Below are 56,800 nucleotides of genomic sequence, written 5' to 3' on the forward strand. Positions count from 1 at the left end.
TGCGAATGCGTGACACGCAGTGTCGTGTCAGCTGGCGCGGCCCGCCCTCCCGGCGCCCTGCGAAGGGTGAGCAATGCCGCCGAGCCGCCGGCGCGGGGGCTGCCGGGATCGCCGACGTCAGGGCATGATGTCGGGCCCAGTTGCCCCGCTCCGGCCGCCGGGACCGGCGGGCCGCGCTACGACTCTCGCAGTGGCACTCAGTGCCATCAAGAAGGGACGCCTGCCAACTTCTGCGAATCTTCCACGACCAATCTGCGAACTCTGTTAATGCGGAAACCTTTTGAGGACACCACCACTGACCTGCCACCCTGGTGAGATGTTGCTCAAACTGACCGGCTCCAGCTGTTCGGGCAAGACCACGCTCGCCTACTCCGTGGGCGAGCGGCTGGGGCGGCTCGCCGTGCACGACTTCGACGAGCTCGGCGTACCGGAAGGAGCCAGTCGCTGGTGGCGTAACCGCATGACCGAGATGTGGGTGCGTCGTGCGCTGGAGTACCAGGTACGGGGAGTCGACCTCCTGCTGACCGGGCAGTCCCCGCTGGGAGAGGTCCTGGCCAGCCCCTCCGCCCCGTTGCTGGATGGAATCGCGGTGTGTCTGCACGACGTGTCCGACGAGGTCCGGCGCGGCAGGCTCACCGTGCGCGACTCGGGCCGATGGGACGCTCCGGCGGTTGACGCCTTCCTCGGCTGGGCTGCCTGGCACCGCAAGCACGCCGAGGATCCCCGGTACCGACCCGACGTCATCATCGACGACAGCTGGCCCGAGATGGCCTGGCACCGCTGGACCGGGTGGACTGCCGACGACCGGCGATGGTCCACCCGCCTGCTCGACACCACGGACCGATCCGTCGCGGAGTCCGCAGACCAGGTTGAGCAATGGGTGACCGAACAGCGCGACGCGCTCCGATCCGGCCGTCTCACCCTGTCGCGGGGCTGGTCAGACCAGACGGCCGCCCGAGACGACCACGACTCCTGATCCGCTTTCGCACCTGTACCTCCTGGGGTGCTCCGGACCGACCGAGTCAGACCGCCCCATGGGGTGCTTCGGGCTCGGAACCTCTACCGCTGGCACACTCCCCGCGCACCCCGTATCCGATGAGCTGCTGGCGGACGCCCTGACTGCCCTGCTAGAATACGGGTCATCACATCGCCTTCTCGGTGCGGACTCCGATCCGCCGGGGAGGCTTTTTTCATGCCCGGGTCCAGCCAGCCGGCCTGCCCCCGGCACTGGTAGCCCTCATCGAAGGTGCTCACCCACCGAGCGGCCTGAACACGCCGCGCCACCATCGGTTCCGCCTTCCCAGCCCCCGCACGAGGAGATCCATGTCATGAGCTCACTGACGAACACCGCAGCAGCCACCAGTACTTGGCGACTCGGCGACCTGACCGTCAACCGCGTCGGGTTCGGCGCGATGCGCCTGACCGGCACCGAACCCTTCGACCGCGGTGTGCCGCGCGACCGCGAACAGGTCATGGGCGTGCTCCGGCGGGCGGTCGAGCTCGGTGTGAACCACATCGACACCGCCGCGTTCTACTTCTCGGCGACGCGAGCCGCCAACGAGCTGATCAACCGGGCGCTGGCGCCGTACCCGGACGATCTGGTCATCACCACCAAGGTCTGGCCGGGCCGCGATCCCTCGGGCGCGTGGTGGTGGGCCACACCGGCGCAGTTGCGCGGCCAGGTCGAGGAGAACCTGCGCCAACTCGGCCGCGATCACCTGGACGTGGTGAACCTGCGGGTACCGCCGAGTCGGCGGACCGGCTCGATCGGCGAGCACTTCGGCGCGTTGGCCGAGCTGCGCGATGCCGGACTGATCCGCCACCTCGGCATCTCCAACGTCACATCCGATCAACTGACCGAGGCCCTGGCGATAGCCCCGGTCGTCTGCGTGCAGAACCCGTACGGGATGGGTGCGTCGAGTGAGAACCAGGCGCTCCTGCGGCGATGCGGTGAACTCGGCCTCGCCTTCGTCCCGTTCTTCGCGATCGCCGGTTCCGGGCGCGAGGCGGGGCCAGCCGACCGTGACAGCGAGGCGGTATGCGCCGTCGCCCGCGCGCACGGTGCGTCCGTCGCACAGGTCCGGTTGGCCTGGACCTTGCAGCAGGGACCGCATGTGCTGGCGATCCCGGGCACCGGTGATCCCGAACACCTCGCGCAGAACATGGCGGCCGGGGCCCTGCGGCTCTCGGAGGAGGAGATGGCACGCCTCACCTCGCTGCGGCCAGCCGCGCAGAGTAGGCCCTAGCCGGTCGGAATCCGTTCCGCCGGACTGGCGGTGTCAGCCTGTCGAGCGGGTAGGACCGGGGCCTGTTCCGGCACAGCGCGAAGGAGACAGGAACCCACCCGAAGCCCCAGCCGGCGACCTCCGGCAGGCAGGATCGTGCGGTGGCCGCGGGCCATGGCGTGGACCCTGCCCGCTGGCGGCTGATGTTCGACCAGGTCATAGCCCGGATCGCGGGCCGTTTCGGCCGTGTTGAACCGGGGGCGAGTGCCCGTTCCTATCTGCTCGGGCTGCTACCGCATGCAGAGCGGAAGAACTGCTGGCAGCCCCGCCGGCGACCGGGCTCGCAGCCATGCTGAGCCCGAAGACCGACGCCCGTACGCCGATGGCCCGGGCTCGCTCCCGTGGGTCGAGCATCGCGTTCACGACGAAGACAAACGGACTCTATGGACGCCCGGACCGATGGGTAGCGGCTCCAGCAACCGGCGACTGGAACTGTGGCCGGATCGGACTGCTTGCGTCGCAGGTCACAGCCTCGCGGGGCGCGGGGCACCCTACGCTCGTCCCTGTGATTTGTCCGTCTGAACACATCAAAGGGCGAAGTACAGGACATGCTGAGTGAGATGTCGTTCCGGAGTGAGGACGTTGCCCCGCCGGACCGTTTCGATTTCTGGCGTGAGCACCTCTTGGGGGCGTACGCGCCCGCCCAGATCCTGAGCCGTCACGACGCCGATTTCGTCGCGGCACAGCGCATCGTGGAGCTGGGCCCGGTGCGCTTATGGACCGTTGAGCACTCGTCGATGACACTGCGGCGGAGTCCGCGACTGATACAGCAGTCCGACCCCGAGATGTACCACCTCTCGATTCCCCTGCGGGGCACGATGCGTATCGTCGCGCCCCAGCGTGCGGCGGAGTGCGGCGCGCGTGACGTGGTCCTGATGGACACCTCCCGCCCCTTCGTCATGGATGCCTCCGCTTCCGGAGGTCGGGGCCGCATACAGGGAGCCGGACTCTTCCTCCCACGCAACGTGCTGCCCCTGCCGGCGAACAGCGTCAGCGAACTGATCGACCTTGTGTCCGCGCTGGTGGCCCACACCCTGGGCAGCGGCGACACGCTCGCACCCGAGACGCGCCAGCGCACCCTGCTGCTGCGCATCCGGCAGTACATCCAGGACCGACTGCCCGACCCGGAACTGACACCCCGCTCGGTGGCAGCCGCGCACCACATCTCCGTCAGCTATCTGCACCGCATCTTCGAGGGTGAGCAGACCAGCGTTGCTGCCTGGATCCGCCACCAGCGTCTGGAGAGCGCCCGTCGTCAACTCGCCGACCCCGCCCTGCGGAGCCAGCCCGTCCACCTCATAGCCACCCGCTGCGGGTTCGCCCGCGCCGCCGACCTGACCCGCGCCTTCCGCGCGGCCTACGGTCTGCCGCCCACGGAATACCGGAACCAGGCGTGCGCCCACTGAGTAGACGCATTGCGAACCGAATGTGGACGCTCAGCTAACGACGGCCCCGCCTGTCGCCGCCTAGTTTGACGACTGTCAAGGTTCCGAGCGCCGACCACACCAGTGGCTGGGCGCCATCGTGGAAGGACTGCAAGATGTCGTCGAAGAAACGCCTGTTGAAGAAGTCGCTGTCGTCCACCGGGATCGGCCTCGCGGCCCTGGTTCTTTCGGTCACGGCTCTGGGCGGTCAGGCTTCGGCCGATGTCATCGAGGGGGTCGAGGTCGATGACAGCATCGTCAGCGAGCACGCCGAAGGCATCACGGCGGGCCTTCCGTGTATCAACAGCACCGGCGTCAAGACGTGCTTCGACAAGGCGGGTGACAAGGTCTACGTGAAGGACACTCTGGCCGACCACAAGTCGGCGGTGGGCCTGTGGCAGACCAACTACGGGCGCACGGGTGGCTGCCGGAACAAGCACGAGGCCGGCACGTGGGCCAAGTGCAACTACGACATGCGCGAGGAGGGACACATCCAGTTGCAGAACGCCCGGTACGACGGCGAGACCAATAGGTTCACGTGCCCCAACCCGCGCGTGTACTCGGTCTGGCTCCCCATAGGTTGACCACAGCGGCTCGCACTCCAGCCGGATTTCGCTGTCTGAACTGCGGGTTTGGGTGAGTAGCTGCGCCAGGCTGTTGTCTGGTGGCGTCTGCGCCAGATTGACCGGTGCAGCAGCCTGGCCACTGCCACGGCCGGTGGGTGAAGGCGACAACGAGTAGGTGGTGGATCACGCGGTGGCCGTACCCGTTCCGACCAGGTACGGCCACAAGTTCACGAAACCAGACTGGAGTATGAGGCGGAGAGGATGTCGATGAGCCTGGCTCACGCCGGACGCGCCTGCGCCCCGGCGTCCTCCGCCGGAGCCATCCCCCAGCCGTGCTGAACTCCCTTCGGCTCCGGGCCGTCGGTCCGGGTGACCTCGGGTGTGTCGAAGCCCCCCGTCAACAACAGGCTCCGCAGGGCGCCGAACCCGAACAGGACGGTCGCGACGACGGTGCCGGCCAGGGCGAGGAACTCTCCGCCGCCCAGCCCGTCACCGGTGCGGACCACATGGACGACCCCCCACCCGCTCAGTACGGCCAGCAGGGCGCACACCTTCCACAGCACCCTGTGCGGACGCCGCTCGCGACGCACGTCGACCGCCGACCGGAGCGTCACCCGCAGCCGCGCCTCACAGTGGTCGCAGCGCTCGACCGCGGCGCTCGGCCGGTCCGCGAACCGCTCCAGACGACTCGCCCCGGCGTTGACCAGGGTCTTCGTCTGCGTTCCCCCGTCCGCGAAGTACCGCGTGACGTAGGTGTGTCTGACTATGTACCGGAATCCGTCGGAAACCTCACTCGCCACAACGTCTCCCCTTCCGCCCAGCTCCCGCCGATCTCCTTCCCACTTCTGCGAGTTCACATTCGCTCGGGACGGTTGCGGGCCGCGGTCCCGCCTCCCCGTATGACGTCGCCCGAAGGACATAGACCCAAAGGACGATCCGGACGATTCCGCCCTCATCGTCGGCGCCGCGGACTGGGCCAGGGAGGGAGCACTCCGGGCACGAGAGGCCCGGCGCGGGCCTGCCGCGCCGGCTACGAGACTGGAGAGCGCACCTTCGTCCGCCGTTCCCGCGCACGACGCGGGCCGCGCCCTGACCGTCGCGGCACACCGTGAAGACCATGTGATTCTCGCCACACACCGAGCCTCGCGCGCCGTTCCTCGCCCGCTCCGCAGGACACAACAGGTCGCCCCCACAGGTGCGTTGACCGCCGACACGACGAAGGCCCCTGTCGTCGGCCGCGGAAATGCCTTCTCCGAAGCCGCCGACGCCTCCCCGGTCACTGGCTAGGTTATGCCGGTGCGCGGACTGGGAGACTGGGTGACGCGGACCTCGAGGGGTCTGCTGTGCGCTTCGGCGTGCCTGACTCTCGGAGCCGCGAGCCACGTCGCCGCCGGCGGCCGGCTGCCGGGCCCCATGCCGCTGGCGGCTCTGTTCGCCGCACTCACCGTGACGGGCGCCCTGCTCTTCGGCGGCCGTCGACGCCGCCTCGACATAACGATGCTGGTGCTGGGCGGCACGCAGCTCGCCCTGCACCTCTTCCTCCACCACGCCGCCATGCCGGACGCCGGCGGCCACGCGATGTCTCCCATGGATCCGGCCCACCAGCCCGCCGGTCACATGGCCGGCGCCGACACGGCGGGCGCGGGGCACGAAGCAGGGTCCACGATGTCCGAGGCGATGGCGTCGGCGCATGCCCTCGCCACCCTCGGAACCGCGCTCTGCGTCATCCATGGCGAACGGGTTCTGACTCGACTCGCCGCCCTGGTCGTGCCGGACGTCTGCCGCCACCGGCTCGTGGTTCTGCCGGCCGTGGCCCCTCCCCGCATCGTGCCTCAAGCGATGACGCGCGACGCACGGTCCGGGGTGCTGCTCACCCGTTGCCGCCCCCGACGAGGCCCTCCCCCGGCGTGCCCGGCCTGACGTCCCTCCTTGCTGCTCTTCCTCCTGCACCCGGTCCCCACCGGTCCAGCCGAGGCATGCACGGTAGCGAAGTCGGGCCCGGGCAGCGGCACACGGCCGCAGCGCGCCATCGCCGATCGGCGAAATCCACCCACCGGCTTCGCTGGCGCCCCTTCACACAACGGGGCGCCCAGGGGGAGAAACGATGTCTTCCAAATCCGTACAACCACAGCCAGAATCCGTACAACCACCGTCAGACGGCGGCTCTGTCGCCGCCCCACCTGCCGAGGAAGTGTCCGAGACGACGACGGACACCGCACGCCCGGGACGATCCTGGCAGGGCGTACGCGCTCTGCTCGTGCGCCTGCACTTCTACGCCGGGGTGTTCATCGCTCCGTTCCTCTTCGTGGCCGCCCTGACCGGGCTGGCCTACACCTTCACGCCCCAGCTCGACCAGCTCGTCTACGGCGACCAGCTGCGCGTGGAGCAGGTCGGCGGTGAACCGCGTCCGCTGGCGGAGCAGATCGCCGCCGCCCGCGCCGCCCACCCCGAAGGCGCCCTGGCCTCCGTCATCACCCCGCCCGGCCCGGAGGACACCACCCGGGTGGTGCTGTCCGTCCCCGAGCTGGGAGAGAACCAGCGCACCGTCTTCGTCGACCCCTACACCGCGAAGGTGCAGGGCGAGCTGACCACCTGGTGGGGTTCGACGCCGCTCACCACCTGGCTCGACGACCTGCACCGCAACCTGCACCTCGGCGAGACCGGCCGCCTCTACTCCGAGGTCGCCGCCAGCTGGCTCTGGGTGATCGTCGCCGGAGGGCTCGTGCTCTGGCTCGGACGCAGCCGCGGGCAGCGCGCCAAGTCGGCGCGCGGCGTTCTGCTGCCCGACCGCTCCGCCCGGGGCGTGCGGCGCACCCGTAGCTGGCATGCGGCCACGGGTGTCTGGCTGGCTCTCGGCCTGCTCTTCCTGAGCGCCACCGGCCTGACCTGGTCCCACTACGCGGGCGAGCGGTTCGGACAGCTGCTGGACGCGGCCAAGGGCCACGCGCCGGAATTGGACACCACGCTTCCCGGCGCAGAGCCGCCCGCCGAAGAGGAAGGCGGGGAGCACGCTGGGCACGGATCCGCCGAGGGGTCTGCCGCGGCGGATCCGGCCGACTTCGATTCGGCCCTGGCGGTTGCGCGGAAGGCAGGTCTGGGCGGCACGGTGGAGGTGACACCTCCTGCCGACGCTGCCAGCGGGTGGGTCGTGGCGCAGAAGGACAACGTGTGGCCGGTCCACTACGACCAGGTCGCCGTGGCCCTGGAGAAGGACGAGGTCACCTCCCACAGCCGGTGGGCGGACTACCCCCTGCTGGCGAAGCTCAGCAAGCTCGGCGTCCAGGGGCACATGGGCGTGTTGTTCGGCATCGTCAACCAGATCGTGCTGGCCGTGCTCGCGATCGGCCTGTCGGCCGTCGTCGTCTGGGGCTACCGCATGTGGTGGCAGCGCCGGCCGACGCGCGACGACCGCACGGCCCTCCTCGGCAAGGCCCCGGCCCGTGGGACGTGGCGCCGACTGCCGCTGCCCGTGCTGATCCTGGGCGTACCGGCAGTCGCGGCCCTGGGGTGGGCGCTGCCGGTCCTCGGAGTCACCCTGCTCGCGTTCCTCGTCGTGGACCTGGCGGTCGGACTCGCCCGGCGGTTCCGCACCGCGTAGCGATGGGGCGGGAGGGCGCGCGTATCGGCGCCCTCCCGCGTTCGCCGGCCCGCTGTGCCGTCGGGCAGCCGGGACGAGCACGACCGTGGTGGGAGCCGGGCCCGCCGAGCGTGGTGGGAGTCGGGCCCGCCGGCCGGGCCGGCCTCGGGACGACGGCTCGGGCCCAGGCGCTGCCTCCGGCCTGGCCGTGCCTGCCGAGGCAGGCTGGCGCTGGGCTGACTCCTTCGACGACGACGTCGGTGCGGTGCCCGCGGGCGCGGTCTAGCGTGTGGCCGTCGGCGCGACCGGTGCAGCGGAGTCCTCCAGCAGCTCCGCGAGCGTGAACCGCGTGCTGTAGGACTGCCAGGCGCCGTCTATGACCAGGAGAAAGCCGTCGCCGTGCCGGAAGAGCCGGCGGCGCTTCGGGCTCCGGGGATGCTCCGGGGTATAACGCCGGGCACGCCTCTCCAGCTCCGCCAGAGCCTCTTCGCGTGGCCCCTCGACGTGTGTCAACACGTAGGCCTCGGAGTGCTTTCGCTCCCCTGTGCCTACGGTCACCTCGATGATCAGTCCCCATGTCGCCATGCGCGTCCCTTTCTTGCACCCATCGCAGAGCCCGACTCAAGGACCGAGAGGGTCTGCGGGAATCGTTGACCTGGCTCGCAGAGTCGTGGCTCGGAGCGAGACGGAGACGGAATTGCCTCCAGGTCGAGCGAAAGCGGCGCACAATGTGTGCGGATCGTTTTCCATGTCGGCGAGCGGTCCTTTCCCCCGTACACGCGAAAGGCCGGCCCAAGGGCGGGGAAGTCTGCAGCCTCCCCGCCCTCGAGGCGCCAGGCGGCCTTGAGCGCCTTCGTCACCTGCGCGATGGCCTCGTCTCGCGACGGCGGCCGGTCCTCGCCCCTGGTGGGCTCCGGGCTCCAGAACCAGTTCCTGCCCAGCGCGTGAGCTCGGAAAGCATTACATGCTCACGCCAGGAAGTCGAGTGACTGGAATTTCGAACTCTGGGCGAGTTAAAGATCTGTCATGGAGATCGAATTTCGCTTGACCGAGAATGCGGGACTCTATTGGTTGCGCATAAGCAGCACTCCTGGCCGATACCGCGCGAGCGTCGGCCGGGAGCGGCTCTCACCCGACGTGGCGTGAGCTCAGGGAGTTGAGGAGCGCGGCGCCGCGTTGGGCGTCGTCCACGCTCACCGCGAAGTCCTTGCCCTTGCTGTGTACGACGAGACATTCTCCGCTGCGCAGCATCACGGTCGTGCCGAGCCCGCTCAGCCGGTAGCCCCAGCCGCCGACCTGAGCGGGCGTTCGGTTCTCGGCATGGGCCGACTCGATGTCCTGGGCCGCCCACCGACGCACCGGGAAGCCGAGCGGGCCGAAGGCCACCTCCAGCCCCTTCTCGCTGACCCGCGCCCGCACGGACGCGCAGCCCAGGAGCAGAAGGGAGGCCAGGGCGAAGGGCGCGACCAGCGCCCAGCGGAATGCCATCAGCCCTCCCACGGCGGCCAGAACCACGGCGATCGCCATGAGTCCGGTCAGGGCCGAGGTCGCGTGCAGCCATGGATTCGACGTGCGGGAGAGCCACACGAGCCGCTCGCCCTCAGGGATGTCCATGGTGGGGCCGGCCGGCGCGGGCGACTCCGACGCTGTGGGCGTCCGGCGACGCACCAGCCAGCCGAGCAGACCTGACGCTGCGGCAGCAACGCCTGTGCCCACGACCCAGAGCGTCACCGAGTCCGCGTCGCGCCAGTCGCCATGGTCCAGGTTGGCCCGTACGACAGAGGCCTGCGCCCCGATCAGGAACACACCGCCGGACAGGAGGCCGACGGTTGCCCATCCCCGTGCCGAGTCGGCGTATTCGCCACCCGCCCGTCGTACGGCCAGCGCGACGACCAACGTCAGCACCGACCAGATCAGAGCCGGAAAGAAGGTCGCGGCCCACAGCGGCATGGAGCCGTCGGGCTCACCCGACCCGGCGTCCCAGTGGGTCGCCAGCCGTTCGGGCAGCCGCCCGCTCGCGGCGAGCGGCAGCGCGACCAGCAGAGCCAGGGTCCCGGCGGCCCAGCCGACGGCGCCCCACAGAGCTCCACTCGTCTGCCTCGCACGGTCGTTCACTTCATCCCCCTGATCATCTCGATGAGATCGGATCTGCTGTACCCGAGGCGGGCCGCGTCGGCGACCAGGTCACGGACCAGGCTCAGGAGCTCGGAGCGCTCGTCCGCCCCGTCGGCCACGGTCACACCTCGCCCTCGCCGGAACTCCAGGACGCCCTCGTCCCGCAGCGCTCGAAGTCCTCGTAGCACGGTGTTCACGTTGACTCCCAGTGCCTGGGCGAGATCGCGCGCCGGAGGCAGCCGGTCGCCCGGTCCGCATTCCCCCTCGGCGATGGCGCGCCGGATCGCGCCTGCCACCTGCTCGTGCAGGGGGCGGGTGTCCGCAGTGTTCAGTCGCAGCAGCATGGTGCTAATGAAAATAGCACCAATCGTTGGATGGGGCGGGGCTCGATCCGTCACGAGGCGGGTTGGCTGAGCCATGCAGGCGGGCTGGGGTGTACTGGATTCAGGGGGCAGGTGTACTCGACTGGGATCGGCCGATGCGTCGGGCCTGGGCCCGGAGAAGTGCACGCCGGGTGCGTGACGCCCTGGACTGGACTCCCGGATCGGCTTCCTGGTCAGCGAGCTGACGAGGGCTCAGCCGGCCGCAGCCTGACCTGCCCTCGAATCCGACCCGTGCGCACGACGCCGCCGAGGCCTGCGGGCTGGCTGCCGGATGGTGCGGATCGGCTCGTGGGGTGAAGTGTCTCGTGTCCTGAGTAGCGTGGGTCGGGCAGCGGGAAGGTGGGAGACCACCGTCCCGTCTCTGTAAGGACTTCGATGAGCCTGAGGCCTGTCGCCACCGCTCTGACCGTGGGGGCCACCCTTGCCCTGGGTCTCGCGAGTACCCCTGCCAGCTCGGCGCCGCCGACCCCCACATCCACGCTCCCGCCGAGCGGAACGCCGTCGCCGACGGACTCTCCGTCCGGCTGTGAGCCCTTCTGCACGCCCAACTCCCCCTCGGCGTCCGCGACCTCCACGCTCTCTCCGAGTCCGCCTGCGAAGCCGTGGCCGAGCCCCTCGCCGACGAACTCTCCGACTGGCTGCGAGCCCTTCTGCACACCGGCGTCCTCCTCGCCGACCGCGACCGCGACCGCAACCCCGACCGCGACATCGACGCCCACCGACCACCGCCCTCATGAGCACAATCAGCACCAGAAGCCGCACGGAGGCATCGACGTGGGCGACGGGGGCCTGGCAGACGACCCCGCATCCCTCGCGGCCGCCGGCGCCGTGCTGCTGCTCGGCGGACTCGCCGGCGCCCGTCTGCTGCGGCGCCGCAAGGCGGACGGCCCCGAGGACTGACCCCGGCCCCGTGGCCCCCCGTCTACGACTGCCGACAGCCCTCCTCGCCCCTCCCCCTCTCCACAGAGCAGGTGATTCTCCCAGTGAGCGTTACGGCGGAAGCGACAGCCGTCGCAGATTCGCGCGCCTCCCATACAGCGGAGCGAGGCCACCCCGTGACGTCCGCGGCACGGTTGTGCGTGGTCCCCGAGGTGCTGACGCCGTCGCACGCCCAGGATGTGCTGTCCTGGGCGCTGTCCGACATGGGCGAGTTCCAGGCAGCCACCACGCTCGACGGCCCGCCAGACGTCCGGCGGGCCAAGGTCCGAGACACGACCCTGCCCTCTGCCCTGGAGGAGGCACTGTCGAGGCTGCTGCCCACGGTGGAAGGAGTGCTGGGCGTCACAGCACCCGAGAAGCGGGTGGAGAGTCAGGTGACCGTCCACCAGGACGGCGACTACTTCCGCAGGCATCTGGACATCGGAGAAGGAAGACCAGCCACTCGACGGATCAGCTTCGTCTACTACCTGCACTCCCCGCTGCGCCCTTTCACGGGAGGCCAGCTCAGGGCCTACGACACGGTGACCACTGCTGAGGGAAACGTCGCCGCACCGTCGTTCCGCGACATCGAACCAGTCCACAACTCCATCGTCTTCTTCCCCTCGGCCAGCGTCTTCCACGAGGTTCTCCCCGTCTCGTGCGCCTCACTCCGGCCGGAGGACAGTCGGATCACCTGCAACGGATGGATCCACTGAACCCTGCCCATCCGCCTGTCCGAACAGGGCGCCCCTCGCCCGGCTCCAGCAGGCCCGCTGCCCCTGAGCGGTGTGTCGGCGGGCCGGGTCACGTGCGCCCTGCGGGGACGATCTTCCGCTGGCGCTCGGCGCTGATCCCGCCCGCACGTTTCGGCAGAGAGACCGCGCCGGAGAGATCCACAGTCGAGGAGGCGACGGCGACCTCGGCAGGCCCGGCGTCCAGATAGACGGCCACCGCATCCGGACCACGACCGTGCCGTGGGCTAACCGAGATCCCACGTCAGCCCTCGCAAACCTCGCTGCCGAAGTGGCCCCCTTCACCCCGCCGAGGACACTCGACTCCGCGCAAGGCGTCGAGGGATCGGCGCAGCCGGCGTTCTGCGAGTGAAGGCGTTCGTCGCCGCACCGGACAACGAGTCTCTCCCGTGCCGGTGGGTGCGTCGAGTGGGCTGACAGGCCCACGGAGACGCTGACAGGCAGCGCGCTCCGCCGTCAGCACGCGGTCGGCGGGCTGTCAGCGCGCCCGGGCAACGTCGTGGTCGTCGAGAACGACAACACCCGATCAGGAGAACCCCATGAACGCCGACAGCACCGCGAAGTCCCCCGCCGAGCTCGCCGAGTTCGTCGAGCAGGCCGCCACGAAGTTCGACATCCCCGGCGTCGCCGTCGGCGTGTGGGCGGACGGCCGGGAGGTGTACGCGTGCCACGGCGTGACCAGCCTCGACAACCCGCTGCCCGTCGACGAGGACACGCTGTTCCAGCTGGGCTCCACGACGAAGACCTTCACGGCGACGGCGCTGATGCGGCTGGTCGCCGACGGCCGCGTCGAACTCGACGCGCCGGTACGCCGATACGTTCCCGAGCTCGTCCTCGCGGACGAGAGGGCCGCGGACGAGATCACCGTCCTGAACCTGCTCAACCACACCTCGGGCCTCGACTGGAACATCATCGTCGACACCGGCGACGGCGACGACGCCCTGGCCGCCTTCGTGGCCGAGATGGCCGAGCTGCAGCTCATCGGCGAGCCCGGCGCCCGGGCCTCGTACAGCCAGGCCGCGTACAACCTGCTCGGGCGCGTCTTGGAGAACGTCACGGGTCTGACGTACGAGCGGGCCGTCTCCTCGCTCCTGTTCGAGCCGCTGGGACTGTCGAACAGCTTCTTCGGCGTCGCGGATGTCATGACCCGGCGGTTCGCCGTGGGCCACAACCCCGACGAGGACGGCGCCCTGTCCGTCGCGAAGGAGTGGCGGCTCACCCGGGGCAACAACCCCGGAGGGGGTCTCGCGTCCTCGGCGACGGACGTCGTCAGCTGGGCGCGGTTCCAGCTCGGCGACGGCGTCTCGGAGAACGGCGACCAGCTCCTGCCGACCGAGCTGCTGCACCGGATGCGGGAGCAGACGGTCGAGCTGCGCGGCAGCAATCTCGGCGACGGCTTCGGCATCTGCTGGTTCCTGCGCGAGGTGGACGGCGTGCGGACGATCGAGCACGGCGGCTCGACCAACGGCCAGTTCACCGAGCTGCTGATCGTGCCCGAGCGGAACTTCGCGGTCGTCGCCCTGTCCAACTCCGGCGCGGACGGCATCCCCTTCAACCGGGCCGCCGTCCGCTGGGCCCTGGAGCACTACCTGGGCGTGGTGGACAAGGACCCGGAGCCGCTCCCGTACGACGAGGCGCGTGCCCGGGAGGTCGTCGGGGCCTACGAGAACGACGCCATGACGCTCACGGTCGCCGCCGACGGGGCGGGGCTGACCCTCGCGGCCGCGATCAAGCCGGAGATCCGCGAGGCGGCCGACTTCGAGATGCCGGCGGACCACGAGCCGGCCGCGATGGGCCTGTTGCCCGCCAAGGACGAGTTCATCGTCACCGCCGGCGGACTGAAGGGGCAGCGAGGCTTCTTCTCCCGCGAGGTGAGCGGCGCCGTCGTCGGCATCGACCTCGGCGGCCGGGTCTTCAACCGGGTCCCCGCCGCCTCCGCGTGACAGACCCGCTCACGGTGTCCTCGCCGCCCCCCCTTGGGCGGCGAGGACACCGTCGTGTGCGGATCAGCGCCCGCCCTCAGACTCTCGTGGTTCCCAATGCTCGACTCAACGGCGAACACCCGCTCGAATCCGACCTAATATGCTGATCATCGTATTTTTCTTGGATTCACCCACACGGCGTTGATTCCCCCTCATATCGAAGTAGCCTGGCGGAACCCGTCAAGCCGAAGTTCAGCCTTCGGCCGTCGTACGGGGCACCGGGGGGTGGGGACACATGGGGGTTTCAGCAGCGCCGGAAAGCGGGAGCGGCCTCGTCCAGGCGGCGACGGAGCAACCGTCGGGGCGGGGAGCTTCCGAGCAGGGGGCCAAGGGGTACGAGCCTCTGCCGTCGGACGCCGACGCCGTTGCAGACCGCATCACCGCCTTCGCCGAGGCGAGGAATCTGCCCGCATCCGCAGACGTCCTCCTGGCGCGCGTCGTGACGGCGCTGAGGACGGGGGAACACGCCGAGGGATGGTCGCGGGTCGATCTGCTGGGCCTCGTCGAGCAGGCAGCGGGCCCTGGGGCAGAGAGCGGTGAGGGCAGTCCGACCCGGCGGGGGCTGCGCGAGCTCGCGCCGTCGCTGCTGGTGTTCCTGCCGCTCTGCGTCACATGGGGGTTCCTGGCCCTGGCCACAGCGGCCTACCAGGAGATGCTGAACGACCCTGCCGGGCGCCAGAAGGCCGAGGGCCGCTCCTTCCTCGAGCTCTGGCAGGCCGGATTCGACGGCCGGCTCGCGGCTGCGGCGTCCTTCCACTACGTGGCGTACTACACCCTGGCCGCGATCGGGTTTCTCGTCGCCGCCCTCTGGTGGTCCTGGCATGCCGGCCGGAGGGACGAGCATCGTGACGACGCGCAACTGGCCGAGCTGGCAGGCCTGTTGACACAGGCACAGTTTCTGCTGGCGCAGACGGCGCACGGCGCAGCGGCCCGCGTGGCACAGGACACCGAGCGTGCCGCGGCGCGTATCAGCGGTATGGCCCAAGACCTCGTCCGTGTCCAACAGGCGACGGCCCAGGCGGCGAAGAAGGCGGGAGAGCTTCTGGGCACGGCCAAGGACGCCGCAGCGGAGATCACCGCCGCGGCCCGCGAACTGCACAACGCCTCCGCCGACACACGGGACGCCCTGGGCGTCCTGGCCAGATCCGCCGATGAACTGGGCGAGCGTGGCACCGAGTTGTGTCAGGCGGGCCGCGAATCGGCCGATGCCGTCGCCGCGGCGGTACGGCAGACGGCGGACAGTGCGGGCGAGCAGCTCCGCAAGGTGGCCGACAGCGCGGGCGAGCAGGTACGGCAAGTAGCCGGACTCGCCGCCCAGGTGGTCCGGCAGGCGGGCGATGAGGCCGCGGGGGCGGTGCAGGTGGCCGGACAGCCGATGCTGACGGCGTCGGAGGCGCTCACGGAGCAGGCGGCGGCGCTGGCCCGGGCCGACGAGCGGCTTGCCGAGTCGGTCAGGCTGATCGTCGAGGAAGGCGCAGAGCGTTTCGGGGAGACCTACCGTCTCGCGGTCGCGGCCGCGGCGGTCGAGCTCAGCGCTCGGATCGCCGAAGCAGGCGAGGAGACGGGCCGTCGGCTGGCGGAGGTCTCCGAGCGCATGGGCCAGGTGAGGGACACGACCCGGCAGCATGCGGAGGGACTCCAGGACATGGCCGACGAACGCCGCCAGGCCGTGCGGGAGCTGCTGCGGACGGCCGGGGAGCTCCGCGATGTGCTCGCCCTCGCAGCCCGCGACCTGCGAGGGGCCGCCGCGTCGGCGACCGAGACCCAGGCGGGCGAGGCCCCGGCGACCGCCATCCCTCCAGCCGGCGCCTACGGAGAGCCGGACCCCACGCAAACGCTCCGGATGGAAGCCGAGCCGACCGTGGCCCCGGCCGAGAACGGATCCGACGGACTGTCCACGGATACGCCGTCGGACGGGGCGGAGCACACGTCGGACGAGACGCCGGCCGACGATGCATTCCCGTTGGCTCCGCCTGTCGGCAAGGTGCAGCCGTGAAGCGCCGCGCGCGGGGCTCGCGGCTGCCCCCGGGTGGGCTGGCAGGGTGGCTGTTCGCCGATCTGATGCTCGTCTTCGTTCTGATGGCTCTGGGCGGTCAGCTCGTCTCCAGCGGCCCGGGAGGCGACTTCGACGAGGTAAGGCGTGGCCGGCAGCCCACTCCCTCTCCCACAGCGACTACCCCGACCACCTCGCCTTCTCCGCCGCCAAAGCGCCGGGCCGGTCTGGATCCGCGCAGCAGGAAACTGGACTTCGACCTGTCCGGCGACGCCGACCTCGACGGACAGCTGCGCGACAAACGAGCCGAGTACGCGGACCGTCGCGTGGCCATGGTCTTCGTCTTCGGATCCGATGCGGGCTGCCCCACCTGTGCCGTGCAGAACCGGCCCAGTGCCGCGCTCGCCGAGTCCGTACGCGAGGACCTGCTCAAGGACCACCCCGGCGAATTCCCCGATGAGGAGGTGTTCTACCGGGCCTACATCGATGTGGGCGACGACCGCTCCGCAGGAGAGGTGACCTTGGAACTCTTCTTCTTCGTCGACCCCTGACCGCTCTCTCCCCACTCTCGCCGTGTCAGAACGAGGTGAACGAGGTGAATGAGTGAATGCTCACGACGCTCACGGGCTCTTCAAGGAAAGCCGCGCCCGTGCCCAGGCCGTGCACGACGCGCTGGCCGCCGACCCCCAGCCGGAGGACGAGACCGGGCAGCGTCTGGCCCAGCAGTTGGAGGAGCACGCGCGTGCGCTGATGGCGCTCATCGACGACTCCATCACGGTGGGTCTGGTCGGCCGGTTCAGCGCAGGCAAGACGCTGCTGCTCGGCGCCGTCCTCGGCAAGCCGGACCTGCTGCCGGTCGAGCTGCGCCCCACCACCGGCAATGTGACGGCGCTCTACCTCAAACGCGGAGAACCCGGCAGCTCCACAGCCCTCGGCAGTCAGACCACGGTCCAGTACATGTCGCCCCTCGAGTTGAGCGACTGCATCCGCTACATGGCCCAGCAACTCGTCAGCGACGTCCGCAAGGCACTGCCCGATGCCGACACCAGTTCCTTGGAGTCCCTCGACCCGCTGGCGATGGACTGGGCCGGGCTCTCCTCGTGGGCGAAGCACACGTTGTGGGAATCCTCCGCGGGCAACGCCGCCCTGCGGGGAGCGGCCGAGGAACTGCTGCGGCTCGGTCACGCACTGGCCGCCGGGCCGTCGCTCGTAGGGGCACGCGTCCCGACGTCGCCGGAGGTGGTGAAGGCCGCTCTGGACCTGGGAGATCCACCGACGACGGACGGCGGCTTCCCCGTCAGGAGCGGGCCGGCCGTACTGAATCCGAACACGATCGGCGCCGACAGGCAGGCCATGCACGCCTCGTTCCCGCTGATCGCCCGGGTCTCCTACGAGGTGCTGCTGCCGCCCGACGTATGGGAGGTCGGCGAACTTCCGTCAGACCAGCAACTGGTCCTCCTGGACTTCCCAGGACTCGGCGCGGGCAGGTCCCAGCGCCGGGACGAGTTCCTCAGCCGGCGGGAGCTGGCCCATGTGGCGGTCATCGTCATCGTCGACCGCGTCGAGCAGCCGGGTGAGGGCGAGCCGCTGAAGTTCCAGGGGTTTCTGCAGTCCCACCGGCGCAAGGACCAACAGGTCGCCGACGCCGTACTGCTGGCCGGGACGAAGTTCGACGTCGTACCCGTCCCGGCACTGCCGACGGCTGTGCCGGCCACCACCGGCTGGCTCGTCGACTCCTCACAGCGCATGGCCGGATTCCACGACCTGGCGACCCAGCTGCTGCCCGGGCACCCGGGCAGGGCCTGCGTGGTCTCTGCCGTACGGGCGATCGACGTCACCGGGATGACGTACTCCGATCTGTCGCCCCAGTCCCGGCAGGAGATCGACCAGGCCCGAAAGCAGCCCGCCGCATCGCCGGCCCAATGGCAGGCGCTGCGCTCCCGGCTCGCGAAGGACGACCCCTACAGCCCGTGGGCCACCTGGCTCGCCGACTACGCGGACGACGCGGGAATCCCGCGTCTCCGCAGCATGATCACCGCCCATGTCCAGGAGCACGGGCTGGCGCAGAAGACGGAGGCGGTGGACCGGTTGCGGCAGCAGATGGAGGGCACCGCCCTGCGTCTGGCCCGTGCCCTCACGCCGCTGGACGGGTCCCGCACAGTCGAGACCGACCAGCTCTCCGCCCGCTTCAACCGTCTCCGCAACGATCTCATGGCCATGCTGGAGGACATCCGCACCCTGCACAACCCGATGAAGGCGCAGGTCACCGACGCCGGGGACGCGCTGTTGGCCGAAGTACGCGACTCGGCGATCCAAGAGATCATGCTCCGTCCGGAGTGGCAACGGCTGCTGCACAACCTCGAAGGGGACTACGTACGCAAGGGGGCCGCCCCGCAAGGCCCCGCGAACGACCTCTTCCTCCCGCAAGACGACGACCTGTTGGCGTGGCCGCAGGAACGGGAGATCGACACCACGACCGCCTTCGCCAAGGCTTTCGCCGTCACCGTGCGCGGCCATGTGATGGAGGGCAGCGGGCGGCTTCTGCAGTGGCTGCGGGAATGGACCGCCAACGCCCAAGACCGGCTCGCAGAGCACCGCACCTGGTACGAGTCGGACGAGACGCAGGACCTGCTGGATCGCTTGCTGCCCTCCATGGAGCACGGGGAGATCCGGCGCAGCAGGTTCGCCGAAGCCGTGACGCTCGACCGGCTGCGCACCGCGCTGGGCGCGGCGCAGCCCCGCTGCCCCCTCACCGACGAGGCCATCGGGCTTCGTTTCCCGCTGCGCCATGACCACGCACTGCCCTGGCACCACGCGGTGTACGAACGTCCCGGAGTCCTGCAGGACGCCCTGCCCCGTCATCAGATCAACACCGCATGGATGAGACGTCAGCTCGCCGTGGCGGCAGCCGATCTGGTGATCGGGCAGATGGCCGAACAGCTGAAGGGGTATGCGGCGGCCGTCGAGAGGCGGCTGAGCGAACTCCACCAGGCGCTGCCCGCTCCGGGCGAACTGCGCCATCGTGGCACCCCCGGCATCGCAGGGGCGCCCGGCCGTCCGGGCCCCGACTCGCCGCGTGCGGGCGGCGGGGGAACCACGCAGCTTCAGATCCTCCTCGACGAATGGGGTATTGACCGATGACGGTTCAGGTCTCGTTCGAGGCTCCGCCGGGCGGCGGTGTCCAGCAGCTCGGTGACAGGGTGTTCCGCCTTCACGAGGTCGAGGAACGGATGCCGCTGCCGTCGGTCGTCCTGCGCACCCAGGCGGACCAGCCGTCGGTGACCGTGCAGAGCTTCTACGTCACCGAAGTCCGCGGCGCTCACCCGGAGCTGAGGTCCTGGCTCACCTCGTCGTGGATTCCGGCGCCGACGAACCCCCGGGTCGTGGCCGGGGTCCACAGGGTGACGGGGCCGGACGCCTCGGTGCCCCTGGCGATCGCCCGTTCCGCCTCACCGCAGAGTCCCCATCGGGCTCGCGGAGACGTAACGGCCGGCCGTGCGGACCTCACGGTCGAAGTCTCGTTCGCCTTCGAGCGCATCGCACCCGACGGCCGCAGTCTGCCCGGATATGTCACCGTCCTGCTGGAGTTCGCCGAGCCCGGCGCCGATCCGATGTCGGAGCCTGCTCCTCGGTTCGATCACATCCTGCGCCGGCTCGACGGCGCCCCCTACTATCCCCAGTACGTCGCCGTCGACTTCGGCACCACCGCGTGCACCGCCACGCTCCACGACTCGCGGGAGATCGTCGCCCGGCCCGTCGACCCTCACCAGCAGAAGGCGCTCGCCGGGAGCCTGGCCCGGGTAGTCTCCGGGCGCCCCGCGCAGGAGGCCGCGGCCACGGAGTACCAGGAAGCGCTCGACCGCATTCTCAAGACGATCGCGGAGCACTTCCCCGACGAGGCGTGCCGCACCGCCAAGCAGCTCGCGGCCCGGCTCATCGCATCGGCTTCCGCCGACGCCGAAGCACCGCTGCTGCACGCCGCCGCGCGACTGCTGGAGCGGGAGATGTCGGACGCGGGCGAGACTCTTCGGCGCTGGCTGGCGCTCGAACTGCACCGAGCCTACGACGTCGCCTTCAGCACTCCGGCACTGGAGAGGATGCATCTGATTCCCGTCGCCTATCGGGGCAGTCAGAAACACGATCTGGTTCGGCCCATGGCGCTCTCGGTCGAAGTGGCCCCTCGCGGCGAGGGCGACGGCCTGCAGGTCGCGTTCGGCGAGGCCGAGCAGCCTGCGAGCAACCTCAAGGCCTTCCTCGGCAGGCGCGAGCCCTTCGATCTGACGACACGCTCGGGTGGGTCTGTTCCCGGCCTCACCAGTGACGTCCTCACCGCCCATGTCTACCGGCTGCTGATCGAGGGCGCCGAGAAGTACACGGTGGACCCCGCCACGTCGGCACCGCGCTATCTGCGCCATCTCGTGGTCACCTACCCGACGATCACCCCGCCGGCCGCCCGTGACGCACACGTCGAACTGGTGCGTTCGGCACTGGACGCACTCAGCGTGGTCAGCGAGTTCGACGAGGGAGTCGCGGCCGGGCTCTTCTTCGTCATGCGCGCCTTCGGCGGCGACAACACAGGCGGGCTGGAGGCCCTTCGGGCTCGTTCCCGTCCGGTGGAAGGCGGCGACCGGCTCAGGTGGCAGCAGCATCTGCTGGTGATCGACATCGGGGGCGGCACCACCGACACGGCACTGCTGCGCCTCTCCCTCAGCGACATCACGGAATCCGTCGACGAAGAAGGCCAGGGTCTGGGCCAGGCCGGCATGGAACGGACCGCCGTCGAGACGGACGCCTCCCCAGGAGCGGCCCCGACGCCGTCCACGCGGGGCCGACGCTACCTGCTCAAGCCGGAGGTGCTCGGCTCCAGCGGTCACACCCAGCTGGGCGGCAACCTGTTGACGCTGCGCGTCTTCTACTGGCTCAAAGCGCACATCGTCGACGCCCTCATCGGCTGGGCCATCGACACCGGTCGTACCGCGGTGACGGATTTGAGCATCGGCGAAGCCCTGCGCGGGGACGACGGGCGGCCGCGGAGCCTCGCCAAAGCCGTACTCCGGCACGGCCTGGACCCCGAACTGGTACCGGCGGACGTCCGCGTAGCCCTCCGCGCCTATCTGCCCACGCACTACGGCGAGGACGGCGACGCTCCGCCCGGCCGCCGCGGCGCGTTCGAGACGCTCTGGAACCTGGCCGAGGACATCAAGCAGGAACTGGGCGCCGCGGACCGTGAGCCACGCAGCAAGGTCATTACCGCCGCCGAAATCCGTGAGATCGTCGGTGTCTCCGCGCCCGGACCTTCTTTCCGGCTGCTGGACGCGGGAGCAGCGGGGAGTTCCGGGAGCGAGTTCACCGCAGACGTCGAGCTGGACAGCGAGGGCCTCAAACAGCTGCTGCGTCCGGTGATCGCCAAGGCGGCCGGTGTGGCCGCTCAGTTGGCCCGGACCCGACTGGCGCGTGACTCGGACCCCAACCTCGACATGATCATGCTGTCCGGTCGGAGCAGCGCCATGCCGATGGTCCGCGACACCGTGGTGGAGGAGTTCACCCGCCCGGTCGGCGGCGACGCGCAGGCGCTGCAGTGGAACCCCACCGCCATCGAGGCGGAGACCCGCTATGCCAAGCAGCTCACCTCGATCGGCGCAGCCTGGGGCCAGAGCATCCGGGAGACGCACGGCGCCCTGGTGACGCTTCCAGCGGACGACGACCCGCATGCCGCCCAGACCACCACCCTGGCCATCAGCACGGACCGTCTCTTTCGCAGTCTGCCCTGCGACTTCACGCTGCACGGCCAAGGCTCGGTCCAGCACACGGTCCTGCGGGCCGGCGACCCGTTCGAGGAGATCGACGCCTCCGGAACGCTCGCCAGGCGCACCCTCCCCCTGCGACTCAGCCCGCTGATGGAGATCCACCGCCCGATCATCGCCGACCTGTCCATTCAGTGGGGCGTCTACCGCGTCGGCGACGAGGCCACCGAGTCGGGCTACCAGCTCCGGGAGCTGCTGTGGTTCGGCAACGACGAAGCCCGCATCAAGCCGGAGATCTACGGCGCGCTGCAGATCCAGCAGGAGGGCCTGCACGCCTCGCTGCTGCTGTGCAGGGGCGTTCCGCACCACTACGTCCCCGCCTCACAGCACTCCATCCGGGAGGCGGTGCCCGAGGAGCACGTCCGTGACGGGCTGATCACCCGGATGCCGTGGCCTGTCGGGGTCAGAGGGCTTCGCCCCTACGGCGCTTGGAGTCCGGTCGTCGAACTCTTCCCGGCCGGCCCCACGATGGGCGGAGACGATGCGAACAGTACGGGCAGCATGTCCCTGTCCTTCCACCGTCACGACTCGCCGGCGAGTGACGCGCTTCCCGGCGCCGAGGCCGTGATCCCGGCCGCCGCGCTGGGCAGCCGCTACGAGTTCTACGCGATGCCGCCGGGCGCCGCACCGCTGCGGATCGCCGAGTGCGAGGCGCCGAGCACCGCTCATCCGGAGACCGCCCACCGGGTGGCGCTGGACGCCGAGGGGCAGCTCACCGTAGTGCGCGGCAAGCTCCGGCACCTGACCGCACGCACCCTGCAGGACGTCGAGGACTACGTGGGAGCGGTGCTCACGCGCCCCATGCAGGCCGGACGGATGGAGTACAACCCTGCTTGGGACCCCTTCACGGGGAGGCACTGATGGGCGAGAGCGGTGACACTCCTGCGGTCAGGCCACCCGATGCCACGCTGCTGGCAACGGCGCTGAACGACATTCTCCGCAACGCCGGCGAGCCCGTGCGAAGCATTGTCCGCGACGGTTTCCATGAGCTGTCCCGGTACCTGAGCCAGCAGGCTCATGACCGCGAGCCTCACGGCGTCCTCTTGGCCGACACGCGCCTGAAGACACTGCGCGACGCCGTGGAGATGGTCGTCGCCCTCGTGGCGCCCGCCGACGCGGCCGAGGAAGGGGCTGGTGTCGCAGCTCTCGGCTCGACGCCGGACTCTGCTGGACAACTTCCGCAACCGCCCGTCGCCGACGCTCTCCCCGTCGAGGACGTCACCCCGGCGGACCCGTCCGACGCGCTCGACTCGGTCGCCCAGGACAGACCCGGTCCTCAGGAGCAGTCGACGCCTGCCGCGCCGGGCACCGCTACTGCCACACCAGTCCTCGTCCCTCCGGAGGAACTGCTCTGTCAGTACCTCACCAGCGAGTTCGCCGAGCTCACCGCGTCCGGCTCCCCGACCTGGAAGGCCCTGATCCGGCCCGAGCTGTTCCAGGTCGCGGAACCCTCGGGCGTTCCTCCGACGAAGCTGGCCGACGTGTGGCGCACGCTGCATCTGTTCGCGCTCCGCCTTCCGCAGGAGGAAGCGCAGCGGTCGCGGACCCGCTGGCACGCGCGGGCCGCCGAGCACCTCGGCGATGTGGACACCGACTGCCTGGTACCGGCTCTCCCCGGAGTCGTCGAAGCACTGCCGTTGCGGGACCCCCGGTCCCCCATGGCTCCGGACGCGGTCCGCGAACACGCTGGGGCGCTCCTCGCTCGCGCCAAGGGCGGAAGCACCGAGCCGTCCGACGAACTCCGATACGTTCTCGCCCTGATCCAGGAATGCGCGTGCGAGAACCTGCTCCTGGCGCAGAGCGACCCCTGTCTCTTCACAGCGCTGGAGATCCTTACAGGCAGCAGTCCAGAACGTCTGAGCAACGACGCTGCCAGGGAGAGCTACCGCCAGCTGGTCGATGTACGACTGGCCGAGCTGGCCCGCTCCGTGCGGATGGGCGCCCAGGTGGAGCCCGCGCTCATCAAGGCGGACGAGGCGCTGGCCGCCCTGGTGCACGACCCGCTGGCCCGGCCCGAGAGCTGGTGGCACCAACGGCGCCGCGCACTCCAGAGGAAGCTGACCGCCCACCTCAGCTCGCGCGGCACCGATGTTCAAGCCTATGAGCAGCTGACCGCCTACGGCGAGAACGACAACCGGACCAGGAGCGACATCCCGTCCAAGGAGCGGTCCGGAGTAGCCATCCTGTGGTGGCTCCGGCTGCCGTACCAGGTGAAGGACGGGAACTGGGAGAAGGGCCGCAAGATTCATGAGAAGTTCAATGCTTGACGAAGCCCCCGAGGCGACGTTGCCGGGCGCCGTGCTCCGCGCCACAGAGGTACTGGCTCGCACGGCGGTCGGCAGCGGCGGCCCGATGCCGCCTTTGGACCCCTGCCTGCTTGCCGATGTGGAACGGGTGAGGCAGGGCGCCGGTCAGGCAGTGCCCTTTCGCATAGCGGCCCCGCGAACCCATCCGGGGCCCGCCGTCACGGTCCGGGCCCTGCTCGGCCGGCCGCCCTGCCACCACAGCGAAGTACTGGCCCTCACCCATCGCCTCACCGTCCAGCAGCAGTCCGCCGACACCCCGCGGCTGGACCTCGGCGGTGTCGGCCCTGTCCTGGACCGCCTGGCCGACGAGCTTCTGCGTCTGAGCCGGGGCAGCTTGGACTCGGCGCTCGCAAGGTTTCTTCGGCTACGGCAGGACAGTGCGTCCGGCAGGCTGGCCGACTCGTACCAGGGAACGGACAGATGCCTGCGGGCCTGGCGCGCCGTCAACGACATCGTCCTGCTCGCCGCGCGGCTGAGCCCCCACACCGTCCCACCGTTGCTTGCCGCGACTGCCCGAGCCCCCGCCGTATGGACGGCTCCTGGACGGGGGCCCTACGCATCGGCGCTGCTCGAAGCCCTGGGACCGCGCCCGTTGGAAGTGACGGACTATCCCGTGGGCGGGCTGCCCGGCCACTCGTCCAAGGACGAACTCCTGCAGTCGGCCGTGCCGCACCGCATCCGCCGTGCCCACGCCGCCTGGCTCGTCGCGGCTGTCGACGATTTCCTCCCGCCGTCCGGCCAAGTCGGCGAAACGCTCACCGCTCTGGCCAACACCACCGTGGCGTCGCAGCCGCCCCAGAGGATCGCCGTGCTGGTGCACCTCCCCAGCCCGTCCGCGACAGCCAACCCCGCCGCGCGGCACGTCTGGCTGACTGCTCGGGCGCACCGGCAGCTGGGACTGCGTGCCGGGCTCAGCCCGGTGCTGACGGTGCCCGGCGAGGCGGCCGTGGAAGCAGCGGAGTGGACGAGCCCCCCGGCCGGCGAGGCTACTGGGCGCCGGGCGCCGAACAGCGAGCTGACCGGGACTGTGAGCGGAACCCTTGCGCCCTGGCTGGCAGCTGCCGCAGCCGGGGGCCCACGGGACACCGCTGAGCAGCTCTGCTCAGCCCTGGTGGACGTGCGGCTCGCTCTCGCCGGCGAAGCCGCCGCCGCGGGGATGCCGCTGGACGCCGAAGGGATCCCTGGGCGGGGCGGGATCGCACCGCAACCCGGCCTGTGCCTGGACCTCGCTCACGCCGCCGCGCTGCGGCAGCGTCTGGAGGGCTACGCCTGCGCACCCGTGGCGGCGGCCGCTGCGAAACAGCTAAGGACCCGACTGACCCGGCCGGAACCTCACTCGCACCTCCGGCCGAGAGAAGGTGGTCAACCATGATCGACGCGGAGACTCTGGGCTGGCTGCTGGCCCTGTCGCTGATGCTCAACGTACTTCTCGCGGTCGCCTGGCGAAGAGCGCAGTCGCACCGCTCGCGGTCGGACACCTTCCCGCCGCTCGAGCCGTTCTCCACCGATCCGATGACGCATGCGCATCTTCCCGCACCGGACATCTTTGTTCCGGAGCCGACCAGGCCGCCCGGCCATGGGCTCCTCCCGGCGGAGCCCACGTCCTTCCCCTTGCCCGGCCCCGTCGGCGCGCAGGCCCCATCGCTCCCGGAGCCGGACGCGAGGCCCTGGCATCCGGAACTCCACGATCCCGAACCCGTCGAACTGGGCGAACAGCCTGAGCCGGCCGAGCCCATCGATCTTCCTGCGCCACCCGGCCGTCCACCAGAGCACTTCGCCCCCGTGCTGGGCAGCCTCCCCCTCGATCCCCACGCCGTACCGGACAGCGCGGTCGACGGCGTCGACCTCGGCACCCTGCGCGTGCGGGCCGCTTCCGTTCACGGCGACCGCCGACGCAGTCCCGCTCGCTCCCGCGGTGACAGCTTCCTGCTCCACCCCCTGCGACAGTTCGACCGGCCTTCCCTGGCCTCGATCATCGCCTCGGGACCGGTGTCCGGGGGCGGGTTGAGCATCCTGACCGCCCACGCCTGTCGTTCACTGGCCACGAGTCTGGACGGCTTCTCCAAGACGCTGGCCGAACTGCAGGAGGGCGACCAGACGGAAGCCATGACCGCGGTCCTCACGGCCCTGTTGCGGGACGCTGCCCAGACACTGGCCGCCAAGGTCCGCGCGACCGGAGCCGGCCGGGACGGCGCCGTCGAGATCACCTGCCTCGTCTCTCCCTACGGAGACTCCTTCGACCGCACCCATCTGGTCTTCGGCGTCGGCGCCGGCAGACTCCTCCGGCTGCGGGGCGGCGCCTGGGACACGCTCTTCAACGCATTCGACGCTGGGGCATTCGATGCTGGGCGCCCGCACAGTCCCGCCTCGACTCCCGCTTCCATGCCGGACCGTCCGCAGGACGTAACGTGGCGGCGGATCGAGACGAAGCCGGGCGACGCCCTGGTGCTGTGCACCGGCCACTGCGTGGACCTGTTCACCGGCCGGAGCAACGAAGCACTGACTACGGCGTGGTCACAGGGTCCACCCCAACTGCCTGCCGTTATGGGCCACTTCGACCAGCCGGTTGCCCTCGGCGGCGCCGACCGGACCGCAGTCTGTCTCTGGGAGCACGAACGCCCGGGTTGAGAGGCACGAGTACGACACCTTGCTCAGCGCCCAGCCGCGCGCCGTCGCAGGCCCGACGCTCGACGGCGTCGCGTCGCGCCCTCGGGCACATCTGGTGCTGGCCCACCCGCGACGCCGACGATCTGGCTGATCCGGTCCGACGGGCATTTCACGGACGGGGATCGAGGCGGGGCACGCTCATGAGGCGACGCCTCCCTCGGGTGCGCCTGCCCATGCGGCCAGTGCGGCGGTCCGCTGTGCACTGCGGATCCCGGCATCGGTGGCGCGGGTGGACCAGGCGATGTGCCCGTCGGGACGAACGAGCACTTCGGTCACGCCGTGCAGGTCCGCGTGCTCGTCGTGCTCCGTGACGGCATGAGCGGCGACTCGTGAGCCCCATCCGAGCGGGAGAGCCTGAGGCGGATTCGCGTCCCCTGCGAGGTCGAGGAGGACGAAGCGGCCCCCGGGCAGCAGTTCGTAGACGCGTATCGCCTCCGAACCGACGGCGGCCAGACCTATGTCGGGCACCCGCCGTCCGACCAGCGGGTCGGCGTCGGCGGTCGCGGGCGGGTACGCGATGCTCAGCGCGGAGACCCGTCCCGCGAGCAGCCGGTTGACGTCCTCCAGGGAGAGGAGTTCGTCGAGGAGCCTGCGCAGGGCGACGGCGGGCAGCTGGTACTGCGGCACGAGGGTCAGCTCGGCGAGCAGGGTCTGGACTTCGGTGTTCTCGGTGACTGCCTGTCCGACGGGGCGGCGTTCGGCGTCGTACGTGTCGAGGAGCCCGGGAGGAGCCCAGCCGTTGACGGTGGCAGCCAGCTTCCAGCCCAGGTTCATGGCGTCCTGCAGGCCTGTGTTCAGTCCCTGACCGGCCGCGGGGAAGTGGATGTGGGCGGCGTCCCCGGCGAGCAGGACGCGGCCGGACCGATAGGCGGCGGCGAGGCGGGTGGCGTTGCCGAAGCGCGAGAGCCAGCGCGGCTGCGCGACCCCGCAGTCGGTGCCGCAGATCCGCGTCAGCGAAGTGCGGAACTCCTCCAGAGTCACCGGCTGCCCGGCCGGAATCCGCATCCGCTCCGGATCGATGCAGACGAACCGGGTGAGCCCGCCCTCCAGCGGTACGACCAGCACGCCGCAGTCCCGTGCGGCAGCGAGGACGGCGGGATCCGCGTCGACCTCCGCGAAGTCCCCGAGCATGCCGGTCAGTGTCTCGTCGGCGCCCGGGAAGCCGATGCCGGCGGCCTGCCGCACCAGGCTGCGCCCGCCGTCGCAGCCGACCGCGTACTGCGTCCGTACGGTCTCGACGGCCCCGCCGGGCCCGCGCACCTCCAGCTCGACGCCGGCGGCGTCCTGGCGCAGCCCGGTGGTCTCGTATCCGCGGCTGATGCGGACGCCCAGCTCTCCCGCCCGCTCCTCGAGCAGTGCCTCGGTGCGGGCCTGGGCCAGGAAGAGGGTGTAGCCGTGGCGGGAGTCGAGCGCGGCGAAGTCCAGCCGGGTGTCCAGACCGGCGAAGTGCCAGCCCGGCACTGGCTTTCCGAGGGCGAGGAAGCGGGGCGCGAGGCCCCTCATGTCCATCAGCTCCATGCTGCGCGGGTGCAGGGTCAGCGCCCGTGAGTCACGCTGCGGCTCGGTGCGCCGCTCCACGATCCGGGTCCGTACGCCCGCCAGAGCCAGCTCGCAGGCGAGCATCAGCCCGGTCGGGCCCGCACCCACGACGAGCACGTCGGTGTCCGTCAATGTGACCTCCACTATTTAGTGAACATCGTTCACGTGAACGATGTTCACTATAGTGGTGCCCATGAGCAACCCGTCAAGCAGCCCGTCAGCCCGCACCCGTGGACGCCCCCCACGGCTGGACCAGGCGCGCACCGTTGAGACAGCCCTGGACCTGCTCGACGAGGCCGGGCTCGACGCGCTGACCATGCGGCGTCTGGCTGACGCGATGGGCGTCCAAGCCGGCGCGCTGTACCGCTACTTCGCCACCAAGCAGGAACTGCTGACCGCGATGGCGGAACGGATGCTGTCCGACGTGGGCGCACCCGCAGGTCCAACTGGCGGAGACTGGAGCGAGCGGCTGGCCGACCTGGCCAGAGCGATGCGCACCGCGTTGCTCGCCCACCGCGACGGCGCCCGCGTCTTCGCCGGCACGCACTCGACCGGGGCGCACACCCTGCACTTCGCCGACACCGTCACCGGCGTCCTGCGCAAGGCCGGCTTCGACGACGCGGACGCGGCACGCGCCCTGATGGCGGTGGCCCATTTCACCGTCGGCCACACCCTGGAAGAACAAGCCGCCGCTCTGGAACCGGGCACAGAGGCCCCCGCAGACCCGGGCCGCCTGGCCGATGCCGTCGCGGCCGGGTCGTACCCCCACCTCACGGCCACCCTGCCCGTGCTCACCAGCACGGACTTCACCGCCCACTTCGAATTCGGCCTGCGCCTACTCGTCGAGGGGCTGCGCGCCCTGCGACAGCAGCGCTGACGTCGAGTCCCGAATGGTCGATGAGGCAGCAGACACCGCCCTTGCCCTCGCGACCGGCGAGACATACAGCCGCCCCACCCACCACAAGAAGGGCGCCAAACCTCGTCGTCGCCACCTTCGGCCGGGCGACCGGTCCACGACGATGGACCCGATTCCCCTGTTGTCCGGCAACCCCTCCTTCGGCTGAGCCATAATCCAGAGGAGCCCCACCGCCGTCCAGCCGCCGACACACACAGAGTCCGGAGTACGGTTGCCCAGTCAGCGCGCCGCCCGGCGGCGTCGGGACACTCTCATCCTCGCCTCAGGACCGGTGCTCGGCGCCGCCGTGGGCCTGGTGACCAACGTGATTACCTCCGACTGGAATTGGTGGTTGTTCGCCTCTCTGGTCCTGCTCGTCTCGCTGTGTGTGGCCGGAGCCGCGTCCCTGCCGACTCCCGTGGACGCACAGGATCCAGCCGTCGAGCCGGCGAGCGCGGTCTCCACTCTTCCTCCCGTGAGCGCTGTCTTCACCGGTCGCCGCCGCGAGCTCGAGAGCTTCCTCTCTCATCCGGAACGTCCGGATCATCGATCGGCGGTCTTCCTGATCACCGGCGAACCCGGCGTCGGAAAGACCGAGCTCGCGGTGCAGGCCGCGCATCGGCTGACTCACCGGTTCCCCGACCGCTCATCGACGATCTGGACGACTACCGCCTCCCTCTTGCGGATGCCGCGGCGGAAAGACTGGGCGACTCAGCCTCAGCTCGAATGCGAGCATGCTTGGTCGGCGCCTGGGAAATCCTGGTCCGCGACCACGCTGAGACGGCCGTTGAGATCAGTGGCATGATCAGTGTGCTCACGCCGCTCACGTCCTCATCCGGCAGCCATCTGAGCGCCACGTTCTCTGAGGCATCGGGTTGCACCGCTCTGACGATCCCGGACGACAGCCTCATGATGGCAGTCACGCTCGTTCATGAGCTTCAGCACGCCAAGCTCTACAGCCTTATCGATCTGCTCGCCCTCACCCAGGGCGAGTCGAGCGAACGCCATTACGCTCCTTGGCGGGACGATCCTCGTCCCATCGACGCGCTGTTGCAGGGGGCGTACGCCCATCTCGGCTTGACTGCTTTCTGGCGGCGACGGCGGAGGACTGAAACCGGCGGAGAACGACTACAGGCAGAGGTCCAGTTCGCGCGCTGGCGCTCGGCGTCGCTCACTGCTGTGGACACTTTGCTGGCGTCTGGCGGACTCACCCCCGCGGGAGTCGTATTCGTCTCCACGATGCGGGAGACGCTCAGCGCCTGGAACACCGAGCCGGTAGCACCCTCAGCGCTGAGCACGGCGCTCGACCTGAACATCGAACACAGGGCCAGATGGGAAGCCGCCCACGGAGCACCGTAGAGATAGGGTCGGGCGCCAGGTTCCGGTTCGATTCCACGTCCGAGATCTACCCAATTCGAAACTGGCAGGCGGTGACCATCGTTGAACGAGCAGCCCCTGAGCGATTCACGTGATCTCGATACTGGAGTGATCGACATCAGTACCGAATCACTGCGTGAACTGAAACTCGCGGATCAGTCAGTCCTTACGCAAGCCGTCCTGAAACTGCTTGATCGGTCGGCCGTTACCGGAGGAGCGATCGGCTTCCAGTCCGCTGTCGGTCCTGCCTAGCGTCAATGCCTTGTGAGTCTGCCCCAGCTTGCTGGCGCAGACTCACAAGGCATCACGCTCCAGTACTGGAGGCAGCTCCAGTCGGCAGGGGCTCTGCCGGCCTCGGTCCCGTCCGGGACAGAGGCGGCCGGCCGCACCGCGACTGGTCCTCCACCGCCGCCTTGGCCGCCGGAGTCCGGAGACCGCCAGCTGGACGCGTGGGCGCCGGCCCGCGCAACGATGGTCCCGCTGAACCAGGTGCCCGTCGCGGCCCAGCCGTCCCGCACAGGGCCGCGCCACGCGTCATGGTGAGCGGCGCACGACGCGGTGGGTCCTAGCGAGGCATACGGGAGCACGGCTCGCTCCGGCCGCCTTCCTCCGGTGTGGCTGCCTCATCCGCGGCCAGGAGTGCCGCGCTGACGAGCGTGGCCAGCAGGTCGATGTCAGAGCGGGTTTCAAGGCGCACCGTCACCCAGCCGGAGGGCTGGCAAGGCACCGTGAGGGCGCTGGATCGCCGCAGTGCGGGCAGCAGCCTGGCGATCATGCTCCAGGTCAGGTGAACGTCTGCTGCAGAGTCGCCGTGGAAGTGGACGACCTCCCGAATACCGGTGCAGAGGCAATTGCGTGCACCGCAGCAAGCACGCCCTCGCGACAGCGTCGGCCACTCCGCGAGACGCGCGTTCGCGCGTTCGGCCAGGTTCATGCGCCCAGCCTGCCAGGTCTCGGCCCGGCGGCACAGAGCTCGAGCATGGATCGGGGAGCGAGTGCGCCGACTCGTACCCCTGGGGGAAGCGGGCGGGTCGTGTTCTTCCCCATGTCATGCACTGTCCATGAGCGGGACGACAGGCCGCCGCACTCTGGAAGTCCGCAGCCTTCCCCGACCTGGACGGGTGCATGCTCGACAGAGCTGCGCCGCAGGGTCTGTGGCCGACACGGGGCGGCCACAGACCTCCGCGCGCGATCCGGTACGGCCTGTAGCAGCGAGATCGTCCTGCGGCAGGGCCGCGGCTGGTGCAGAGTAGGGGTATGAGCTGGCGACGGCGCCTTGCCGATCTGCGGCAGCCGTGGCAACCGAGTCACGCGTGGTTGGCGATACCGCTCGGGCTGATCGTCGCGATTGCGGTGGTCGACGTCCTCGCTCCCGGCGACATCCATCTAGGGCCTCTGCTGATCGTCGCCCCCGCCATCACCCCGTGGTTCGCCGGTCCCTGGCTGACCGGGCTGGTGGGCGCACTCGCCGTGGCGGCTCAGGCGATCATCGCGGTCCTGCGCGACCGAGACCAGCTGTTCTCGACCAACCACCAGGTGCAGATCGCTGCCCTCGCATCGCTCTCGCTCGTCATCGTGGTCTTCTGCCACCAGCGCCAGCGCCGCATTCGTCAGCTGGACCAGGTGCGGTCGGTGGCCGAAGCCACCCAGCGAGTGGTTCTGCGTCCGCTGCCCCATCGCATGGGCCCACTGCGCATCGCCTCGGCATACCGAGCAGCCGACGACGAGGCACTGATCGGCGGGGACCTGTACGCGGCGACTCGGACGGAGAACGGGACGCGCCTGCTCATCGGCGACGTTCGCGGCAAGGGCATGAACGCCATCAGCGACGCCTCCGTGATCATGGGAGCCTTCCGGGAAGCGGCCTATCGGTCGGCCAGCCTCGCGGAACTCGTCGCCACCCTGGAAGACAGCATCCGCCGACACCTGACCGAGCACGCGCCCCACTCGGAGGCGGACGAGCTCTACGAGCAGTTCGTCACCGCGCTCCTGCTCGAGATCCCAGACGAAGATCCCGTGGCGGGAATGATCAATTGCGGGCACCCGCCACCGCTGCTGCTGCACGACCATCAGGTGAGCACCCTCCACCCGCGCCACGCCGAGCCCCCGCTGGGCATATTCGACCTGCCCAGGACCGGCCTGGCCCTCGACCCGTTCACCTTCGAGGAAGACGACAGCCTTCTGCTCTACACCGACGGCCTCATCGAGGCCCGCTCGTCCGACGGCTCCTTCTATCCGCTCGCGCAACGCGTCGCCCAATGGGCCGACAGCGGTCCCGAAGCACTGCTGCACCGCATACGCACCGACCTCGCGGCCCACGTCGGCGGGCAGCTGAACGACGACGCGGCCGCGGTGGTGATCCAACGCTCGCCCAGACTCGACGCCGGCGGCCAGCTCAAGAAGATCGCTCACATCACCGGACCCCAGACGCCTGCGTCTGAGCAGCCCTAGGACCGGCAAGGCGGAGGGGGCCGACGACCGTTCGACGATCCGCCTCACGCCTTGCGCCTGTACTCCACGAGCACCGCTCTCGCGTCGCTCGCGCCCCGCCACCGCCCCGGGCACTGACCGTCGCCCCCTGACCGCCATGGGAACCGGGCCCCCGAAACTCACGGGAACCCGGTCTCAGGCGCGGCCCGCTCGGGGCTTCCTCGATCTGGTCGCCGGTGGACTATCCCGCCTGCGACGGGAACACGAAGAACCCGGCGTCGGTGCTGAAGTAGCCGTATCCCGACGGCTTGTTGAACAGCGGGACGCTCTTCTCGGGGAGGTCCTTGGCGAGGACCTTCTTCGTGCGGGCGTCGACCGCCAGCACCGTGTCGGCGTCCCCGCCCGCGGTGCCGTAGAGCACTCCGCTCGGAGAGAAGCGCAGCGGGGTCATCAGGTTCTCGCCGGCCTGCTGGGTCCAGACCTGCTTGCCGTCGGCGAGCTGCCAGACCGCCGTGCCGCTCTCCGTCGCGGACGCGGCCAACTGGTCGTCGGGAGAGCGAAGGTAGGAGCCCTCGGTGTTGATCGTGTCGCCGGGGAAGTCGGCATAGGCGTACTTGGTGGTCCCGCCGATCTGCCTGCCGCTCGCCAGGTCGTACGTCGCCGTGACCCAGGTGTCCGTCGCGAACGCGCCGGCGCCCCACGCGGTGAAGATCCGGCCGTCGCGCACGCCGAGCACGCGGATGGAGCCGCTGGTGCGCTCCTTGTCCTCGTTCAGCTCCACGCCGGCGGGCGGTGCGACGTCTGCCGTGCTCCACACCTTCTTGCCGGTGGCGAGGTCGGACATGACGAGCTGCTCCTGCTTCGTCTCGTACGTCGTGGCGTTCTCGACGTGGAAGACGTACGCGCCCGTGATCAGCGGGGCGTGACCGCTGCCGCCGTCGATGTCCTTGTTGCGCGGGTCGAAGGAGCAGCTCGCCAGCTGGCCCGTGCAGGTGACCACGCGGGGCTTCCCGCCGTCGATAGGGGTGAGCCGGAGGCTCGCGTCGTCGGCCGCCTCGATGATGTGGCCCTCGTGGACGTGGAAGTCGCCCGCGGCGCGGTCGGTCTTCCCCAGCTGTGCGCCCTCGCTGGAGTAGACGGTGATGGAGGCCGTCTCCTTCTCGGCGCTCAGACCGTCGGACTCCTTGACGCTGCTGGTGCGGACGTCGACCGCCGGAACGCCGTTGTGCCAGGTGGTGGCTGCGACGTGGGTGGTCGTCACCTTCAGGCTCTTGCGCACGGCGCCGGTCTTCACGTCCCGGAACTCCAGGGTGACGGGCTCCGGCGCGTCGCTGGTGTGCAGGGTGCCCGTCGTCCCGTCGACGGGGTCGTCTTCGTACGGGCCTCCGAGGGCGTATTCGCCGTCGGCGTCCTTGACGAACAGGAACGTGTCACCGAGGTCGATCGCACCGGCGCGCGGCATGCTCCATGCCGGCTTCGCGGCGAGGCCGGGTATCGCCGGGCCGTCGTAGGCCGGTCCCTTGGGCTGGGCGCCGCTCTCGGCTCCGGAAGTGCCCTTGCCGCCCTGCTCCTTGGAGTCCGCATCGCCGGACGAGCCGCAGCCTGCGACGAGTCCGAGCGAGAGTACGAGGCCCGCGGCCGTCACTGTGTACTTGTTCATGTCCCCGTTGTTCCGCCCTGTTCGGGCATTGGTGCGTTTCTGTGTTTCCGCAGATGATCTGGCATGCACGCGGCAGCATAGAGGGTCCGCTGCCGCCCGGCTGCCCCGGCCCGGACTGCGGGCCGGCCGCGATCGGGGACGGCCCGCCCCGTCCTCGTACGCATCATCGGCGCCCCTGAGCGGATCGGCCGTCATCACGACGTCTGGCGCGACGTGGTTCCTCTTCGAGCGGCCGCAGTCCCGCCATTGCCTGACGGCCGTACTTCCCGTTCGGGCTCCGGCCTCTTCGACGGACGGGAGGCCCCACTCCGCTGAGACCGGTCGTGCGCCAGCCCCTGACAGCCCCGACCCCCACCCCGTCAGAGGCTGATCGTTTCCTGTCAGCGCGATGACAGCCCTCTGTCAGCGCCCCCCGGCAAGGTCGTGCCACCGACCGAACCGACCTAACGGAGAGCCCCACCGTGGCTACGTTCCTTTCCAGACTGGGCCGCCTCGCCTTTCGCCGCCGGGGGGTGACGCTGCTTCTGTGGCTGCTGATATTCGGCGGCATGGGCTTCGCCGCCTCCTCCGCTCCGGCGCCGCCCGCCGACACGTTCTCGATGCCGGGCACCGAGTCGCAGGAGGCCTTCGACCTGCTCACGGAGAAGTTCCCGGACGCGAGCGCCGACGGCGCCAGCGCCCGGGTCGTCGTCCGGGCCCCCCAGGGCCAGAAGATCACCGCCCCTGAGCAGCGCGCCGACGTCGGCCGGCTCGTCGCCGAGTTGGGCACGTCCTCCCCGCAGGTGGTGGGCGCCGCCGACCCCTACAAGACCCCCGATATCAGCATCAGCAAGGACGGTACGACCGCCTACACGGTGGTGACGTACAAGGTCCCCGCGATGGAGGTCAACGACGAGGCGCACGACGCGCTCGACGCGGCCATCGAGAACGCCGGCAAGGCGGGCCTGACCGTCGAGGCCGGCGGCGACGCCGTGAAGATCGACCAGACCATGGGCGGCACCGGCGAGCAGATCGGCATCCTGATCTCCGCGATCGTCCTCGTCCTGACCTTCGGCTCGTTGATCGCGGCTGGAATGCCGCTGATCACCGCGCTGATCGGCGTCGGGATCGGCATCTCCGGCATCACCGCCCTCAGCTCCGCCCTCGGCCTGTCGGCCACCACCTCGACGCTCGCGATGATGATCGGCCTCGCGGTCGGCATCGACTACGCCCTGTTCATCGTGTCCCGGTTCCGTGCCGAGCGCGCCGAGGGGCGCAGCCCCGAAGAGGCCGCAGGCCGGGCCACCGGCACCGCGGGCTCGGCGGTCGTCTTCGCGGGGCTGACGGTCATCGTGGCCCTCGGCGGACTGGCCGTCGTCAACATCCCGATGCTCACCGAGATGGGCCTCGCCGCGGCCGGCACCGTCGCGGTCTCCGTGCTCGTCGCGATCACCCTGGTCCCCGCCCTGCTCGGCTTCGCGCCGGTCAAGGTGATGGCCCGCAAGGGACGCCTGCAGTACGCCCTCAAGCCGCTGTCGGAGCGCCAGCAGCGCAAGGCCGCCAAGCGCGCGGCGAAGCCCGCCACGACGGACAAGCCCAACCTCGGCTCCCGCTGGGCGAGTTACGTCCTGCGCCACCCCGTGGCCGTCCTGCTCGTCGGCGTGGTCGGCCTCGGCACGATCGCCGTACCGGCCACGAGCCTCGAGCTCGGGCTGCCCGGCGAGGGCTCGATGTCGACGAAGACCACCCAGCGCAAGGCGTACGACATGCTCTCGGAGTCCTTCGGGCCCGGGTTCAACGGACCCCTGATCATCACCGTGCAGGCCGAGGACGCAAAGAAGGCCGCCGACTCCGTGGGCAAGGTCTTCGACCAGAACCCCGGCGTGACCTCGGTCTCCCCCGCAACCCCCAACAAGGCGAACGACACCGCGATCATCAACCTCATCCCGAAGACGGGCCCGACGGAGAAGAAGACCGAGGATCTGGTGCGCGAACTCCGCGACACCGCCCGCGGCTTGGAGCAGAGCAATGCGTCCCAGATCCTGGTGACCGGCCAGACGGCCATGTTCATCGACTTCTCGCAGACCCTGGACGACGCGCTCCTGCCCTACCTGGGCCTGGTGGTCGGCCTCGCCTTCCTCCTCCTCATGGTGGTCTTCCGCTCCATCCTGGTCCCTCTGAAGGCTGCCCTCGGCTTCCTGCTGTCGGTGGCCGCGGCCCTCGGCGCCGTCGTGGCGGTCTTCCAGTGGGGCTGGCTGGCGGATGTCCTCGGCGTCGAGCAGACCGGCCCGATCATGAGCACGATGCCGATCTTCATGATCGGCGTGGTCTTCGGACTCGCGATGGACTACGAGGTCTTCCTGGTCAGCCGGATGCGGGAGTCGTACGCCCACGGAGCTCGCCCGGCCGAGGCGGTCGTCGACGGCTTCCGCCACGGCGGCCGGGTCGTCGCCGCGGCCGCGGTCATCATGATCAGCGTCTTCTCCGGCTTCATCGTGGAGGACAACGACTTCATCAAGATGATCGGCTTCGCCCTCGCGATCGCCGTCCTCTTCGACGCCTTCATCGTCCGCATGGCGATCGTGCCCGCGCTCTTCGCCCTGCTCGGCAAGTCCGCCTGGTGGCTGCCGAAGTGGCTGGACCGGATCCTGCCCCGAGTGGACGTCGAAGGCGAGAAGCTCGACCACGACGGACAGTCGGCACCGCACTCTCGGCGGGAGCGCACCCTCGTCGGCTGACACCCCACGGAGCGAACGGCACCTCTACGGCGCCCCCGTACCGGCCCCAGGCCGGCGCGGGGGCGTCTTCGCGTCACGCGCATCCCTGCAGGGCAGACGCCTCGGCGGAGCGGTTCGTCTACCCGGTCCTGGCGGGCCGATCGTTCTGTGTCCGGGTTACGGTGCGCACCGGCGCGGTCTCGGCCTTGATGGCGAGGTCGCACGTGCCGGTGGCCGATGAGCCGTCTTGCCCTGTCATCTGCACCACGGTTTGGCCGTTGATGTCGTAGGCGTAGGCGATCGTGCATATCAGCTGGCGTCGTGCGGTCTCTTCCAGCCCGCCCAAGGCGATGGGCAGCCTGGCCTCGACGCCGCCCCCTCTGGGCAGTTGGACCTGCACAGCCCCGCCGGGGGCGGCCCTGGGCAGACCGGTGCTGAGCCCCGCGGCGGTGTCCTCCTTGCCCGGGCCGCCGAGCAGCGTGCGGATCGCCCTCTCGGTCGACGCGGGCGAAGAGGCCTCGCCCAGGGCTTTCTCGTTCGCCGGAAAGAACTCCTCCGACCGGATCACGGGGCTGAGCTGCCCCTCGGGAGAGCGGAAGAAGAGCAGCATGCCGGCGCCGGGGGTCACGACGCTCTGGATGGTGGCAGGACTGCCGGCCCCGATGACGTCGGTCTCCTGGATGCCGCAGCCGCCGAGCAGCAACACGGCCGCCACCGCGGTGACAGCGCTGCGGCGCCGCATCCGCGCACGGTCCATCGACGCCTGCCGCGTCGGCGAACTCCTCATCCGCCGGCCTCCTCTGCGTACAACGGCATCTCGACGGTGAAGACGGCGCCGCCGCCGGGCAGGTTCCCCGCGCGGACCGTCCCTCCGTGCAGCCGTACGTTCTCCAGCGTGATCGCCAGTCCGAGGCCACTGCCTGCCGAGCGGGTACGGGCGGCGTCTGCCTTGTAGAAGCGGTCGAAGACGTGCGGGAGGGCTTCGGGGCTGATGCCGGGGCCGTTGTCGAGGACCTCGGTGACGAGCACGGGGCCGCAGTCGGAGCGTGCGCCGGTGGAGAGCCGTACGGTGACGGGCGCGCCGCCGTGGCGCAGTGCGTTGCCGACGAGATTGGCGACGACGATGTCGAAGCGGCGCGGGTCGAGCCGGGCCCGGATGCCGTCGGGCAGCTCGGTACGCACCCGGCCGTCCGTCCAGTGCCGGTTCTGCAGGGTCTTGCGTATGGTTTCGGCCGCGTCGACCTCGTCGGTGTTCAGCTCGGCCGCGCGGGCGTCGAAGCGGGAGATCTCCATCAGGTCCTCGACGAGCACGGCCAGCTTCCCGGTCTCGGTGCTGATCAGCCGGACTGCCTGGGCGGTGTCGGCGTCGAGGTGTTCCGCGTCCTCGTCGAGGACCTCGGTGACCGCGAGCATTCCGGCGAGCGGGGTACGCAGTTCGTGTGAAACGTCGGAGGCGAAGCGGCGGGCGCGCTCCTCGGCCTGTCGCAGTTCGTGCACGGAGCGTTCGAGCTCGGCTGCGGACTCGTTGAACGTATGGGCCAGTTCGGCGAGCTCGTCGTTGCCCCGGGCCGGGATACGGGTGTCGAGCCGGCCGCTGCCCATGCTGCGGGCGGCTTGGCGCAGTTCGCGTACCGGGCGCAGCACGCTGCGCGCGGCGAACAGCGCCGGCAGGAGGGCGATGGCGAGTCCGGGAAGGGCGCCGTTGCGGGCGGCGGTGACGAGCGCGTCGACGTTGATCTGCTCGTCGGTCATCCGCATGACGGCGTAGAGGACGAGCCGGCTGGGCAGCAGTCCGCCGGGGCCGACCTTGAAGACGGTCGGCATGGCGATGGTCAGATAGGGGACGCCGTCCTTGACGACCCGTTCGAAGCTGCCGTTGGGATTGGCCTGGGCGGCGCGGCGCAGCTCGGGCGTGATCACGGTGGAGACGGGGCTGGTGCCTGAGGAGGCGCGGATCGAGCCGTACTCGGCGAAGACCACCCAGGGGTGGGGCTTGCCCTTGCGGGCGATGTCGCGCAGGAGCTCTTCGAGGCCCTCGGCCTGTATGGGCAGTGCGAAGCCGGTCTGCTGGATGTGTTCGCGGAACGATGTGACGGCTGTGTCCTGGGCGGTCTCCAGCACGGCGTTGCGGGCCTCGCGGTAGGTCAGCGCGGCGGTGGTGGCGGCGCTGACGGCGGCGACCAGGAGGAAGGCGAGCACGAGCCGTGTGCGCAGCCCGAACACCGCGGCTCGCCGCATCCGCGTCCGGCTCGCGCGTCGTGGGCTGGGACGTCGCGGGCTGGGACGTCCTGTGCGGCCGCCGGCGGCATGCGCGCCGCCCTCCGCGTCGTCGGGGGTGCGGCTGCGGGCTCCTCCACCTCCGTCGTCGCCGTCGGTGCGGTGGCCGTCGGGGGTCAGGTTGTCGGGGGCGGGACCGCGATGGGTTTCGCTCCACCCGTCCGCAGCACCGGGCCCGGCCGCCATGAGGTCGCCGGCGCCCGGCTCGGCGCCCCCGCTCCCGCCCCTGGCGCGGCGCAGCCTGCCGAGGCCGGACGGGCGCGACCCGCCTGACCCGCCGGTCACAGCGGCCCGAAGCGGTAGCCGAAGCCGCGCAGGGTCTGGATGTAGCGGGGAGAGGCAGCCTCGTCCTCGATCTTGTTGCGCAGTCGTCTCACGCACGCGTCGACCAGTCGCGCGTCCGCGTGGTAGCTGTGCTCCCAGACGTGCTCCAGCAGCTGCTGCCTGCTGAACACCTGCTCAGGCGCCGCACAGAGATGCAGGAGCAGTTTGAGCTCGGACGGCGCGAGCGCGAGCCGCTGCCCGGACTTGGTGACGGTCAGCCCGGGCCGGTCGATGGCGAGTTCACCGTGGATCTCCACGGCCGGGCGGCCCTGGCCCGAGTCCTCGATGCGGCGCAGCACCGCTCGGATCCGGGCCTCGATCACCTCGGTGCGGGCGGGCTTGACGATGTAGTCGTCGGCGCCCGCCTCCAGCCCCACGACCACGTCGAAGTCGTCCCCGCGCGCGGTGAGCACGATGATCGGAAGCTGGCTGGTCTCGCGCACCCGCCGGCAGATCTGGACGCCGTTCATCCCGGGCAGCATCAGATCCAGCAGCAGCAGATCGGGGCGGAAGTCGCTCAGCACGGCGAGCCCGGCCTCGCCGGTGGCGGCCGACCGTACCTCGTGGCCACGGCGCCGCAGTCCGAGCTCGACCCCTTCGCGTACGGACGGGTCGTCCTCGATGAGGAGCAATCGGGGCATCAGCTGTCTCCCAGGGTGCTGGTCAGCGCCGGGCCACTCGGCGGCGTACGCCGGCGAGCAGGGCGTCGAGTTCGGTGAGCCGCAGCGGGCGGGCCAGCAGCGCGAAGACGAGCACGATGCCGGCGGCTCCGGCAGCGGCGGACGCCAGGGCTCCCGCCGGTGCGGCGCCGCGGGCGGCCAGCTGGCCCAGTACGGCGGCGGGCGCCGCGGCGAGCAGCAGCCGTGCGTGGGCGCCGGCGGCGGACGACCGCAGCGGCCTGGAGACGGCGAGCCGGCGGCTCAGCACCCAGCCCGTCACCGCCCAGCCCGCGAACAGCGCCAGGGAGTAGGCGGCGGCCATTCCCGTCACGGCCCAGCGGGCCGGCAGCAGTTGGAAGGCGAGCAGGGACAGGCCCGCGTTGAGGCTGACGATCACCAGGTTGAGCAGGAAGGGGGTGCGGGTGTCGGAGAGCGCGTAGAAGGTGCGGGACAGGACGTACTGGCCGGACATGGCGACGAGCCCGGGTGCGAAGGCCATCAGGATCCCGGCCATCGCCGCGGTGTCGCCGTCGCTGGTCCTGCCGTACCCGAAGACCAGGTCCATCACCGGCTGGGCGAGGGCGAAGAGCATGCACGCGGCGGGGATCACGGCCGCCGCCGCGTTACGCAGTGCGGAGGAGACGTCGGCGCGCACGGCCGCGGTGTCCGAGTCGGCGGCGGCCGCGCTCATCCTCGGCACCAGCGCCGTCACCAGGGAGACCGTGATGATCCCGTGCGGGACTACCCATAGTACGTAGGCATTGTTGTACGCGCTGAATCCGGGGCCGCCGTCGAGTCCGGCGGTCGTGGCCAGCCGGGTCGTGACCCAGTAGGCGGCCTGGTTGGCGAGGACCAGCAGCACCAGCCAGCCGGCCGAGCGCAGCGGCCTGGCCAACCCGCTGCCCCGCCAGTCGAAGCGCGGCCGCCAGCGGAATCGGGCGGCGCGCAGGGCGGGGACGAGGGCGAGCGCCTGGACGGCGATGCCGGCGGTCGTGCCCCAGCCGAGCAGCGCGGTCTCGGCTGCGGTGAGCGTGCCTCCGTCGCCCAGGGCCAGGGCGAGGTAGAGGCCGAAGACGGTGATGACGACGACGTTGTTGAGCACCGGGGCCCACATCATCGCGCCGAACCGGCCGCGTGCGTTGAGCACCTGCCCGAGCAGGGTGAACAGCCCGAGGAAGAAGATCTGCGGCAGGCAGTAGCGGGCGAACGCGACGGCCATGGCGGCCTGCTCGCCGGTGTAGTCGGTGTACGCGTCGACGATCGCGGGCGCCGCCCACACCGCGGTGGCCGTGATGGCCAGCAGGGCGACGACGCAGACGGTGAGCAGTCGGTCGGTGTACGCGGCGCCGCCGTCGTCGTGCTCCTTGGCGGCTCTGACCAGCTCGGGCACGAACACGGCGTTCAGCGCACCGCCGAGGAGCAGCATGTAGACGATGGTGGGGAGGGAGTTGCCCACCGCGTAGTTGTCGGCGATCGGCCCGATGGTGCCGATCGCCGCGGCGACGACGGCGGAGCGGGCGAATCCGGTGGCGCGGGACACCATGGACCCGGCGGCCATGACGGCGCTGCTGCGCAGAGCGGATGACGGCTTCGCCGCGTGACCGGGCTCGTGATCGGCTGTGGCGTCATCGGCAGCGGTGGTGGCGGCGGGCCGGTCGTCGTCCGCCGCGCCCGGGTACGGACTCCCCGTGCCGCCGACTTGGCTCACACCTGCGGAGCTTTCGTACGGAACCTGCCGCGGCACTGCGGCGCCCGCACTGGTGCCCGCCGCGCCCACGTCGCCGTCCGTGCGCACCTGCCAGCCGCCGCTCCCCGTGCCCGGGCTCGCCGGCGGCGTCATCGGCGGGCCAGGTACGCCTGGAAGGCGCGGTACAGCGTGTGGTTGGCGGTGCCGCCCAAGGATCTCTCCCATTCCCCCAGCGTCTCGACGACCTGTCCGCCGGTGCCGAGCTTCCATCGCAGCAGCCCGTACGCACGTTCGTCAGGGTCGAGTGTGGAGGGTACCCCGCGCATGTCGTAGACGTCGGCGCCGAGTGCGTGGGCGTCGAGCAGCATCCGCCACTGCAGGGCGTTGGAAGGCCGGACCTCACGGCGGTGGTCGGCGGAGGCGCCCGTCTGGTACCAGGTCCGGCGGCCCACCGCGATCATGGTGTGGGCGGCCAGGATCTCGCCGCCGTGGCGGGCGAGATACAGCTTCATCCGGCCGGGCTGCTCGGCGTTGAGGGCCGCGTACTGACGCTCGTAGTAGGCGAGCGAGCGGCCGAGCCGGAAGCCGTCGCGCTCCTCGGTGAGCCGCAGCAGCCGGTAGAACTCGGGGAGTTCGGCAGCGCTGCCCACCTCCACCTCCACGCCCTCCTTCTGGGCGCGGCGGACGTTGCGCCGCCACTCCTGGTTGAGCCCCGACCACAGGTCCTCGCTGGTGCGCCCGGCGAGCGGCACCTGGAAGACATGGCGCGGCTGGGCGTCCCCGTCGTTGCCGTCACCGCCGCAGCGGCGCCAGCCGCGGTCGCGCAGCCGTTCGGCGACCGCGGCGCCCAGCGGGTCGACCTCGCTGGCGAGGACGTCGCCGAGGCGTCTGCCGGGCCCGGTGAGCGACTTGAGCAGAGAGGCGTCCCAGCGGCGGTACGCGGGCGAGGGGCCGATGCGTACGGCGAAGGCGCCGGTGCTCCGCAGATGGTCCAGCAGCGGGTCGAGCCAGTCGTCGACGTCCGGGCCCGCCCAGTCGGCGACGGGGCCTTCGGGAAGGTAGGCGAAGTACTTGCGGGTGCCGGGGAACTGGCGCAGCAGGACCAGCGCGACACCGGTCAGCCGACCGGCGTCCGGGTCTGGTCCCCAGCCGAGCAGTTGGGACCGCCAGCCTTCTTTGACGTCCGCCCAGGACGGGCACTGGAGGAATCCGGGGCCGAGGGCCGTGCCGGTGGGGGACGCGAGGAACGCACGGTAGGCCTCGGCGGTGACGGGCCCCAGGCGGATGGCGCGGTTCCGCTCTTTGTGGCCGCGGCCGGGTGGCACGAGCAGAGCTGACACGGTGTGAGTCCCCTTTCCTCCCCCGCTCTGTCGCGGGGACGCCGAGAAGGCTCACAGCCGCCCATGACCGTCCCACGCGGCGAATGTGACCGGACCATGACCGTTCCGCACCAACCGCCGTCACGTTCCCTTCACGGCGCTCACCTGGGATTTTCCGGTTCTAGAGTCGCGGGCAGCTCCCCTTCACCCCACCCCGCTCCGCCATGGAGGTCCAGTTGCACCGCATACGTGTACGCGCCCGAGCCTGGGGACTGACGGCCGCCGCGGCCCTGCTGGCGTCGCTCGCCGCCTGCTCGTCCGGCACCACTGCCGCACCGGAGGACGCCAAGGGCTCCAAGGGCGCGGACGACCGGCCCGTCGTCGTCTCCGTCACCCCGAAAGGGCGGCAGGCAGTGGCGGGCACGCCGGTCACGGTCACCGCTGCGGGCGGCAGCCTGACCTCGGTGACGGTCACCGACGCCAAGGGCGGCAAACTGGCCGGCAGGGTCTCGGCGGACGGCAGGACATGGACCTCGGACCGCAAGGCGGCGCCCGACACCACCTACCAGGTCACGGCGGCGACCCGGACCGAGGGCGGCGCCCCCGGCACGACGAGGGCCTCCCTCTCCACCGCGGCGGCGCACAAGGTCAACAAGGTCGACTGGCGGCCGGGAGCCGGCGCCACCGTCGGCATCGCCCAGCCGATCTCGCTCGTCTTCGACAACCCCGTCAAGAACCGCGCCGACGTCGAGAAACAGCTCAAGATCACCACCTCGAACGACACCGAGGGCTCCTGGGGCTGGATGCGCGACTGGTCCGGGAAGGACCGGGTGGACTGGCGGCCCAGGACGTACTGGAAGCCCGGCACCCGCGTCACCCTCGACGCCCAGCTGAACGGCACCGACTCGGGGACGGACGGCGGCTGGTTCGTACGCGACTACACGACCACCTTCGCCGTCGGCGCACAGCAGATCGTCAAGGTCGACCTCGACAGCCATCAGCTCACGCTAATGCGCGACGGCAAGACGGTCCGGCAGATCCCGGTCTCCGGCGGCACACCCGGCGGCGACAAGCGCTCCTGGCGCGGCACCGCGGTGCTCATGAGCAAGGAGGGCACGATCAACATGAACTCCGAGACCGTCGGCCTCGGCGACGCCTACGACAAGATGGTCGACTACTCGATGCGGCTGACCTGGTCGGGCATGTACGCGCACGCCGCGCCCTGGAACGCCCGCTACTTCGGCAACGCCAACCGCAGTTCGGGCTGCATCGGGATGAGCGAGGAGGACGCGGCCTGGTTCTACGGACAAGTGCGCCCCGGCGACCCGTTCGAGATCGACGGCAAGGACACCAAGGGCACGGTCGCACCGGAGAACGGCTTCGGCGAGTGGAACCTGTCGTGGGCCGAGTGGCAGAAGAAGAGCGCGCTGCGCTGAACGCACCGGACAGATCCGCTCGCTGGAGCCGCGGCCGACTGGCCGGCCCCTAGCGGCAGAGGTCTGCGCGTCTCCCGCCACCACCGCAGCCCACCGGCCGGCGGCGTCAGACGCGTTCCAACTCGTTCGCCTCCTTCGCGACCGCCGCCCGGGCGCGACAGCGGCCCAGCACGGTGCTTCCCACGATCACCAGGCCGATGGCGACGACCTTGGCAGCCTGGTAGTAGCCGGTCGCCACGTTCTCCGGGACCCCGGGCAACCGCAGGAAGACCCACCCTGCCGCGAGCCCCCCGAAGACGACCAGTCCGACAGCCCCCCACGTCCCGAGGTCCGCCCACCAGGGCCCCGGGCCCCAACCCCGCTTGTCGGTCTGCTCAACGTCCTTGTCGGTCACGTTCTGTTCTCCAGTGCGGTGCGGCGGTGGTCGCGAGGGAAGACGCGAGCCCGGAGCGGAAGGTTCACCGGGCTGAGCGTTCTCTGCTCGGCGTCGACGTCGCAGGCGTTGTCGACATCAGCCGGGCGTCCATCGCGCCGATGCGGGCCGCGGCACCGGCCAGCCGTGTCAGGTGTCTTGGGACTGCGACTCGAACGTGAAGTAGATGCTCAGACAGTGGGGCTCGTCCTCGTCGTGGCAGAAATCCCACGACACGTCCACCACGCGGATTCTGTGCTCCCGTACCCACTCATGCGCTTTCTCGAAGGCTCCTGCGGCAGTTGTGGCGGGGAACAGCTTCCTGGCCATGGGATGCACCCCGGTCTCGGCGTCCGAGTCGTCGAAGTCCTCTGGAACATCCAGGCAGAGGTTGGGGTCCAACACCATGGAGTACGTCCTTCCCAGTCGGTTCACCGGTACGAGTGGCCAGAGGCTGGCCCTGTGAGCACGCGGCCAGTAAGACCGCCGCACACCCAGGAAGGGTTGCCTCTGCCGACCGTGCGGCCAGGTGACGCGGTCGGTCCCCTGGCCGCCCTGATCGCCACCGCCTTCCGGACGGGCCGCCCCTGCAGACCGACGGCGCTCGCTCTTTCGAAGCCGCGCACACCGATGGGAAACGTGACAGCCATGCTGCCTGCCTCCGTTGCTATGCGCGCGCGTGACTCGCTTCCATCAAGCCACGACGTGTTCGCTCTCTTGTGGGTACTCAGAAACCGTAGGAGAGTGGCCGCTGACATGGAAGAACGCACTTTTCGGTGACTGGGGAACCTGATGGCGACCAAGGACTTCAGGGGCTCGCCCGAGGAAGCGGACCGCAGGCGCGCGGACTCTCTGGCGCGGGAGGTCTTCTCGGACATCGCCGATAGGCGGGCCGTCCTGATCAGCGACGCTCTGCCCCAGAACCTGCGCATGGTGGAGCGCAACGGCCCCTTCGAACGGTCGGCGCACCCCGTCGTGCCGCCACGAGTCGAGTACACCCTCGGCGAGCCGGGCCGGGCCATGCGGGTGACAGTCGACGGACTCCGATGGGAAGGTGCAGCAGGTTCCAGCCGGTGGGCACTGCCGATCGCCGCTCAGAGCGGCGGAAGATCGACTTCCCGGCTGGAGGCCGCGCCGCGAGACTGAGGCAAGGCGATCCCAAGGAGGGCTCAGGCGCATGACGGCGGAGTCAGACGATGCCCTTGCCATCCGCCAGGTCGCCGAGCGGCTGATGAAGGCGCACCCTCAGCTGGACGCCGCCCTTGTGGAGAGCTCAGTAAAGACGGCCTACGAAGAGCTCAGATACGCACGTGTGCGCACCTACCTGCCAGTCCTGATGGAACGCAGAGCCAAAGACCTGCTGCCCTGCGACGAGCAGACGGAACGCTATACATGAGCCTTGACGCATGCCCTGGGGTCAGCCGTGAGGGACTCGCGACACACTGCGAGGCGGGCTAGGCCGGGGCACGTCCGGCCCCTGCGAGCAGGCTTGGGCACCAGGCCCTCGGGGTCGACCCGGCGAGCGTCGTACCCGGCGCAGAACCGGCGGCAGTTCACTGGCCAGGATCCACCCAGTCAGCGGATGTACGAGGCTCGTATCGACGGCATGTCTGCGTCCCGCGGGCTGCGCCTGCCGTGCGATCTCCCGTCCCTCGACTTCCTGACGGCCGTCAGCGCTCCTCGATGACCGCGACCGCGTCGAGCCCGGCGTGCCGCAGCGTGCGCTGCACGGACCGGCGAGCCGCGAGGATGGTGACCTTCGCATTCGGCAGCAGAGTCGCGGCCCGCAGCAGCGCGTAGGCGCACGCGAGGTCGATCCGGGTGACCGCGTTCATGTCCACGGTCCACTCGGCTGCCCCGCTGAGCGGCGCAGCGCCGAGCTGCTCCTCCAGCGCCCGCAGTGCGCCGACGTCGATGTCCCCGACCAGCGTCACCTCGGCACGGCGGCCGTCGGCCGTTGCGACCGTGACGGCCGGACGGGGCGATGAGGGCTGGTTCTCGGTCGTCACGACGGCCTCCCGACGAGCTGGGCGTCCTTCCATCGTCGCCCAGCCGAGCCGAAGCCGCTCCGCGTCGCACGGTTCCGGCCCGGACGCGCGCGTCGGCGCCACCGCCCGGACGTGACTTCCACATGGTGCGCCGAGTGGACGCGCCGCGAGAGCTGGGGAAAGCCCTGGAAGGCACCGACCCGGGGGCGCGGTGGGGGTGGGGGCGGGGAGACTTCTGCCCATGGCCACTGTCAATGGAGAACCAGCCTCCGTCGCGCAGCTGACGGTCCTCGCCCTCACCAACTATGGGCATTTCACGACGATGCGGCTGGAGGGCGGGGCGGTCCGCGGGCTGTCTCTGCATCTCGCCCGGCTCGTCCGGGACTGCGCCGACGTCTTCGGGGCGGAGCTCGATCCAGAACGTGTCCGCGCCTGGGTGCGGCAGGAGACCGCCGGGCGGCCCGGGCCGCTGACCGTGCGCGTCACCGTTTTCGACCCCGCACTGGACATCGCCTGCCCGGGCGAGCGGGCCGACCCGCACGTCCTGGTGACCACCCGCCCGGCGGGTGTCCTGCCCGCGCCTGCGCTGCGGGTGGCGGCGCTCCCCTACGTCCGGGACGCCGCCGCGGTGAAGCACACCGCTCTGTTCGGCCAGCTCCGGATGCGGCGCGAGGCGCGGCGGACCGGTTTCGACGACGTCCTGTTCACCGGGCCCGACGGCCTGGTCTCGGAGGGGTGCACCTGGAACGCGGGCTTCGTGGACTGGGACGGGCGGGTGGTGTGGCCGGAGGCGGACGTGCTGCCCGGGGTGACCATGCACCTGCTGCGCTCGGCCCACCGCGGGTCCACCGTCCGCCCGGTCCACATCGACGAACTGCCCGCCATGCACGCCGCCTTCGCCACCAGCGCGGGGATCGGAGTGCGCGCGGTACAGGCCGTCGACGGCGCGCGGTTCCCCACCGACGACCCGGTCCTCGCGGCGCTTCGGGAGGCGTACGCGGCGCTGCCTGCGGAACGCCTGTGACGGTCCCTACGACTTTCCCTAACGGGTTCGTCCCTAGGGTCGGAGCCGGCCACGGCCCAGGCGGTCGTACGGCTCGTGGCGGAAGGCGAACAGGGAAAGGGCGTGGGGGACATGGCTCCGCTCGGCGAGGCCGGTGCGCCGGGACTGGGTTCGCCTGCCCGCGAACCAGCCCCCATACCTCGTACCACAGCGAGATCAGGTGTTCTGCCAGGTACGACCCGTCCTGTCCGGTGACTCCGGTGATCAACGCGCGCTTGGACATCTTTTCCCTCTCACGGCCTCGGGCTCTCCTCGGAGGGCCAGCGAACCAGCACCTGAGCTAAGGAATTTGCGAGAATCCACCCGCCCCACCACAGGACCCGGGAGCCCTGCCCCCACCCCGGCGCCCACCCCTGAGGCTCAGACAGCCCCGAGGCGCCACAGAGAGGTCTTCTCGCCCGCGCGGGCTCGGTGCAAAGGGTCCGAGGGGTCCGTCGCACGCGGGTGCCGCGGCTTGGTGACCGTGCGGGACAGCACGCGCAGGCCCGCGGCCGCGATCGCGTCGTCGAGTTCCGTCCGGCCGCGCAGTCCGAGCCGTTCGGCCAGGTCGGAGAGGACCAGCCAGCCTTCGCCGCCCGGCTCCAAGTGGTGCGGGAGACCGGCGAGGAAGCGGTGCAGCATACGGCTGTCGGGGTCGTAGACCGCCCGGTCGAGCGGTGTGCGGGGACGGCCCGGGAGCCAGGGCGGGTTGCAGACGATCAGGTGGGCACGGCCCGCCGGGAAGAGGTCCGCGTGCCGTACGGCGATCCTGTCCGCCAGCCCGAGCCGGGCGACGTTGTCGCGGGCGCAGTGCACGGCGCGCACGTCCTGGTCGGTGGCGACGATGGTGCGCATGCCGCCGCGGGCGAGGACGGCGGACAGGACGCCCGTGCCTGTGCCGATGTCGAAGGCCGTCGCCCCCGCGGGAAGTTCGGCCTCGGCCACCAGGTCGACGTACTCGCCTCGGACGGGTGAGAAGACCCCGTAGTGCGGGTGGATGCGGTCGCCGCCGAGCGCCGGGACGTCCACGCCCTTCCGGTGCCATTCATGCGCGCCGATCACACCGAGCAGTTCCCGCAGCGAGCCGACTCCCGGACCCGCGCACGGGCCGTGGGCATGAAGGCACGCCTCCTGGACACGGGGCGCGCGGCGCAGCGAGACCGTCCACTCCCCGTCGTACGGAATGAGCAGCATGCCCAGCAGCCGGGCGCGGCGCTCCTGTTCGCGACGGTACAGGCGGTATGCCTCGGCCGGGGTCTGCGCCAGGGCCGGTTTCCTGCGCTCGGCGCGACGGCCAAGGGCGGCCAGGAGCCGACGCGCGGACGGATAGTCGCCGGACTAGCGTGTCGGGCAGCAGCTGGGTGCCGTCCTCGCCGGGGGTCTCCGGACTGTCCTCGCTCGCCGGGTCGTCCTGGTGTGCTCCGGAGAGCACGGCAAGGGTGGCGAGATCGGTGGGCTGTCCCGGTGTTCCGGCGGGGCGTACGACGCCTCGGAAGACCTTCCCCTCGACCTGGAGGGTGTGGCCCTGTCCGACGGCGGCGGCCGAGACCAGCTCGGGGACGGCGGTGTCCGTGTCGGACAGGACAGTGGTCGAGGCGTCCAGGGATGTGTCGTCCGCCTGCTCCCTGACCTCGGCGGCACGGTCGAGGAGTCGCTCCAGATGGCGCCCGCGCTCGCGGTTGTACATGCGGATCACCAGGCGTATGGACGGGTTGATGCTGCGGGCCAGCAGCGCCGCCGTCATGTTCGACTGGTCGTCGCCGTAGGTGAGCGCGAGAGCCGCGGCGCGCTCCACGCCGGCGGCCCGCAGGGTCTGCTCGTCCGGCCGGGTCGCGACGAGGAGTTCGACCGGCGAGCGGGGGTCGCGGTGCAGGGCGGCGATCTCCGCCCCGTACTCGTCCCGCCGCGAGGGCAGAACGACGGTCACCGCCTCGCCGCATACCGCGTCGAGCTCGATGGCGAGCCGGTGTGCGAGCCCGTCGTCCCCGCAGATCACCATGTGCTGAGAGCGCTGTCCAATAGGTAGGCGCAGATGGATGGTTGACGTCACATCAACCAGGACTGCCGATAGGGGTGCACCAGGTTCCGTGTCGTACGTGAGTTCGGCATCAGGGTTCCGTATGGACGGAATTCCTGATCCCTCCTCCCCCGGTCTGCAGGCTCCTCACATGCCGGCTGTTCCTTGCGCACCGGTGCCGTACGGCGCCTGTGCTGCTGCCGTCCCCGCTGTCTCCGCGACGGGCAGGGACACCACCATCGTCAGGCCGCCGCCCGGGGTGTCCTCCGGGGTGAGGGTGCCGGACATGGCCTCGGTGAGGCCGCGGGACAGGGCGAGCCCGAGGCCGACGCCAGTGGTGTTGTCGGTGTCGCCGAGGCGCTGGAACGGTTCGAAGACCCGTTCCCGGTCGGTGGGCGGAAGGCCGGGGCCGCGATCGACGACGCGCAGTTCGACGCGGTCGGCGAGCACGCTCGCAGTGACCAGAACCGGGGTTCCCGGCGGGGCGAAGCGCGCGGCGTTGCCGATGAGGTTGGCGATGACGCGCTCCAGCAGCGGCGGGTCGGCGAGGACGGGCGGGATCGCCTCCACGCCGTGCAGCACGGGCGGTGCCGCGTCCGGGGGCAGCGAGTCCAGGGCGGAGGGCAGGACCTCCTCCAGGCTCGTGGCGCGAAGACTCAGCGTGAGCGCTCCGGCCTGGAGCCTGCTCATGTCCAGCAGATTGTCGATGAGCCGGCTGAGCCGCGCCATGGACTCGTCCGCGGTGGCGAGCAGTTCGCCCCGCTCCTCGTCCGTGAACTGGACGTCCGGGCTGAGCAGGGAGCCGACCGCCGCCCAGCCTGCCGCGAGGGGGGTGCGCAGATCGTGGCTGACGGCCGCGAGCAGCGCGGTGCGCATACGGTCGGCGGCCTTGACCGGCTCGACCTCGGCGGCGGCCTCGGCGAGCCGGGCCCGCTCGACGGCGGCGGAGACATGGGCCGCGAACGCGGCGAGGACCCGGCGCTCGGAGGACGGCAGAGCGCGCCCTCGCAGGACCAGGTGGAGACCGGGGCCCACGGACACCTGGGTCGCGGCGGGGTCGTCCACCTGCCGCTCGACGAGCTCGGCGGATTCCATCGCGAAGGTCTCCCGCGTACGGGCCAGGAGCGCCGGTACCGCCTGGTCGCCTCGGACGACGTCGCCGGTGAGCGAGGAGAGCGTCTCCGCCTCGGCCGTGGCCGCCGCGGCGCGTCGGGACATCCGCAGAGAGCGGTCCACGATCGCGGCCACCGTGCCCGCGACCAGGCCGAACACAACGAGCGCGAGCAGGTTGTCGGGGTCGCTGAAGCTGAACTCGCCGACCGGCGGTATGAACCAGTAGTTGAGCAGCAAGGACGCGGTCACCGCCGCGATGAGCGCGGAGACGACCCCGCCGATGCAGGCCACGCCCACCACGGTCACCAGGAACAGCAGCGCCTCGCTCGTCAGGTTGAAGGTGCCCCGGGTGCGGTCGAGGAGGAGCGTCAGCAGAACGGGCAGGACGAGACCCGCCACAGGGCTGGCGACGAGCCGGGAGGTCGGCAGCGTACGGCGGCGGGAGGGCAGCAGCCTGCCGCGTCCGGCCCGCTCGTGCGTGACCATGTGGACGTCGATGTCGGAGGAGAGCGCGACGGCTGTGTCGCCGATACCGCGGCCGGTGAGGAAGCGTTCGAGCCGACCGCGCCGGCTCGTCCCCAGGACCAGCTGGGTGGCGTTCTCGGCGCGCGCGAACTCCACCAGCGCGGTGGCCACGTCGTCGCCCACGACCGTGTGATAGCTGCCGCCCACGCTCTCGACCAGCCGTCGCTGCCGGGCGAGCGCGGAGTGCGAGGCGCCCGTCGCCAGGCCGTCGCTGCGGACGACGTGCACGGCGAGCAGGGCGCCGCCCTGGGCCGCGCGGTCGGCGATCCGGGCGGCCCGGCGGATGAGCGTCTCGCCCTCCGGCCCGCCGGTCAGCGCCACCACGACCCGCTCTCGGGTCTCCCACACCCTGCCGATGCCGTGCTCGGAGCGATACTTCCGCAGGGCCTCGTCGACGCGGTCGGCGGTCCAGAACAGGGCCAGTTCGCGCAGCGCGGTGAGATTGCCCGGCAGGAAGTAGTTGGCGAGCGCTGCGTCGATCTTCTCCGGCGGGTAGACGTTGCCGTGGGCCATTCTGCGGCGCAGGGCCTCCGGAGGCATGTCCACGAGCTCGATCTGGTCGGCTCGGCGTACGACGTCGTCGGGCACCGTCTCCAGCTGCGGCACTCTGGTGATCTTCACGACGACGTCGTTGAGGGATTCCAGGTGCTGGATGTTGACGGTGGCGACGACGTCGATGCCGGCGGCCAGCAGCTCCTGCACGTCCTGCCAGCGCTTGGCGTTGCGGCAGCCCGGCACGTTGGTGTGGGCGAGCTCGTCGACCAGGACGACGCCCGGGCGGCGCCGCAGCACGGCGTCGAGATCGAGCTCGGGATAGGTGCTGCCGCGGTACTCCCGCCGCGCCCGGTCCAGCACCTCCAGGCCGTCCAGCATCGCCTCGGTGTGGAGCCGGCCATGGCACTCCGCGTACCCGACGACCACATCGGTGCCGCGTGCGGCCCTGCGCCGGCCCTCGTCGAGCATTCGATACGTCTTCCCCACACCGGGTGCTGCGCCGAGGAAGACCTTGAGCGTTCCTGGACGCGTCGCGGGCGGGGGCGAGGCATCGAGGGCTTCGTCGTGCTTCAGAACTTCTCCGGGCGGATCAGGGCGGCCACCAGGTAGCCGACCAGGCTGATGGCCACGATGAGGCCGACGACGTTCTCCACGCCCATGCGCGATCAACTCCCCTTGGCCGTACGTTTCTTCGAGTACGGATTCTGTACAGAACCGCGCCGCAACCAGGGCGCACAGCCAGCTTGACGACTTCCTTGCGCAATCCGGGACGATGCTGACGCGGTCCTGACGAATCCCATACGGATAGGGTGAAGGCGGAGTGCCGGGAAGTCTGGTCGGCGGTGGGGAGCACGATGCCCCCGTCTGATCCGGGGGGCTCCATGCGAAGCGTCGGCACTGTCCTTGTCCTTGCGGTGCTCGCCACCGCCGTGGCGACGGGCGCCCGCCGCTGGCGTATCCCCGCGCCTTCTCTGCTGGTGATCGTGGGGCTGGGCGTCGCCCTGGCGCCGGGTGTTCCGGAGATCCGGGTCAGCCCGGAGGTCATCGGACTCGTCGTCCTGCCGCCCCTGCTGTATGCCAGCGCCGAGGAATTGTCGTGGCGGGAGCTGCGGATGGTGTGGAAGCCGGTCGGGGTCCTGGCGGTCGGGCTCGTGCTGGCGTCGGCGGCGGCGGTCGGCGTGGTCGTGTCCGCGCTCACCCCGCTGTCGTGGCAGATGGCCTTCGTCCTCGGGTCGGTGCTGGCCAGCACCGACCCGGTGGCCGTGACCGCGCTCGGCAGGCGGCTGGCGCTGCCGCCGCGGGTCCAGGTGCTGGTGCAGGCCGAGAGTCTTTTCAACGATGCGACGTCGCTGGTGCTGTTCCGGGTCGCGGTGAGCGTCGCGGTGGCCTCCTCGGCGGTGTCCTGGGGCTCGGCGGGCGGCGAGTTCGCGCTGCTGGCGGGCGGCGGAACCGTCATCGGCGCCGGGGTGGCCCTGGTCGTGGGGGTCATCCGCAGGCGGACCGAGGACCCGGTCCTGGAGACGGTGATCGCGCTGGTGACCCCGTACGCCGCCTACGTACTCGCCGAGTCGGCGCACACCTCCGGCGTCACCTCGGTGGTGGTGGCCGGGGTGATCCTGGGTGGGCGCGGCGACCGCCTCACCGACGCCCGGATCCGGCTGCAGCTCCACGCCGTCTACGGCACGGTGGTCTTTCTGCTGGAGAGCGTCGTGTTCAGCCTCATCGGCCTCGCCCTGCCGACGCTGATCCGCGAGCTGCCCGAGGGGTACGGCCTGTGGCCGTTGCACGCCCTCGCCGTCGCCGCCACGTTGGTCGCCGTACGGATGGTGTGGCTCTTCCCTCTCTCGGCGCTCATGCAGCGCAAGGGCGGCGCTCCGGCGACGTCGTCCTGGCGGGTGCCGGCGGTACTGACCTGGGCCGGGACGCGCGGTGTCGTCCCGCTCGCCGCGGCGCTCTCCATCCCGGTCGTCGCCGAGGACGGGACGGTCCTCGACCAACGCCCGCTGGTGGTCGTGCTCGCCACCTCGGTGGTGGTGCTCACTCTGATCGCCCAGGGGTTCACTCTGGCTCCCCTGGTGCGCCGCTCGGGCATCGCCCTCGAGCCCGCCCACACCGAGCAGGAGGAGGCCGAGGCCCGATGCAGTCTTGCGGGCGCGGGTCTGCGGCGGGTGGAGGAGCTCTCCGAGCTGGAGGCCGTGCCGGACGTGGTGCTGGACCGGCTCCGGCGCGGGCTCCAGGCCCGGCTGGAGCATGCCGAGGACATGCTCGGCGAGGCGGATCCCGCCGAGTCGGCGAACGAGGTGTACCGCCAGCTGCGGCGCGAGTTGATACGTGTCGAGGCGGCGGAGCTGCAACGGCTGTACGAGGACCATGACATCAGCGACACCACCCGTCGGCGTCTGCAACGCTCGCTGGACCTGGAGGACGCGCGACTCGCCGACGGGTGAGAGCGGCGGCCGGCGGCGGGCTCGGGCAGCAGGCGGCGGGCTCCGGCGGCCGGTCGGCGGCCGGAGACTCGTCAACGGCGGTGATGCTCTCGGATCCGGCGTATGCGGCGGCCGTCAGGCGAGCGCCAACGCGCCGCCCTCCCCCGCACAGCCCATGTGATACTCGCCGCGTGATGTCCGTCTACCGAAGTGCGGCTGGCCGGGAGGCCGTTCGGCGCTGGTGCGTCGATCAGCTGGCGGCATGGCAAGTGCCCCATGAATGCGAGGTGTTCGACGCCGGCGGGCTCACCGGTCTGCGACTGACGCCCGGTGTTCTGTGTGCTTCTGCCGCCTGGCTCGCGGTTCCCGGACCGCGGCAGAGCGCCTGGCTGCTCCGCACCATGTACGGCACAGGCGGCACGCCCCGGCCCGCGCTGGTGGACTGGATGACGCTCGTCGCCCGCCACGCCCGTTCCAGCGGCGCCCCAGGCCTTGCCCGCGTGCCCAGCCGGTCCGTTCCCCGGCGCGTCGTGACGGGTGAGCACGACGTGTTCCTGCCTCCACGACGGCTCCGGGCGGCCGTGCGCCACAAGCTCGGGGTCGAGCTCGGGGTCGTCGAGGGCGCCGGGCACCTCGTGACCGAGGAAGCGCCCGACCGCCTCGCCGACCTAGTCGGCCGCGTTGCCGGCTGAGGCGTCTCTCGTGCGGACGCGCGCCCGCCGGTTCCACGGAGGCCGTGTGCCCGTGGAACCGGCGGTCGAGCTCGTGTCGTCGCTAGAGCAGCCCGTCCGCCACCGCTCCGAGGGAGAGGGCGGGGAGGAAGTTCAGCAACGCCAGGATGACCGAGGCCGCCGTGGCCAGGACGACGAAGCTCACCCCCTGCGCGCGGAGCGTGCCCACCGTGACGACGCCGGGCTGCTGCTTGGCGAGCCTGCCGGCGAGTGCCAGCACGCAGACCATCGGCAGGTAGCGCCCGGCCAGCATCGCCACCACCATCAGCAGGTTGTGGAAGTCGGTGGCGCCGTTGAAGCCCGCCATCGCACTGCCGTTGCTGTTGGTGTTGCTGGTGTACGCGTAGATCAGCTCGGTCAGTCCGTGTGCCCCCGGATTGCCCATCGAGCTCTGGCCGTGGCCCAGGGCGAGCGCCAGGCCCACGCAGGCGAGGATCACGGTCGGCGGGATCAGCGCGTAGACGACGACCCAGCGCATCTCCGCGTACCCGATCCGCTTGCGGAGGTACTCGGGCGTGCGGCCGACCATGAGACCGCCGATGAAGACGGCCACCAGGACCACGACGATCAGGCCGTACAGACCGCTGCCGGTGCCGCCGGGGGCGATCTCGCCGAGCATCATCGCGGACAGCAGCACTCCGCCGCCGAGGCTGGAGAAGCTGTCGTACGACGCGTTGGCCGCGCCGTCCGCCGAGCCCGTGGCGGCCACGCCGAAGAGGGTGGACCCGGGGATGCCGAAGCGGGCCTCGGTGCCCTCGTACTGTCCGCCGACCGCCTCGGTGACCGTGCCGGTGTGCGCGGACTGCGCCAGCGTCCCGGCCGCGAGCAGCAGACCGAAGAGGATGCCCACGACCGTGAGCAGCGTCCAGCTCTGCTTGAGGCTGCCGATCATCCGGCCGAACATGCGGATGCAGGCCGTCGGAACCAGCAGCATGAGCACGATCTCGAACGCGTTGGTCCACGCCGAGGGGTTCTCGAAG

47 protein-coding genes and 3 pseudogenes (1 of these 50 cut by a window edge) are annotated in these 56,800 nt (G+C 70.6%); 28 read left to right on the top strand and 22 right to left on the bottom strand.

All coding sequences use genetic code 11. The features are described 5' to 3' along the window. The first annotated feature begins 316 nt into the window (after positions 1-316). The 4 genes from AB0M39_RS11660 (at position 317) to AB0M39_RS11675 (ending at position 4,293) form a co-directional block, all read left to right on the top strand. A complete protein-coding gene (locus tag AB0M39_RS11660; protein ID WP_365362804.1) occupies positions 317-976 on the top strand; it encodes a hypothetical protein in 660 nt (219 codons plus the stop codon). A gap of 352 nt (positions 977-1,328) precedes the next feature. Next, positions 1,329-2,246 carry an aldo/keto reductase gene (locus AB0M39_RS11665; protein ID WP_365362806.1) on the top strand — a complete coding sequence of 306 codons (918 nt, stop codon included), beginning with the start codon at positions 1,329-1,331 and terminating at the stop codon, positions 2,244-2,246. A 599-nt stretch (positions 2,247-2,845) separates the two neighbouring features. Continuing rightward, complete coding sequence (locus tag AB0M39_RS11670) at positions 2,846-3,691, top strand: helix-turn-helix domain-containing protein (RefSeq protein ID WP_365362808.1); 846 nt, start codon at positions 2,846-2,848, stop codon at positions 3,689-3,691. Positions 3,692-3,825: 134 nt separating this feature from the next. Further along, positions 3,826-4,293 carry a hypothetical protein gene (locus tag AB0M39_RS11675; protein ID WP_365362810.1) on the top strand — a complete coding sequence of 156 codons (468 nt, stop codon included), beginning with the start codon at positions 3,826-3,828 and terminating at the stop codon, positions 4,291-4,293. A gap of 260 nt (positions 4,294-4,553) precedes the next feature. On the opposite strand, the gene AB0M39_RS11680 is transcribed toward AB0M39_RS11675, so the two are convergent. Further along, positions 4,554-5,075, bottom strand: coding sequence for a hypothetical protein (locus AB0M39_RS11680; RefSeq protein WP_365362812.1), 522 nt, complete (start codon positions 5,073-5,075; stop codon positions 4,554-4,556). Between the two features lie 496 nt (positions 5,076-5,571). Here AB0M39_RS11680 and AB0M39_RS11685 point away from each other — a divergent pair, with 496 nt between their 5' ends. Then, the gene (locus AB0M39_RS11685) at positions 5,572-6,195 is read left to right on the top strand and encodes a hypothetical protein (protein ID WP_365362814.1); all 624 of its coding nucleotides are present in this window, start codon (positions 5,572-5,574) and stop codon (positions 6,193-6,195) included. Positions 6,196-6,379: 184 nt separating this feature from the next. Further along, positions 6,380-7,873 carry a PepSY domain-containing protein gene (locus tag AB0M39_RS11690; protein WP_365362816.1) on the top strand — a complete coding sequence of 498 codons (1,494 nt, stop codon included), beginning with the start codon at positions 6,380-6,382 and terminating at the stop codon, positions 7,871-7,873. Positions 7,874-8,134: 261 nt separating this feature from the next. Here AB0M39_RS11690 and AB0M39_RS11695 read toward each other — a convergent pair whose 3' ends face one another. From AB0M39_RS11695 to AB0M39_RS11705, 3 genes are all read right to left on the bottom strand, one after another. Next, on the bottom strand, positions 8,135-8,437 hold the full coding sequence (locus tag AB0M39_RS11695; RefSeq protein WP_365362818.1) for a hypothetical protein: 303 nt from the start codon (positions 8,435-8,437) through the stop codon (positions 8,135-8,137). A gap of 543 nt (positions 8,438-8,980) precedes the next feature. Further along, a complete protein-coding gene (locus tag AB0M39_RS11700) occupies positions 8,981-9,967 on the bottom strand; it encodes a DUF1648 domain-containing protein (protein WP_365362820.1) in 987 nt (328 codons plus the stop codon). After that, positions 9,964-10,311 (bottom strand): GntR family transcriptional regulator, encoded by a 348-nt coding sequence (locus AB0M39_RS11705; RefSeq protein WP_365362822.1) that lies wholly within the window; start codon positions 10,309-10,311, stop codon positions 9,964-9,966. The genes AB0M39_RS11700 and AB0M39_RS11705 overlap by 4 nt, the downstream gene beginning before the upstream one ends. A 641-nt stretch (positions 10,312-10,952) precedes the next feature. On the opposite strand from AB0M39_RS11705, the gene AB0M39_RS11710 reads away from it, so the two are divergent. The 3 genes from AB0M39_RS11710 to AB0M39_RS11720 all read left to right on the top strand — a co-directional run bounded on the left by AB0M39_RS11710 (position 10,953) and on the right by AB0M39_RS11720 (position 11,984). Next, entirely contained in the window at positions 10,953-11,087 is a 135-nt protein-coding gene (locus AB0M39_RS11710; protein WP_365362824.1) for a hypothetical protein, read from the top strand. A 37-nt stretch (positions 11,088-11,124) separates the two neighbouring features. Continuing rightward, complete coding sequence (locus tag AB0M39_RS11715) at positions 11,125-11,250, top strand: hypothetical protein (protein ID WP_365362826.1); 126 nt, start codon at positions 11,125-11,127, stop codon at positions 11,248-11,250. A gap of 155 nt (positions 11,251-11,405) precedes the next feature. Next, positions 11,406-11,984 carry a 2OG-Fe(II) oxygenase gene (locus AB0M39_RS11720; protein WP_365362829.1) on the top strand — a complete coding sequence of 193 codons (579 nt, stop codon included), beginning with the start codon at positions 11,406-11,408 and terminating at the stop codon, positions 11,982-11,984. 88 nt (positions 11,985-12,072) lie between these two features. On the opposite strand, the gene AB0M39_RS11725 is transcribed toward AB0M39_RS11720, so the two are convergent. Then, positions 12,073-12,219 (bottom strand): hypothetical protein, encoded by a 147-nt coding sequence (locus AB0M39_RS11725; protein ID WP_365362831.1) that lies wholly within the window; start codon positions 12,217-12,219, stop codon positions 12,073-12,075. Positions 12,220-12,559: 340 nt separating this feature from the next. On the opposite strand from AB0M39_RS11725, the gene AB0M39_RS11730 reads away from it, so the two are divergent. From AB0M39_RS11730 to AB0M39_RS11765, 8 genes are all read left to right on the top strand, one after another. Continuing rightward, on the top strand, positions 12,560-13,963 hold the full coding sequence (locus tag AB0M39_RS11730) for a serine hydrolase domain-containing protein (protein WP_365362833.1): 1,404 nt from the start codon (positions 12,560-12,562) through the stop codon (positions 13,961-13,963). 274 nt (positions 13,964-14,237) lie between these two features. Continuing rightward, a complete protein-coding gene (locus AB0M39_RS11735) occupies positions 14,238-15,998 on the top strand; it encodes a hypothetical protein (protein WP_365362835.1) in 1,761 nt (586 codons plus the stop codon). After that, a complete protein-coding gene (locus AB0M39_RS11740) occupies positions 15,995-16,546 on the top strand; it encodes a hypothetical protein (RefSeq protein WP_365362837.1) in 552 nt (183 codons plus the stop codon). Before AB0M39_RS11735 ends, AB0M39_RS11740 begins: the two co-directional genes overlap by 4 nt. A gap of 52 nt (positions 16,547-16,598) precedes the next feature. Beyond that, a complete protein-coding gene (locus AB0M39_RS11745) occupies positions 16,599-19,136 on the top strand; it encodes a hypothetical protein (RefSeq protein ID WP_365362839.1) in 2,538 nt (845 codons plus the stop codon). Beyond that, positions 19,133-22,660 carry a hypothetical protein gene (locus AB0M39_RS11750; RefSeq protein WP_365362841.1) on the top strand — a complete coding sequence of 1,176 codons (3,528 nt, stop codon included), beginning with the start codon at positions 19,133-19,135 and terminating at the stop codon, positions 22,658-22,660. Before AB0M39_RS11745 ends, AB0M39_RS11750 begins: the two co-directional genes overlap by 4 nt. Positions 22,661-22,842: 182 nt before the next feature. Beyond that, on the top strand, positions 22,843-24,066 hold the full coding sequence (locus tag AB0M39_RS11755) for a hypothetical protein (RefSeq protein WP_365362843.1): 1,224 nt from the start codon (positions 22,843-22,845) through the stop codon (positions 24,064-24,066). Further along, the gene (locus tag AB0M39_RS11760; RefSeq protein WP_365362845.1) at positions 24,059-25,477 is read left to right on the top strand and encodes a hypothetical protein; all 1,419 of its coding nucleotides are present in this window, start codon (positions 24,059-24,061) and stop codon (positions 25,475-25,477) included. Before AB0M39_RS11755 ends, AB0M39_RS11760 begins: the two co-directional genes overlap by 8 nt. Continuing rightward, positions 25,474-26,733, top strand: a complete 1,260-nt coding sequence (locus tag AB0M39_RS11765; RefSeq protein ID WP_365362847.1) for a hypothetical protein — start codon at positions 25,474-25,476, stop codon at positions 26,731-26,733. The genes AB0M39_RS11760 and AB0M39_RS11765 overlap by 4 nt, the downstream gene beginning before the upstream one ends. A gap of 177 nt (positions 26,734-26,910) precedes the next feature. On the opposite strand, the gene AB0M39_RS11770 is transcribed toward AB0M39_RS11765, so the two are convergent. Then, positions 26,911-28,443, bottom strand: a complete 1,533-nt coding sequence (locus tag AB0M39_RS11770; protein ID WP_365362849.1) for a monooxygenase — start codon at positions 28,441-28,443, stop codon at positions 26,911-26,913. A gap of 61 nt (positions 28,444-28,504) precedes the next feature. Here AB0M39_RS11770 and AB0M39_RS11775 point away from each other — a divergent pair, with 61 nt between their 5' ends. The 3 genes from AB0M39_RS11775 (at position 28,505) to AB0M39_RS11785 (ending at position 30,565) form a co-directional block, all read left to right on the top strand. Beyond that, a complete protein-coding gene (locus AB0M39_RS11775) occupies positions 28,505-29,188 on the top strand; it encodes a TetR/AcrR family transcriptional regulator (protein WP_365362851.1) in 684 nt (227 codons plus the stop codon). Positions 29,189-29,498: 310 nt separating this feature from the next. Then, positions 29,499-30,011, top strand: a complete 513-nt coding sequence (locus AB0M39_RS11780; RefSeq protein WP_365362853.1) for a hypothetical protein — start codon at positions 29,499-29,501, stop codon at positions 30,009-30,011. After that, positions 30,008-30,565 carry an HEXXH motif-containing putative peptide modification protein gene (locus tag AB0M39_RS11785; protein WP_365362855.1) on the top strand — a complete coding sequence of 186 codons (558 nt, stop codon included), beginning with the start codon at positions 30,008-30,010 and terminating at the stop codon, positions 30,563-30,565. Before AB0M39_RS11780 ends, AB0M39_RS11785 begins: the two co-directional genes overlap by 4 nt. 583 nt (positions 30,566-31,148) lie before the next feature. Here the strand turns inward: AB0M39_RS11785 and AB0M39_RS11790 are convergent. Continuing rightward, the gene (locus AB0M39_RS11790) at positions 31,149-31,517 is read right to left on the bottom strand and encodes a luciferase family protein (RefSeq protein WP_365362857.1); all 369 of its coding nucleotides are present in this window, start codon (positions 31,515-31,517) and stop codon (positions 31,149-31,151) included. 323 nt (positions 31,518-31,840) lie between these two features. Here AB0M39_RS11790 and AB0M39_RS11795 point away from each other — a divergent pair, with 323 nt between their 5' ends. After that, entirely contained in the window at positions 31,841-33,034 is a 1,194-nt protein-coding gene (locus AB0M39_RS11795; RefSeq protein ID WP_365362859.1) for a PP2C family protein-serine/threonine phosphatase, read from the top strand. Between the two features lie 220 nt (positions 33,035-33,254). Here the strand turns inward: AB0M39_RS11795 and AB0M39_RS11800 are convergent, their stop codons facing one another. Beyond that, entirely contained in the window at positions 33,255-34,673 is a 1,419-nt protein-coding gene (locus tag AB0M39_RS11800) for a hypothetical protein (RefSeq protein WP_365362861.1), read from the bottom strand. A 461-nt stretch (positions 34,674-35,134) separates the two neighbouring features. On the opposite strand from AB0M39_RS11800, the gene AB0M39_RS11805 reads away from it, so the two are divergent. After that, a complete protein-coding gene (locus AB0M39_RS11805) occupies positions 35,135-37,390 on the top strand; it encodes an MMPL family transporter (RefSeq protein ID WP_365362863.1) in 2,256 nt (751 codons plus the stop codon). Between the two features lie 118 nt (positions 37,391-37,508). On the opposite strand, the gene AB0M39_RS11810 is transcribed toward AB0M39_RS11805, so the two are convergent. The 5 genes from AB0M39_RS11810 to AB0M39_RS11830 form a co-directional block, all read right to left on the bottom strand. Next, entirely contained in the window at positions 37,509-38,156 is a 648-nt protein-coding gene (locus tag AB0M39_RS11810; protein ID WP_365362865.1) for a hypothetical protein, read from the bottom strand. After that, on the bottom strand, positions 38,153-39,607 hold the full coding sequence (locus tag AB0M39_RS11815) for a HAMP domain-containing sensor histidine kinase (RefSeq protein ID WP_365362867.1): 1,455 nt from the start codon (positions 39,605-39,607) through the stop codon (positions 38,153-38,155). The genes AB0M39_RS11810 and AB0M39_RS11815 overlap by 4 nt, the downstream gene beginning before the upstream one ends. Before the next feature lie 320 nt (positions 39,608-39,927). After that, on the bottom strand, positions 39,928-40,611 hold the full coding sequence (locus AB0M39_RS11820; RefSeq protein ID WP_365362869.1) for a response regulator transcription factor: 684 nt from the start codon (positions 40,609-40,611) through the stop codon (positions 39,928-39,930). Positions 40,612-40,633: 22 nt separating this feature from the next. Next, the gene (gene murJ, locus AB0M39_RS11825) at positions 40,634-42,469 is read right to left on the bottom strand and encodes a murein biosynthesis integral membrane protein MurJ (protein ID WP_365362872.1); all 1,836 of its coding nucleotides are present in this window, start codon (positions 42,467-42,469) and stop codon (positions 40,634-40,636) included. Then, on the bottom strand, positions 42,466-43,656 hold the full coding sequence (locus tag AB0M39_RS11830; protein WP_365362874.1) for a peptidoglycan bridge formation glycyltransferase FemA/FemB family protein: 1,191 nt from the start codon (positions 43,654-43,656) through the stop codon (positions 42,466-42,468). Before AB0M39_RS11830 ends, murJ begins: the two co-directional genes overlap by 4 nt. A 203-nt stretch (positions 43,657-43,859) precedes the next feature. Here AB0M39_RS11830 and AB0M39_RS11835 point away from each other — a divergent pair, with 203 nt between their 5' ends. Next, on the top strand, positions 43,860-45,071 hold the full coding sequence (locus AB0M39_RS11835; RefSeq protein ID WP_365362877.1) for an Ig-like domain-containing protein: 1,212 nt from the start codon (positions 43,860-43,862) through the stop codon (positions 45,069-45,071). Between the two features lie 106 nt (positions 45,072-45,177). Here AB0M39_RS11835 and AB0M39_RS11840 read toward each other — a convergent pair whose 3' ends face one another. Both AB0M39_RS11840 and AB0M39_RS11845 read right to left on the bottom strand, forming a co-directional pair. Next, a complete protein-coding gene (locus AB0M39_RS11840) occupies positions 45,178-45,465 on the bottom strand; it encodes a hypothetical protein (protein WP_365362879.1) in 288 nt (95 codons plus the stop codon). A 168-nt stretch (positions 45,466-45,633) separates the two neighbouring features. Then, complete coding sequence (locus AB0M39_RS11845) at positions 45,634-45,891, bottom strand: hypothetical protein (protein WP_365362882.1); 258 nt, start codon at positions 45,889-45,891, stop codon at positions 45,634-45,636. A gap of 384 nt (positions 45,892-46,275) precedes the next feature. On the opposite strand from AB0M39_RS11845, the gene AB0M39_RS11850 reads away from it, so the two are divergent. Together AB0M39_RS11850 and AB0M39_RS11855 are read left to right on the top strand one after the other, a co-directional pair. Next, positions 46,276-46,629, top strand: coding sequence for a winged helix-turn-helix transcriptional regulator (locus tag AB0M39_RS11850; RefSeq protein WP_365362885.1), 354 nt, complete (start codon positions 46,276-46,278; stop codon positions 46,627-46,629). Between the two features lie 31 nt (positions 46,630-46,660). Further along, positions 46,661-46,879 (top strand): three-helix bundle dimerization domain-containing protein, encoded by a 219-nt coding sequence (locus tag AB0M39_RS11855; protein WP_365362888.1) that lies wholly within the window; start codon positions 46,661-46,663, stop codon positions 46,877-46,879. Positions 46,880-47,153: 274 nt separating this feature from the next. Here AB0M39_RS11855 and AB0M39_RS11860 read toward each other — a convergent pair whose 3' ends face one another. Next, positions 47,154-47,492: an STAS domain-containing protein gene (locus AB0M39_RS11860; RefSeq protein ID WP_365362891.1), complete on the bottom strand. Its 339-nt coding sequence runs from the start codon at positions 47,490-47,492 to the stop codon at positions 47,154-47,156. Positions 47,493-47,712: 220 nt separating this feature from the next. On the opposite strand from AB0M39_RS11860, the gene AB0M39_RS11865 reads away from it, so the two are divergent. Then, positions 47,713-48,495, top strand: a complete 783-nt coding sequence (locus tag AB0M39_RS11865; protein ID WP_365362894.1) for an aminotransferase class IV — start codon at positions 47,713-47,715, stop codon at positions 48,493-48,495. Between the two features lie 145 nt (positions 48,496-48,640). Here the strand turns inward: AB0M39_RS11865 and AB0M39_RS11870 are convergent. From AB0M39_RS11870 to kdpF, 5 genes and pseudogenes are all read right to left on the bottom strand, one after another. Continuing rightward, a pseudogene (locus tag AB0M39_RS11870) lies at positions 48,641-48,757 on the bottom strand (GDP-mannose 4,6-dehydratase); the annotation flags it as partial. A 137-nt stretch (positions 48,758-48,894) separates the two neighbouring features. After that, positions 48,895-49,848, bottom strand: a pseudogene (locus AB0M39_RS11875) (class I SAM-dependent methyltransferase); the annotation flags it as partial. A 325-nt stretch (positions 49,849-50,173) separates the two neighbouring features. Continuing rightward, a pseudogene (locus AB0M39_RS11880) lies at positions 50,174-50,512 on the bottom strand (NAD-binding protein); the annotation flags it as partial. Positions 50,513-50,677: 165 nt separating this feature from the next. Then, positions 50,678-53,131, bottom strand: a complete 2,454-nt coding sequence (locus AB0M39_RS11885; protein WP_365362896.1) for an ATP-binding protein — start codon at positions 53,129-53,131, stop codon at positions 50,678-50,680. Between the two features lie 101 nt (positions 53,132-53,232). Continuing rightward, a complete protein-coding gene (kdpF, locus tag AB0M39_RS11890) occupies positions 53,233-53,322 on the bottom strand; it encodes a K(+)-transporting ATPase subunit F (RefSeq protein ID WP_078626950.1) in 90 nt (29 codons plus the stop codon). Positions 53,323-53,544: 222 nt separating this feature from the next. Between kdpF and AB0M39_RS11895 the strand changes: the two genes are divergently transcribed. Further along, positions 53,545-55,110, top strand: coding sequence for a Na+/H+ antiporter (locus AB0M39_RS11895; protein WP_365362899.1), 1,566 nt, complete (start codon positions 53,545-53,547; stop codon positions 55,108-55,110). Positions 55,111-55,283: 173 nt separating this feature from the next. Continuing rightward, the gene (locus AB0M39_RS11900; protein WP_365362901.1) at positions 55,284-55,781 is read left to right on the top strand and encodes an alpha/beta hydrolase; all 498 of its coding nucleotides are present in this window, start codon (positions 55,284-55,286) and stop codon (positions 55,779-55,781) included. Between the two features lie 82 nt (positions 55,782-55,863). Here the strand turns inward: AB0M39_RS11900 and kdpA are convergent, their stop codons facing one another. Further along, positions 55,864-56,800 carry the 3' portion of a potassium-transporting ATPase subunit KdpA gene (gene kdpA / locus AB0M39_RS11905; RefSeq protein WP_365362903.1) on the bottom strand. It continues 713 nt past the right edge of the window, so only the last 937 of its 1,650 coding nucleotides appear in the window; its start codon lies beyond the right edge, outside the window; the stop codon is at positions 55,864-55,866.

The organism is Streptomyces sp. NPDC051907, assembly GCF_040681075.1.
Taxonomy (GTDB): domain Bacteria; phylum Actinomycetota; class Actinomycetes; order Streptomycetales; family Streptomycetaceae; genus Streptomyces.

Excerpts from the sequence above, each read along its gene's own strand:
- AB0M39_RS11660 (WP_365362804.1), top strand. The coding sequence starts at position 317 with ATGTTGCTCAAACTGACCGGCTCCAGCTGTTCGGGCAAGACCACGCTC.
- AB0M39_RS11665 (WP_365362806.1), top strand. The coding sequence starts at position 1,329 with ATGAGCTCACTGACGAACACCGCAGCAGCCACCAGTACTTGGCGACTC.
- AB0M39_RS11670 (WP_365362808.1), top strand. The coding sequence starts at position 2,846 with ATGTCGTTCCGGAGTGAGGACGTTGCCCCGCCGGACCGTTTCGATTTC.
- AB0M39_RS11675 (WP_365362810.1), top strand. The coding sequence starts at position 3,826 with ATGTCGTCGAAGAAACGCCTGTTGAAGAAGTCGCTGTCGTCCACCGGG.
- AB0M39_RS11690 (WP_365362816.1), top strand. The coding sequence starts at position 6,380 with ATGTCTTCCAAATCCGTACAACCACAGCCAGAATCCGTACAACCACCG.
- AB0M39_RS11695 (WP_365362818.1), bottom strand. The coding sequence starts at position 8,437 with ATGGCGACATGGGGACTGATCATCGAGGTGACCGTAGGCACAGGGGAG.
- AB0M39_RS11705 (WP_365362822.1), bottom strand. The coding sequence starts at position 10,311 with ATGCTGCTGCGACTGAACACTGCGGACACCCGCCCCCTGCACGAGCAG.
- AB0M39_RS11730 (WP_365362833.1), top strand. The coding sequence starts at position 12,560 with ATGAACGCCGACAGCACCGCGAAGTCCCCCGCCGAGCTCGCCGAGTTC.
- AB0M39_RS11735 (WP_365362835.1), top strand. The coding sequence starts at position 14,238 with ATGGGGGTTTCAGCAGCGCCGGAAAGCGGGAGCGGCCTCGTCCAGGCG.
- AB0M39_RS11750 (WP_365362841.1), top strand. The coding sequence starts at position 19,133 with ATGACGGTTCAGGTCTCGTTCGAGGCTCCGCCGGGCGGCGGTGTCCAG.
- AB0M39_RS11760 (WP_365362845.1), top strand. The coding sequence starts at position 24,059 with ATGCTTGACGAAGCCCCCGAGGCGACGTTGCCGGGCGCCGTGCTCCGC.
- AB0M39_RS11765 (WP_365362847.1), top strand. The coding sequence starts at position 25,474 with ATGATCGACGCGGAGACTCTGGGCTGGCTGCTGGCCCTGTCGCTGATG.
- AB0M39_RS11775 (WP_365362851.1), top strand. The coding sequence starts at position 28,505 with ATGAGCAACCCGTCAAGCAGCCCGTCAGCCCGCACCCGTGGACGCCCC.
- AB0M39_RS11785 (WP_365362855.1), top strand. The coding sequence starts at position 30,008 with ATGATCAGTGTGCTCACGCCGCTCACGTCCTCATCCGGCAGCCATCTG.
- AB0M39_RS11790 (WP_365362857.1), bottom strand. The coding sequence starts at position 31,517 with ATGAACCTGGCCGAACGCGCGAACGCGCGTCTCGCGGAGTGGCCGACG.
- AB0M39_RS11795 (WP_365362859.1), top strand. The coding sequence starts at position 31,841 with ATGAGCTGGCGACGGCGCCTTGCCGATCTGCGGCAGCCGTGGCAACCG.
- AB0M39_RS11800 (WP_365362861.1), bottom strand. The coding sequence starts at position 34,673 with ATGAACAAGTACACAGTGACGGCCGCGGGCCTCGTACTCTCGCTCGGA.
- AB0M39_RS11810 (WP_365362865.1), bottom strand. The coding sequence starts at position 38,156 with ATGAGGAGTTCGCCGACGCGGCAGGCGTCGATGGACCGTGCGCGGATG.
- AB0M39_RS11815 (WP_365362867.1), bottom strand. The coding sequence starts at position 39,607 with ATGCGGCGAGCCGCGGTGTTCGGGCTGCGCACACGGCTCGTGCTCGCC.
- AB0M39_RS11820 (WP_365362869.1), bottom strand. The coding sequence starts at position 40,611 with ATGCCCCGATTGCTCCTCATCGAGGACGACCCGTCCGTACGCGAAGGG.
- murJ (WP_365362872.1), bottom strand. The coding sequence starts at position 42,469 with ATGACGCCGCCGGCGAGCCCGGGCACGGGGAGCGGCGGCTGGCAGGTG.
- AB0M39_RS11835 (WP_365362877.1), top strand. The coding sequence starts at position 43,860 with ATGGAGGTCCAGTTGCACCGCATACGTGTACGCGCCCGAGCCTGGGGA.
- AB0M39_RS11845 (WP_365362882.1), bottom strand. The coding sequence starts at position 45,891 with ATGGTGTTGGACCCCAACCTCTGCCTGGATGTTCCAGAGGACTTCGAC.
- AB0M39_RS11850 (WP_365362885.1), top strand. The coding sequence starts at position 46,276 with ATGGCGACCAAGGACTTCAGGGGCTCGCCCGAGGAAGCGGACCGCAGG.
- AB0M39_RS11855 (WP_365362888.1), top strand. The coding sequence starts at position 46,661 with ATGACGGCGGAGTCAGACGATGCCCTTGCCATCCGCCAGGTCGCCGAG.
- AB0M39_RS11865 (WP_365362894.1), top strand. The coding sequence starts at position 47,713 with ATGGCCACTGTCAATGGAGAACCAGCCTCCGTCGCGCAGCTGACGGTC.
- AB0M39_RS11885 (WP_365362896.1), bottom strand. The coding sequence starts at position 53,131 with ATGCTCGACGAGGGCCGGCGCAGGGCCGCACGCGGCACCGATGTGGTC.
- kdpF (WP_078626950.1), bottom strand. The coding sequence starts at position 53,322 with ATGGGCGTGGAGAACGTCGTCGGCCTCATCGTGGCCATCAGCCTGGTC.
- AB0M39_RS11895 (WP_365362899.1), top strand. The coding sequence starts at position 53,545 with ATGCGAAGCGTCGGCACTGTCCTTGTCCTTGCGGTGCTCGCCACCGCC.
- AB0M39_RS11900 (WP_365362901.1), top strand. The coding sequence starts at position 55,284 with ATGTCCGTCTACCGAAGTGCGGCTGGCCGGGAGGCCGTTCGGCGCTGG.